Raw genomic sequence first — 57,671 nt, 5'->3', positions numbered from 1 at the left:
TCGAGCACTTGCAAGGCTAAGAAAATACAACCTAACATCACGGTAGCACCTAGGAATAACTTCACCTTTGCACGCTGATCTTTTTCAATGGCAACATGCGCAAAATGTATAGTGACCGATGAACTGAGTAGAATTAAAGTATTTATAAGTGGTAAGCCTTCCCAACCCATAGCCTGCGTGGTCTCTCCAGCGGGCGTCGAAAGGAGTGGCCATGCGGCTTCAAAAGCAGGCCAAAGTACTTCATTGGTCATCGCATTGTTGCCCTCTCCCCCAAGCCAGGGAACTGACAATACTCGCGCATAAAACAAGGCGCCAAAAAACGCACAAAAGAACATGACTTCCGAAAATATAAACCAACTCATACCCTGTCTAAATGATCTATCCATTTGTTTTGAGTACAAACCGGTTTGCGACTCATGAATAACGTTTTTAATCCATCCATACAACATGTAGAAAAGTATACCGAGCCCCGCATACAGGACATACTGACCGCTACTCGCTTCACTGGACAACTGCATAACAGTTAAGCCCGCACCAGCTGCAATTAAGAACATTGCCACAGCACCTACAATAGGCCAATGGCTTTGCTCTGGTACGTAGTAATTCTCATATTTTTCCATGACTATCTCCTAACCTGCCTGTTGCTTAGCCTCTACCTTGGTACGAGCGGTGGTTTCGCTAATATCAAATACGGTATACGACAGGGTAAGCTCTTTAATTTCTTCTGGAAGTTCAGTATCCACATAAAACACTAATGTGAACTCAACTTCTTGATTCGCTTCAAAGGCTTGCTGATCAAAGCAAAAACAAGCCATTTTGTGTAAGTACTTAGCAGCCTTACCTGGGCTCACCGAAGGTACAGCCTGCATCACGCGCGCTTGGGAGCTCATGTTTTTAGCACTAAATTTAACCTCTGCCATTTCCCCTGGCTTGACGTTGACGCTGTATTGCTTAGACTTCACCTCAAACGGTGCGCTTTGCTGGCTGTGCGTCGTAAAACTCACATCGACACTTCTTGTGTCAACCACAGTCTGGCTTGCATTGGCTGCTTCAAGCGATGGCTTGCCGTTGAGTCCTGTAACATCACAAAACACGTCGTAGAGAGGCACCAAGGCAAAAGCAAAAGCAAACATGCCAATGACCACCAGTGTCAATTTTTTTAACAAGCCACTGTGCGCCATTATTTCACCTCTGGCGGCGTTGAAAATGTGTGATACGGTGCTGGTGATGGCACTTCCCACTCTAAGCCTTCTGCGCCATCCCATACTTTGTTAGGTACTGACTCACCACCTTTTGCACATTTGTATACCACCAACACAAACAGCAGTTGCGACAATCCAAAGGCAAAGCCACCAATACTGATGATTGCGTTAAAATCAGCAAATTGCAGCGCGTAATCAGGGATCCGTCTTGGCATGCCAGCCAGACCAACAAAGTGCATCGGGAAAAACAGCACATTGACGCTCACAAGTGATAACCAGAAGTGCCATTTTGCCAGCGTGATGTTATACATATGACCCGTCCATTTTGGGAGCCAATAGTAAGCGGCAGCCATAATGGAGAAGATGGCACCTGTTACTAACACGTAATGGAAATGTGCTACCACAAAATAGGTGTCGTGGTATTGAAAATCAGCAGGGGTGATGGCCAACATAAGTCCAGAAAAACCACCTAATGTGAACAATACGATAAAGGCGATGGCAAATAACATCGGTACTTCAAAGCTAATCGATCCTCGCCACATGGTCGCGACCCAGTTGAATACCTTAACGCCCGTTGGCACTGAGATCAGCATAGTGGCATACATAAAGAATAACTCACCAGCCAGCGGCATCCCAGTTGTGAACATGTGGTGAGCCCACACGATAAAGGATAGCAATGCGATTGAAGAGGTGGCATAGACCATTGACGCATAACCAAACAGTTTCTTACGAGAAAATGTAGGTATAATAGTCGAAATGATACCAAATGCTGGCAATATCATGATGTAAACTTCAGGGTGCCCAAAGAACCAGAAGATATGCTGGAACATAACAGGGTCGCCACCGCCAGCAGCATCAAAGAAGCTAGTGCCGAAGTACTTGTCAGTTAGCACCATAGTCACCGCGCCCGCCAGTACAGGCATAACAGCAATCAGTAGGAATGCCGTTATCAACCAAGTCCACACAAATAAGGGAAGCTTCATCCAAGTCATCCCTGGGGCTCGTAAATTCACTATGGTAACGATGACGTTAATGGCCCCCATGATCGAACTAATCCCCATAATATGAACAGCGAACACAAACAAGGCCGTATTGTCATTACTATAGGTCGTAGATAGGGGGGCGTAGAAAGTCCAACCAAATGCGGGACCGCCACCTTCCATAAATAACGACAACAGTAAAATTGCAAATGCAAATGGCAATATCCAAAAGCTCCAGTTGTTCATTCTAGGGAGCGCCATATCTGGCGCGCCAATCATCATAGGTACCATCCAGTTTGCTAAACCCGTGAAGGCGGGCATCACAGCACCAAAAACCATGATTAGGCCATGTACAGTGGTCATTTGATTAAAAAAATGCGGGTCGACTAATTGCAGACCAGGCTGAAAGAGCTCAGCACGGATCACCATTGCCATTGCCCCACCGATCAGGAACATGGTGAGTGAGAAAATGAGATAGAGTGTGCCTATATCTTTGTGATTTGTCGTATACAACCAGCGTTTTATACCTTTAGCGCCGTGATGTTCATGATGACTGTTGTGTGATTCTGCTACCGTACTCATTGGCTGGCCTCCTTATTCGCATCTATGCGCGCTTGCACTTCGCTAGGTTGTATTACCTGGTCTAAATCATTCCCCCAGCTGTTACGCTTAAAGGTTACAACGCCTGCTATTTCTTTAATTGATAACTGCTTAGCGAATGCCTGCATGGCCGTTCCTGGTTTACCATGCAAAATGATATCAATATGATCTTTCACATCGCCTAACACGATTGGGCTGTTTTTAAGTGCGGGAAATACTCCGGGCAGACCCATACCTGTGGGCTGGTGGCAAGCTGCACAATACGCCATATACACTTTTTCGCCGGTCTCCATTAACTCCTCTTTGCTCAGCGTCTGATCCAGCAATGCCGCACTTGCAGCGGCCTCATCGAGTTTTTGTTGCTTAGCTTCTTGCAGCCAGCTATCAAACTCCTCTGGAGGTCGAGCATCCACCACAACAGGCATAAACCCGTGATCTTTACCACACAATTCAGCGCACTGTCCGCGATAGATGCCTGCTTCGTTTACTCGCGTCCAAGCTTCGTTAATGAAACCAGGATTTGCATCTTTCTTGACTGCAAAATCTGGCACCCACCAAGAATGAATAACATCATCAGATGTCATTAAAAAGCGGACTTTTCTATCTGTAGGTATGACAAGAGGTTTATCCACTTCTAATAGATAGTTCTCTGCTTTTGCCTCTTGATCGTTGATCTGAGCCATTGGCGTAGATAATACGGAATAAAAGTCTACATCATGCCCCATGTACTCGTAGTGCCATTTCCATTGAGAGCCTGTCACTTTTATGGTCAAGTCGGCTTTACTGACATCTTCCATAGCTATCAACGTTTTTGTCGCTGGTATAGCCATCACGACAAGAATTAGAAAAGGAATTGCAGTCCAGAGAATCTCTACTTTGGTACTCTCATGAAACTGCGCGGGTTCAGCCCCTTTTGACTTACGGTGATGTATCATGGCCCAAAACATCACAGCAAATACAACCACACCGATCGCACAGCAGATCAAAAATATGGTCATATGAAGCTGATAAACATTCTGGCTGATATCAGTGACACCTTCACGCATGTTGAATGCGCTATTGCCATAGGTGACTAACGGATTAGTAAGCAATAATGCACTCACTAACGATAGGTATTTGTTCATTTGACGTCTCCTGCGTTATCCATTTGCTGCTTGAGCCAAACGATGAATAACCATTATTATTATTTGGATGACTGTCTAACCATGTGAAATGAATCACAAGTCAACTACACGACACTTAAACAATTAGACAATAAATAAACAATTGGCAAGTTTTGTCTGTTTTTCAAATAAATTCACGGAAGTGATTGATTGCTAGAAGAAGAGCAGCTCATAACATTACAAACAATATAGCTCCTTCAGCCAGAAACTATGCTCTAAAAGCCCTATTTTTGTATGGTTTAACTACCTTGTTAGACCAGTGATAGACTTTGCCACACAAACAATAAATTTACTCCCCGAGCTTGAGCTCTTTTCAACGCGAGATAAATTATTGCCATTTATAGAAATGCTTTGTGCACTATATAGTTAGTATATCGAGATGTGTCCTACGACAAGCATACTCCGCTCACACTCGTTGTTCCCTATCCAGAGCAGTCAATACAACAATCACTAAAATGCTGAGACAACCCCTGTAAACAATTCAACACAAAAATGGCGCCAACAGCAAGAACAAAAAACAAACAATTAATTTACAAATAATACACAATCAAAGTATGGTTAAACGGCAATTGAACAAAAGGGATACAACATGAAAAAAACATCAACACTCATATTGCTTACGGCTTTAGGCACTTCCAGCATGGTTGCTGCGCAAGGACAAGACAGTCATGTCAATGACTTCACTTTCAGCGAACTAGAGCTCACAGCATTACCAACATACTCAGTGCAACTTATAGATGAACAAAGTTTTTTATTTAATAACGCACTACAAAATTACGATTGGGATAGCTTTTTCCTTAGCTATGCACCTCATCTCGAGGACAAAAAAGAAGTGATCCTGCATTGGGCTGGCTATAGCAGTATCAACCCCAAGCTGCTAGTGGCATTAATGGAACAGCAAAGTCAGGTGATCAGCGCTCCAACAAAGCACAACTTAGCTGCTCCTTTTGCCAAGCTATCTTCACGTTCTGGATTTAATAATCAAGTTGAAGATATTGCACTGGCATTGAGCAAACGCTACTACTCATACCTTGAACTGAGTGAAAAACTAGACGCTCAGGATGCTCCCTCAACGAACGCTGCCACCGTTGCATTGGTCAGCTTGTTACAAAAACAGCCTCTTGGACTTACCAAAGTCATCGCTCAATTTGAGCAACTATTTGATAACGACTCACTACAACTGAGTTCAGACACAAAGGATAGCTCAGTCACAACCTCAGACTTTAAAGCGCAGGCTGCATTTGGAATGCAACTGCCTTGGCCTTCAGGGTATGCATGGTACAGTGGCGGAGCGCATTCCAATACTGGTTCAGGATATCCATATTCATCGCTTGACTTTAACAATGGCTCAGGTGGTTGGGGCAGCAATACTCCTTGGGTACAGGCTTCTCACGGTGGTACAGTGACTCGCTATTCATCGTGTAATATACGAGTTACCCACCCAAGTGGATACGCGACTCAGTACTATCACATGGATAACCTACAGTATCAAAGTGGAGATGTGATCTCCGCAGGCGCGTGGCTTGGTCGATATGCAAACAATCGCAATCAGGCACTGTGCCAAGGTGGCAGTTCCACAGGCCCACACGTACACTTCTCATTATTGAGCAATGGCCGCTTTATTTCGTTACACAATTGGTATATCAGTGGTTATCGCATCGATGTGGGTAACAGTAATTACGACACAAATTGCTGGAATTTCTACTTTGAAAAGAATGGCTACAAGACCTGTGCTTGGAATCCACTTTATAAGTAGCTTTATTGCACACTCACTAACTGTACTCTGGTGAGTGTGCACGTTTCATGGTAATGGTTTGCACAAGAGATAAATGTGCGATCAGCTCCACAATATTCTCGCTGGCTAAACGATATTCAGCCTCCTCCAGCTCGCCTTCTTTGGCCCGTGCAGATAGCACGATTGGCTGTATAAGTAAGTCCTTTACATGATAGCAAATTGGATATTCAAATCGCGATAGCTGTTCATCCTTTGCCAGCTGTGATTGGATAGCCTCATAAGACAAGGATTGCAATGAACTCGCAAGCGGCAGTAGTCGAGCTGCATAGTCACTACATTGTGGCTGTAGTTCAACGAATAGAGCGACAATTGTTTGTGCCTGAAAACTCAGTGCATCACTGTGCTTTTTAATAACATTAACATCCGCACCAATTTTCAACGATGCTAATAACAGCTGTGCCTGTCCATCAAAATCATTTAGCAAATTTATAAAAGTGTGCGTCTGTTGTGAGTTTTGCGCATTTGCTTGTGCTGGTGTTTTTGTTTCGACCTCACTACAGCCGATAGCCAACCCACACAATAACAAAATGACCACTTGCTTATACATAAAATACTCCCACTTCTGAACATAAAAAAAGCCGCGTAAAGCGGCTTTTTTCACCTTGACTGATTAAGGCATCGCGTCAAGATCAGCACCTTCTTTTTCGACTTCTACTGGTATTAAGTCTTCTTTGCTTACACCCATAGCCACGGCAACGGAGCTGGCAACATACACAGAAGAATAAGTACCAATGAACACACCAAACAACAAGGCTGTAGCAAAGCCGTGAATCGTTTGGCCACCCCATACAAACAGTGCTATCAATACCAAAATTGTGGTAATTGAAGTCACTAAAGTACGGTTCAGTGTTTGTGTTAAAGAAATATTGATGATTTCTAGAGTGTCGTCGATACGCACTTTTCTGAAATTCTCACGAATACGATCAGAGACCACGATAGTATCATTCAGCGAGTAACCAATTACCGCTAGAATTGCCGCTAATATGGTGAGGTCAAATTCTAGATTGAGTATTGAGAACAGCCCCATAGTCAATATCACGTCGTGGAACAAGGCAACAACCGCACCTACAGCAAAACGCCACTCAAAGCGAAATGCTACGTAGATCAAGATACAGATAAGGGCTGTTAGCATTGCTAATCCCCCCTGCTCTTTCAGGTCTTCACCTACACTTGGGCCAACGAATTCGATACGACGCATCTCTACACTGCTGTCAGCCTGCTTTAGGGCTGCTATCAACTGATTACCAATTACCTCAGCCTTAACATCATCGCCACGGGGTGCCAGACGTACGAGCACCTCCTGACTTGTGCCAAACAGCTGAACGGAGGCATCTGCAAACCCATTCTCAGCCAACACATCACGAATCTTGCTCAGATCTGCAGGTTGTGAAAAGCCAACTTCAACGGCTGTCCCCCCCGTAAAATCCAGACCAAAATTAAGCCCTCGAATTGCCATTGATGCGATTGACGCTACTATCAACAACGCAGAGAATGCCATTGACAACTTGCGCGCTGACATAAAGCGGATAGTGCCTTTTAACTTTAATAACTGCATTACCCGTCTCCTTAGATAGAAAGCTTATCAATACGTTTACCACCAATACATAAGTTGATCACCGCTCGGGTACCAACAATGGCTGTAAACATAGATGTGATAATACCAATTGCTAGGGTTACCGCAAAACCTGCAATCGGGCCTGTACCAACTGAGAACAGGATAATCGCTGCTATCAGTGTGGTGATATTAGCATCGAAAATTGTACTAAAGGCGCTATCATAACCATGATGAACCGCTTGTTGAGGGCTGCGTCCATCTAGCAGTTCTTCACGGATACGTTCAAAAATCAGAACGTTTGCATCAACTGCCATACCTACGGTTAATACAATACCAGCAATACCTGGTAAGGTTAGCGTTGCCCCAGGGATCATTGACATCACACCAATGATTAATACCAAGTTAGCCGCCAACGCTAGATTTGCTACTAGGCCAAACCCTTTGTAATAAATCAACATAAATGCCAATACAAAAGCAAAGCCTAACACTACTGCGGTCATACCCGCTTCAATATTTTCCTGACCTAAGCTTGGACCAACGGTGCGCTCTTCAACGATTTGAATTGGCGCAACAAGTGCACCTGCGCGTAACAATAGACTTAAGTTATGTGCTTCAGCTGGATTATCAATTCCGGTAATACGGAAAGAATTATTTAAACGTGCCTGAATCGTCGCAACGTTAATAACTTCCTCAACCTTTATCGGCGGTAACGCTTTGCCGTTGGCATCTTTTTTACCTGATGGCTTATATTCGATAAATACCGTAGCCATACGTTTGCCGATTGCACGCTTGGTGAACGCATTCATTTTAGCGCCACCTTTGCTGTCAAGATTGATGCTTACTTGAGGACGCTGATATTCATCCATTCCTGATTGCGCGCCGGTGATGTGACTCCCTTCTAAGATGACACGCTTTTTCAATACTACAGGGTAGCCATCTTTGTGATTGATAACCTCAGTACCAGGAGGTGTACGACCGGCAGCGGCTGTACGCACATCCGCATTCTCGTCTACTTCACGGAATTCTAGCGTCGCTGTTGCGCCTAAAATTTCTTTCGCACGCGCAGTATCCTGTACGCCAGGCAACTGCACAATAATACGCTCTGCGCCCTGACGTTGAACGTTAGGCTCTGCAACACCAAGCTGGTTGATACGGTTACGAATAATCGTTTCATTTTGCTTGATTGCGTAATCACGAATTTCTTTAAGCTTCTGGTCGCTTAAGCTCACATAAAATGCAAGATCGTTACTGCTGTCATCAACAAAGTTGTACAGTGGGTAACGACTTTTTAAGAAACGCTCCGCAGCGTCTTTATCTTCGTCATTACGCATGATCACTTGCAGGCGTTCACTTCCAGCAACTTGGCGCACTGAGCGATAACGTAATTTCTCACCACGTAAGTCGCTCTTAAAATCTTGCTCCATGGTTTCTAAAGCATTATCAAGCGCCGTTACCATGTCTACTTCCATGGTAAAGTGCACCCCACCACTCAAATCTAGGCCCAGCTTCATTGGGTTTCCGCCCAAGTTTTTTAACCATTCTGGCTGTGCTGGACTCATATTAATTGCTGAGATGTAATCTTCACTTAACGTGCCGCGTAAAAGGTCTTGAGCTTTAAGCTGTTGCTCAACATTTTTAAAACGCACAAGCACTTGGCCGTTTTCAAGCACGGATGATTTTACTGTGATGTTGTTCTTCGCAAGTGTATTGTTAACTTGATCTAGTACGCTGAGATCGGCACTAGCACCTTTTGTGCCAGAGACTTGTATGGCCGGATCTCGGCCATACAAGTTGGGTGAGGCATATAAAATGCCTACAGCCAACACAGCAAGTACCAGCAAGTATTTCCACATTGGATACTTATTTAACACTGGACTATCCCTTTGTTTTTATTTTTATTATCTTATAACGACTTCATCGTACCTTTTGGTAGTACCGCTGATATCGCTGATTTTTGTACCGTCACTTCAGCTTGATCATTCAGTGCAATAACAACAAAGTCTTTGTCATCTGCAACTTTGGTAATTTTACCAACCAAACCACCTTGTGTAAGTACTTCATCACCCTTTGCCAAAGCACTCATTAAATTTTTGTGTTCTTTCACTCGCTTGGCTTGTGGGCGGTAAATTAAGAAATAAAATACCAGACCAAAAATACCCAGCATAATTAGCATTTCCATGCCACCACCGGCAGGTGCAGCACCTGCTGTACTTGCATGCGCACTAGAGATAAACAAACTCATAACACTTCCTCTTTAAATTTTATATTCAATTCTATTTAGTTTCGGCCAACGGCGGCACATCTTGCCCGCGGCGAGCATAAAAATCTTGTACAAATGCGTCTAACTGACCTTCACTGATAGCATTACGCAGTCCTTCCATAACTCGCTGATAATAACGCAGATTATGGATTGTGTTGAGTCGAGCACCCAGAATTTCATTACACTTATCTAAATGATGTAAATAGGCACGAGAATAATTTTCGCACGTATGACAATCACACTCAGGGTCCAGCGGACCAGTATCTGTTTTATGGACAGCGTTACGGATTTTAACCACTCCGCCGGTAATAAACAAATGACCATTTCGCGCGTTACGTGTTGGCATTACACAATCAAACATATCAATACCACGGCGAACAGCCTCAACCAAATCTTCCGGCTTACCGACTCCCATCAAGTAACGTGGTTTGTCTTCTGGCATTTTGTAAGCACAATGGTCAAGAATGCGGATCATGTCTTCTTTTGGTTCACCCACTGATAGCCCACCCAACGCGTAGCCATCAAAGCCTATTTCTTCAAGACCTTTTTGAGACTCAGCGCGTAATTCTGGGTACATGCCACCTTGGATAATACCGAACAAAGCAGCAGGGTTATCACCATGACCTTCTTTGGAACGCTTAGCCCAACGCAGTGACAACTCCATTGAATCTCGCGCTTCTTTCTCCGTAGCAGGGTAAGGTGTACACTCGTCAAAAATCATGACGATATCAGAACCTAAGTCACACTGAACCTGCATTGCCTTCTCAGGTGATAACATGATTTTTTCACCATTTACAGGAGACTGAAATAAAACACCCTCTTCGGTGATTTTACGCATGGCGCCCAAACTGAATACCTGAAAGCCGCCTGAGTCCGTCAAAATAGGCTTATCCCAATTCATGAAATCATGCAGATCACCGTGTTGTTTGATGATCTCAGTACCTGGGCGCAGCATCAAATGAAAGGTATTACCTAAGCAAATCTGCGCGCCAGTGCCTTTTAACTCGTCAGGCGTCATGCCTTTTACGGTGCCATAATTCCTACAGGCATAAATGCAGGTGTTTCTACAACACCACGTTCAAAAATCAAGCGACCACGACGGGCTTTACCATCGGTACGATCCAATTCAAATTTCATTGTTACCTCAAAGTCGGAAAAACAGTCCAACTGTTAATAGCTGCTAAGGTCAAATCACGTTAGCAAACAGGTGAAAAAAACCGCCCAATTCTACCTTGTTTGGCAAAGCAATTCTAATTATTGGGTCAAAATTTATGTTTTAAAGTAAACACCCAATAAAAGCCCATAAATAGATACAAAAAACCCAGCGAATGCTGGGCTCTCTTTACGAATGAGTTTGCTTGGTTAAAAACATGGCATCACCGTAGCTGAAAAAGCGATAACGCTCTTCTATTGCCCTATGGTAGGCATTCATAATATGTGTTTGACCCGCAAACGCACTGACTAACATAATTAATGTAGACTCTGGTAAATGAAAGTTTGTCACCATGGCATCCACAACATTGAATTCATAACCCGGATAAATAAAAATGTCAGTATCACCTGTAAAAGCTTGCAACTCTCCACCGTGTACTTTTGCTGCTGATTCTAAGGAGCGCACTGACGTTGTTCCAACAGCAATTACCCGTCCGCCTTTGGCCTTAGCTGATTTGATGGCTTCGACAACTTGCTCTGGCACTTCAATGTATTCCGAATGCATCACATGCTCATCAACCGAATCTACGCGTACAGGCTGAAAAGTGCCAGCGCCAACATGTAACGTGATAAACGCAGTTTCTACGCCTTTCTCTTTAATTTGTTGCAATAGCTTTTCATCAAAGTGTAAGCCTGCTGTAGGTGCAGCCACCGCGCCTGGCTTCTCATTATATACGGTTTGATAGCGTTGCTTATCTTCTTCTTCATCAGGTCTGTCAATATATGGCGGTAATGGCATATGACCAATCTCTTCTAAAATGGCCAATACCCCTTGCTCTGACTGAAACTCTAATTCGAACAATTCACCTTGACGGCCCAACATTACAGCTTCTGCTTTGCCCTCTAAGATCAACTTAGCACCTGCTTTAGGCGACTTGCTTGAACGAATATGTGCCAACACTCTGTGCTCATCAAGTACTCGTTCCACCAATACTTCAATTTTTCCGCCAGTGGACTTTTGCCCAAACATGCGTGCAGGAATGACTTTGGTATTATTGAAGATCATGATGTCATTAGGCTGCAACATTTCCAGAATGTCGGTAAAAACCTTATGTGAAATTTCACCGCTATTCCCATCGAGCGCTAATAAACGACTACTTGAACGTTCTTTTTTAGGGTGACGAGCAATCAATTCATCGGGAAGTTCAAAACTAAAATCAGCTACGCGCATGACAACATCTCATGTAAGAAAATAGGCGCCAAGTCTAGTGATCCTAATGGGGTAAATCAAGTGCTTGTAACCTTGCACAAATAGCATTAACCTAGCGGGGCTGCGGTTCACCCAGAGAAACGAAACCAGCCAGTTTGGTTTAAAAACCAACTGTTTAATTTATTAACATTTAAAACAGCAACTTATGGTAGAAAGTTGCGCAGAGGTGTCGCTTGTTGTTGAATAAATACGTGGAGTTAAGGCGTTAATCGTGGCCAGACAATTAAATTTATTGATTGTAAACTCTAGTGAGCAAGAGCGAAATACAATAAAAAATACACTACAGAAGTTGGACGTTTTCACATTTATTGAATGTGAAGATAGTCAAAGTGCCCTGCAATTATTGAAAAAACAAGCGGTGGATGTTGTAATTTCTGGACTAGACGTCGGCAAGATAGACGGCTGGCGCTTTTCGCGTATGGTCCGTTCAGGGCTACTCAACACGCCTAAAAATACACCTATTGTTCTTATCCCCCCTATCTATTGCGAACGTATTGCCGAGACAACTGCGCGTAGCTACAGCATCGATGCGGTATTACCCTTTGAACGCCACGCAGCGTTACCTCAAGTATTAGCGAATGTACTGTCTACCCACTTGGAAAAAAGTAGCCGCTTAAACTTGCTGCTTATGGAACCTAATCAACAGCGAGCCGAGGAAATATGTGACCATTTGGCACTTAACTTTGCCTGCACACACGTCAATACGACCCATGATGCACTCTCGCTGTTCAGACAAAGTGCCTTCGCCATTATCTTGCTAGATGCGACGGCAACGCGAGCACCTGCGGCCAAAGAACTCGTTGCGAATATATTAAAGCAAAACCCCAACCAAGCGATTGTAACTATCATTGATAGTCGTGATGCAGACTATGCCGAACAGCTGCTACTGCTGGGGGTCACCGATTTTGTCCGCGAGCCATATGATATATCTATTTTAAGTAAAGTCTGTGACCACGCAGCAAGGCGCGAAGATTTCATGGTAAGTTATGCCGAGTTTGAAGAAAAGGTTTCACAATTAAGCCGCAGTGAACAAAGCTATAAAGAATTATTCTCAGCGCACCAACGAATTCTATTACATCTAAATACCGTTGTTATGGAGCTCGATCAAGAAGGTCTCATCCGATTTATCAATCCTGCTTGGGAAACGCTCTGTGGCTTTGGCATAAAAAACAGCCTTGGTAAGTCGTTGTGTGACTTTGTTATTGCTGAATATCAGCACGACCTGCAAGAAATCCTTGAAAAGATCATTACGGGCACACAGCATCAGGCAAAAATTGAGCTTCAAATTAGCCATCAAAAGCAACGGCATATTTGGGTAGAATGTCGCTTTCAGCTAATTAAAAACAGCACCAGTAAAACAACGATTACAGCAACGCTGGATAACATTCATGAGCGTAAACAGGCCGAATTGCAGCTTAGGCATTTAGCATTGCACGATACGCTCACAGGACTGCATAATCGATACTATTTTGACCAACAATTGCAGCACATTTGCTCGGCTGTAACGCAAAACAATGACACTGAACATGCATTGCTGTATATCGACTTAGATCATTTCAAAATCATAAATGACAGCAAGGGTCATCAACAGGGCGATATTGTTCTCAAAGAAGTATCACAGTTATTCGGTGAAAACCTCAGTGATGAGCACCTAATCTTTCGCATCGGTGGCGATGAATTCGCTATAATTTTAAGCAATACCAATCTACTGGATGCACATCTTGCCGCCGAAGGCATATGTATGGCGATAGAAAAGCATAAGTTTCATTCGGAAGAAAACAGTTACTCCATTAGCTGTTCCATTGGTTTGACGCAAATAACGATTGAAAATCATGATGCTAACGAATGTCTTAAGCAAGCTGATATCGCTTTATATGTAGCAAAAAGTCTAGGCCGAAACTTAGTCCATTGTTACAGTAAAGAAGACGCCAAAAACAGTGCGTTACAATCTGGATTAGAATGGGGTCATAACGTTCGAGAGGCCTTGCAAAATAACCTGATAGAATTGCACTACCAACCGATCTGGGATTTTAAAAATAATAATATCGCCTATTATGAAGCGTTACTGCGATTAGTCGTCAAAGGTGAATTGATCTATCCAAATCAGTTCATTCCTGCATTGGAACTACTCAATGACACTTTCCTCATGGATCAGTGTGTCATTAAGCGCGCGATTGCAGCGGTCGCACAGCACTCAGAGCTCAATCAAGTAGCGATTAACTTGTCGGCCCAATCATTTTTAGACGAACGTTTGCTTCCTCATATTCAGACCTGCTTAGTTGAGTATCAAGTGGCTGCCGAACGCATTATTTTTGAAATTACTGAATCCGCGAGTATCAAAAACTTAAGCGCAACGCAGACCATGATAGCCAAGCTCAATCAGCTAGGTTGTCATTTTTCGATTGATGATTTTGGTACTGGCTTCAGTACGTTTAGTTATTTAAAACAACTACCTGCGCAACATGTAAAAATCGATGGCTCATTCGTAAGAGATATGCTCAATGATCCAATAGATTTGGCTTTGGTAAAAGCGGTACATGATATTAGTCATTCACTAGATAAGCGCTCAGTCGCAGAATACGTTGAGAATTACGAAATATTTAAAGCGCTAAAAGACATTGGTGTAGATTACGCGCAAGGCTTCTATATTGCCAAGCCGATGCCTATTGAGAAATTGAAAGCGGCGATCCCAACTATTTTAGCCAGCAAAACAATCCGATAACAAATATATACAAAAGTCGACTTTTTCTTCCCACAAATTCATCTATAATTACTCTACATGAGGTTGTCCAGCTAAGTTGTTGATTTTACCATTTTGACTGGACATTCAAAGGATTGAGTTACATCACCTTATGGACGTCTAGGAGTGTAATTATGAGCCAATTAATGATTTTTCTTTTTGTTATCAATATATTGGTAGCAATGCAGTGTTATAGAAATGCTCGAATAAAGGGCTATCCGAGTAAAATTTTTACTTTATTGGGCCTTATTCCTTACTTCAATCTAGTTGTTTGGGTCTATTTACTGTTTTTACCCAACCTTAGCTCAGCCAGTAAGTTTGAACCTTCCTAATGAATTGTTGGGCGCGACGCGCCCCATTTTTTCAGTCTTTTGACTGCGCACATTGTAGCTTTACGAATTCAGATACTTGCTCGCTAAAAAGGCGAAAATCTCTGATCCGTCCTGTTGTTTTACGCCATAACAAACCTATTTCTCGGTATGCATCACCCAATGTATCGCAGGCCACCATCGGTTTACCATTTAAGATCCCCGCGTTCAGGGCCATCTGTGGTAAAAATGTCACACCATTTTGGTACTCCACCATGCTCAAAAGGGTATGCAAGTTAGCCGCCTCAAACGGATTAATACAATCGCTTCGGTTAAGGTGACACGCGCTCAACGCATGACCTGTCATGCAATGCTCTCTTTCAAGCAAAAATACACTCTGCTGCGGCAATAAGTTAAAGTCAGTCACATTATCCGCGATGTGATAGTCCTTATGGTGAACTAATGAAAAATGGTCCTTGGCCAGCACCTGAGTGTGGAAACGTTCAGTGTTATAAGGTAGTGCAAGCATCGCCATATCAATGTGCCCATGTTCTAGCTTGTCCAACAACCTATCACTTGTGTCTTCCACAAGAACCAGTTGTAACTGCTCAAATTGTTGTTTACAGAATTGATAAAGGGGTGCAGCAATAAAACTAGCTACTGTGGGGATAACACCCAACGTCAACTTACCACTTAAAGGGTGTTTGTAGCTTTTGGTGAGCTCTTTCACACTCATAGTATCGGCAATGATCTTTTTAGCTCTTGTAACCACTTCCTCACCAATGTCGGTAAACATTAAACTACGATTTTCACGCTCAATTAATTGGCAACCCAAAGTCTCTTCTAAAGTCTGAATGGCGCTACTTAACGTAGATTGGCCTATGAAGCAGGCCTCGGCTGCTCTGCCAAAGTGTTGATGCTGATGTACAGCAATGAGATATTGAAGTTGCTTAATACTGGGCAGGTTATTCACTATGGGTAAGTTTTATTAAGGTATACAATGATGTCAGTATAACCCTGATGTACAACTAGTAAAACCTTCTTTAAGCCCCATAAATAAAAAGACCCCAGTACTAATGTACTGAGATCTTTTCAAGCTAAAAGTCTGTCTTTCTAAGTTACACGCCGAACGCGAATCTCAGAATATAGAATATAACAATAGCAAGAGCAGCACCAACTGGCAATGTGATTACCCAAGAAACTACAATGTTTCTTATCACACTCATGTTTAATGCAGCAATACCTCGCGCCATACCTACACCTAAAACAGCGCCAACCAATGTCTGAGTGGTTGAAATAGGTAAACCAGTGCCTGATGCGATCACTACCGTTGATGCGGCAGCTAGCTCAGCAGCGAAACCACGGCTTGGTGTTAAATGAGTAATACCTTCGCCAATCGTTTTAATTACTTTCTTACCCAAAATTGCCAAGCCCGCAACAATCCCTAGACCACCTAGCGGTAAAATCCACCAAGCTAAGGCTGCTTTCTTAGCCATTACACCGTCATTTTCAACAATGTTCACAACCGCAGCCAGAGGACCGATGGCATTAGCAACATCATTTGAACCGTGAGCAAAGGCCATACAACAGGCTGTTAGTACCATAAGCACGGCAAACACTTTCTCAACGTTATTGAATTGCATTTGCTTGTCAGCTTTAGGGTCCATCTTAAGACGCGCGATGGCAAATTTACCAATAAGACCTACCAGCACAGCGATACCGATAGCTAACGCGTAACCCTCAAAGGTGCCTAGGTTAATACCAACGTGCTTAAGCCCCTTCTTAATGGTAACAAGTGACATTACGAAACCCGCAAGTCCCATGTAAACTGGCACAAAGCGTTTTGCGTTCTGTAACGGCGCTGAGGTATCAAAAATCAGTTTTTGTGCACTCATAAAAATGAGGTACGCAATGAAACCGGATATCGCTGGTGTCACAATCCAACTACCCACTATCCCAGCTACTTTACCCCATTGAATCGCTTCGCTGCCTACTGCAACTAAAGCAAAGCCTATGATGGCTCCAATAATTGAGTGTGTTGTTGATACTGGCCAACCTAGAACAGATGCCAATAGCAACCAAGCACCCGCCGCAAATAATGCAGAGATCATTCCCAATATCATGAGCTCTGGAATATCAACAAACGGCGCTGCATCAATGATCCCTTTACGAATAGTAGATGTTACTTCACCACCCGCTAAATACGCACCGGCAAACTCAAAGACCATAGCAATTAAGATTGCTTGTTTAATGGTTAGTGCTTTTGAACCAACCGATGTACCCATAGCATTAGCAACGTCATTTGCGCCAATACCATAAGCCATAAAGAAACCAACCGCCGCTGCAATAAGCACCAGCATGGTTCCGTAGGATGCAATGATATCCATTGTAAAACCTTACTTTTTAAACTTCTTAATTTGAATTAACGTGCGAGCATAAGTTCTAAGCGAGAACCAACGCGCTCAGCGATATCGGCAAGTTCACCGACCCATTCGATGATCTTGTATAGAAACATCACATCAACTGGATTTAACTCACCCTCAACTGTGCGTAACTCCTGGCGGATTCTGATTTGCATTTCATCCGTATCTTGCTCGATCGCATCCAATTCGACCAACATATTTTCTACCAAGGTTACTTCACGGCCACGGAAACCGGTCTCTAATAGCTCATCAAGTTCATTAATGGCCTTAGAGGCTTGTTTTGTCGCATCAACACAACGTTTTAAGTAAGCTAGGAATTCTGTTTGAATTGTTTCTGGAATTACCATTTCGCGGCCAACAACGCGACCTGCGATGTCTTTCGCTTTATTTGCTATTTTGTCTTGATGGGTAATAAGCTCAAGTAGATCGGTACGTTCTACAGGCATGAATAAACCACGAGGCAACTGTAAACGAACTTCACGTTTTAGTTTATCTGCTTCGCGTTCATAATTGCGGATTTGTACACGTAGCGCTTCGGCTTCGGTCCATTCCCCTTTAAAAACATGATCAAAAAACGGCACTAAAGCTTTACTTGCTTTGTGAACGATCTTGATGTGTTCTTCGATTGGTTTAATAGGCGATTTTGCAAAAACCCCTAAAAACGCATTTGTAGGCATAACTGACCCTTAAATCATATTTATATGCTTTGCGGTATGTAATTTTACAGCATTGAGCAACATTGTGAACGATTTTTATCGGTAAGATAAAATAAGCTGACCTTTACTTCATAAGTTCAGATCAGCTTAGATGATATGAATTATAGAGTTTTTTCTATATCTTCTTGAGAAGTATGGCGAATATCTTTGCCATTAACGAAATAAATTACGTATTCTGCAATATTCTGGCAGCGGTCACCGATACGCTCCAAGGAACGAACAGACCAAATTAAATCCATGATTTTCGGAATAGAGCGCGGGTCTTCCATCATGTAGGTCATTATTTGACGCGTCAACGCTTCATATTCTCTATCTACTTTGGCATCTTCTTTATGTACTTCGAAAGCACGCTGAGCATCCATTCTTGCAAATGCATCAAGTACATCGTGAAGCATTTTCGAGACTTGACGGCCCATATTTTCAATATTAACCAGTAAGTCTTGCTGATCCTTAGTAAAAGAATCTAGGGCAACTCGCGCAATACGTTCAGCTTCATCGCCAATACGTTCTAAATCTGCAATGGTTTTTGCGATTGCAACGACCAGACGCAAATCGCTCGCGGCTGGCTGACGCTTAGCAATAATGCGAGTACATTCTTCATCAATGTTCACTTCCATGGCATTGACTTTGTAGTCATTTTCACTAACTTTACGGGCTTTCTCGGCATCGCATTCATTGACTGCATCAAGTGCTAAATTAAGCTGCTGCTCGACCAATCCTCCCATGCTAAGCACATGGTTACGCACATTTTCTAGCTCTTCATTGAAACGACCAGAAATGTGTTTATTTAAATTATGTTCCATATTTTTCCCCTATATCAGCCGCTTAACCGTAACGACCCGTAATGTAGTCTTCGGTTTTCTTCTTCGACGGGGTGGTGAATAGCGTATTGGTATCCGCATATTCAATCAGCTCCCCCATGTACATGAACGCAGTCTGATCCGAAACACGAGCAGCCTGTTGCATGTTATGCGTAACAATGACTACTGTGTATTTGTTCTTAAGATCGTTTATTAATTCTTCGATAACCAAAGTAGAAATAGGGTCCAATGCTGAGGTTGGCTCATCAAGCAGTAGTACTTCCGGCTCAATCGCAATAGAACGCGCAATCACCAAACGTTGTTGCTGACCCCCCGATAACCCAAATGCGCTGTCATGTAGACGATCTTTGACTTCATCCCACAACGCTGCACCACGCAAAGACTTTTCTACTACTTCATCTAGCTTACGCTTATCTTTGATACCTTGTAAGCGTAACCCATAAACCACATTTTCGTATATTGATTTCGGAAAAGGATTTGGACGCTGAAACACCATACCCACATTACGGCGCAGCGCTGCAACATCCACTCGCTTATCGTAAATATTTTGACCTTGTAAAATAATTTCGCCTTCAATACGACAACTATCGACTAAATCATTCATGCGGTTGATACAACGTAACAAGGTTGACTTACCACAACCTGATGGGCCGATAAACGCGGTTACCTGACCTTTGGGGATCAACATATTTACCTTGCTCAGCGCTTGCTTATCACCATAGTAAAGATCTAGGTCTTTAATTTGCAGAGACGTTTGCTCTGGAGTCAAATTTGCAAGATCGAGCTTTTTTTGGCCATTGGCCTGATTAACTTCTGGAGCTACTGTAATCATTACTTTTACCTACTTAAAATCTTTACTATTAATGTTCAAGTGATCTGAATTTTTCACGCAAGTGGTTACGAATACCGATTGCCGTTATATTCAGCGCGATGATCACTGTCACTAACAAAAATGCTGTTGCATATACTAGTGGTCGCGCAGCTTCAACATTCGGACTTTGGAATCCCACATCATAGATATGGAAACCCAAGTGCATAAACTTACGGTCTAAATGAATGTATGGGAAGTTACCATCCAACGGCAGCGTCGGCGCCATTTTAACAACACCTACCAACATCAATGGAGCAACTTCACCTGCCGCCCGAGCAACAGCCAAAATCAGACCCGTCATGATCGCTGGACTTGCCATCGGCACAACAATACGCCATAACGTTTCGGCCTTTGTGGCACCTAACGCTAATGAGCCATGGCGCACCGTGCTTGGAATGCGTGATAAGCCTTCTTCGGTTGAAACGATAACCACTGGTAAGGTCAGAATTGCTAAGGTTAACGCAGACCAAATCACCCCTGGCGTACCAAACACAGGGCTTGGCGCAGCTTCTGGATAAAATAATTGGTCAATTGACCCACCTAACATGTACACGAAAAAGCCCAGACCAAATACACCATATACAATTGAAGGCACACCCGCCAAATTGATTACCGCGATACGGATCATTTTGGTCACGGCATTTTTAGCTGCATACTCATGTAGGTAGATCGCAGCCACCACCCCGAACGGAGTCACAATCACTGCCATCAACATGACCATAAATACCGTACCGAATATTGCAGGGAATACCCCTCCTTCAGTATTGGCTTCACGAGGATCATCACTGATAAACTTTCCGATCTGGGAAATATAGTGTCCAACCTTGGCAAAGTAGCCCATATCGTTAGGGAACCAAACATCAAGTACTTGGTATAAAGGCAATGAAACCAATTCACCACGCATGTCTCGAACGATCACTTGGTCACGTTTAGCCAACTTACGTAATTCAAATAGGCGCTCTTCGAGTACTTTATATTCTTCTCGCAACTGTGCTCGACGCGCTTGTAACTCAGCCATACGCTCATCAGTGAGCGCATTATCAAGTGCATAGCCCTTTTCTTTTAAGCGCATACGCTCAAGTTCATAGTTAATATGGCCAATATCACCATTTTGCAGATCTAGCGCTTCATCATTTAGCTCAACCGCACGTTCGACCAGTTCATAAAGACGCTCCGTTGCATTCTCTTGCACAACTTTGCCATCTTCAATGACCTGCTCGACATAGCCATAAAAATTACCATTCTTGCTACGTTCAAATACCGCTAGGTTGGCTGGCGCTGATTGTTGTTTAATATCCGTCGAAAGTACCCAACGGAAATCCAACTCAACATATTCACGGTTACCCGTTTTGACCAACATACGTTCGATAAACTCTTGGTCGTATGCCGATAAGTCAAAACCTGCAGCTTCCAGTCGTGATTTAGGCACCTGTTCACGATCATAAATTTCACCAATGACCACCTGCTTAGGCACAGACCCATCTAGATGCAACTCAACAACCTGAGATGGCCAAAAAAAGCTGAGACCTTTCCACGCTATCATTGCTAATAGGCCGAGTACCGAAATCAAGCTAATACTTACTGCACCACCTGTCATCCAGATCCACGGAGACCCTGACTTAAACCACTGTTTTACCATGTCATGAACTCCAACAATTACATCGAGCTGTATTTTTCACGTAACTGCTGACGTACAAATTCAGCAACCGTGTTAAATACAAAAGTGAAAATAAACAATACGAACGCTGCGAGGAAAAGAATACGATAATGCGAACTACCTACCTCTGATTCCGGCATTTCTACCGCGATGTTCGCAGCCAACGTACGCATCCCTTGGAAGATACTCCAATCCATAATTGGGGTATTACCAGTGGCCATCAACACAATCATGGTTTCACCCACTGCACGACCTAATCCCATCATGACTGCAGAGAAAATACCTGGACTTGCTGTTAGCAATACCACTCTAACAAGCGTCTGCCATTGTGTAGCGCCAAGTGCCAACGAACCATTTGATAAATGCTTAGGGACGCTGAAAACAGCATCTTCAGCGATAGAGAAAATAGTCGGTATTACCGCAAATCCCATGGCGATACCTACAACTAGCGAGTTACGCTGATCGAAGGTCAAACCTAACTCATTGGTCAAATATTGGCGCACATTACCACCGAACATCCAGTCTTCTACACTACCGCTGATTGCAAAAGAGACCCAACCAACAACCAGCACCACTGGGATCAGCAGTATTGAATGCCAGCCATCAGGCAACATGTGTTGGATGTTTTCTGGGAGCTTAGTCCACATAAATGCTGTGCCAATAATTGCTAAAGGCAATAATAATAGTAACGCCACAATTGCAGGTAAATGCGTTTCAATCAGTGGAGCTAGCCAAAGCCCAGCAAGAAATCCTAAAATTACCGTCGGCAGAGCTTCCATTATTTCAACGGTCGGTTTTACAACGCGGCGCAATTCACTAGACATAAAATAAGCCGTATAAATAGCAGCTGATAACGCTATTGGCACAGCAAACAACATGGCGTACATTGCCGCCTTAATCGTACCGAATGAAATGGGAACTAACGAAAACTTTGATTCAAAATCATCGGATGCTGAGGTTGACTGCCAAATGTAATCCGGTTCAGGGTAACCTTCATACCAGACTTCCTGCCATAACGCTGACCAAGTAACTTCAGGGTGCTCATTATGCACATCAAACACTGACAGTTTTCCATCCGCAACGATTAATACCGCATTGGCGCGTGGTGAAACGGCAAATGATTCAATTGCCCCCTCGCTGACTTTCCCCTGCCATAAATGCGCTTCACTGGTCGTGTAATAAAGGCCTAAGTCACCATTATTGTTCGTGGTAAAAAATGTGCGGCGATAATACTCACTGTAAATATCAACATCACTATTTTTACTGGTTTCGAATGCTCTGATCTTTTGAAATCTACGCCCAGTGTCAGAATTAACTTCAAACCACTGTGACACTTCCCCATTGTCATTGGCTAACATGAGTGAGTTAGCACCAGCTAACAGTGTTGCGCCAACTAGGTTAGCGTTTTCTTCATTTGCGGCAAGTACTTGTATTTGCTCTACCTCGCTTGGGTAACGAGTATCGAAAATATAAACTTGATTAGCCGAACGAACAAAGGTGCGAGTTGTATCTGGGGTGATCAATAGCTCATCAATACGGCCGTCGATTTCTAGCTCAGTGCGTTCAACCATCCACTCTACTTCGCCGCTAAACATATTTTCTTCAGCCACGAATGACGCGAAGATAAGGCGTTTATCAGCAGTAAGTGCGACCACAGCAGTCTTGTCTTCATAATGGCTAAAAGCGAAACGTTTGATCGCTTTTTCCTGCTCATCAACCAGCAGTTGTTTACCATCAAGAGGGTAACTTAAACGAGGCGAAATAACGCGTTCATTACCTGGGAAAGTAACTAAAAATGACGGTTTAACCAACTTAACCTGACCATTATCAAGTCCATAAGCATACTGACCCAAAAAAGGGGCACTTTTTGCAGCACTGGTTACTTGCCCATCCAGATCAACAGATAAACGCTCAATCAATCCGCCTGCTTGCTGCCCCTTTACTTGATAAAAATCAACATGTCCGGTACGACTAAGCAAATACGCAATCTCTGTTTGCTCCTCAATACCAATGCCCACATATTGTTGTGTGTTATTCAACGTCACATCAACGCGTTTATCTACTTTTGCGGACTCGAATATAGGCTGAACAACATAGAGTAAATAGAAGAAGATCAGCAACAATGCGATCAGTACCATCACTCCACCAGCTGATATACCAAACTGTGCAAACCGGTCTTTTAATAGACGGCTTCTATCCGTTTTAAAAGACGGTTGCTGCGGATTTGAAGACATCAAAACACCCTTTCATTTTAAAGTTGGCGGGCATTATATTTCATCAAGATGACAGTTATGTTACACCGAGCTCGGGGGAATATTATAATATCGGGTACAATTTGTGACTAAATTATTGCTGACTTAACACAAAACGGATTGTTTTCATTTCTTTACAAACCAACATGCAATTCGGTTGGACATCATAAATTGGTGAACTAATCTTAGAACGCGGAATCTACCATTGAGGCTATGTATAAGGATCGTACCCTCATTTATCGAAGCCGTTTTTTTTTCACCGCTATGTATTTATTCATGGCAAAAATAATAAGAGACACGCATTATGAAGCAGTTAGTTTTAACAATAATAGGAAAAGACCGCACTGGTCTAGTTGAAGAGATATCTTCGGCCGTGCTTGCACATCACGGCAATTGGCTCACCAGTAACCTTAGCCACTTGGCAGGACAATTTGCAGGGATAGTTCAAGTCGAGGTTGCCGAAGAACACTTACAAGAACTTCGTGATGGTTTGGCTCGCTTACCAGGATTGGACATAAGAATGGAAAGCGGTGATATAATAAGCGGGCAAGAAACGCCTGAAACCATTAATTTGGTGATCACAGGCAATGACCGTCCAGGTATTGTACAAGAGCTCGCCAGCGTGATCCGCCACAAAGGCGCCAATATTACGCATCTAAATTCAAGACAACAAAGTGCTCCAAATTGGGGAGTCCCTATATTCAGTGCATTTGCCACAGTTACTTTGCCTATTGGCATGAATAAAGACAATGTTATTGATGCACTTGAATCAATAACCAGCGACCTAATTGTCGATATAGAAACAGAGTAACGTCTCTCACATACTAACAAGCGTATTGATTTTATTGCCACGAACAGATCGTATGACAAGTCGTCGTTTTGAAAGACACTTGTCATACCGACGTCACATTATGGACCTATATTTTTACCCAGCTTATTTGTCGTGGGTATCAACATGCAAGTTCTACCATCCCAACCGAAAACTGTTAGTTATTTTGCAAAAGAATTAAGTTGGCTGTCATTTAACGAACGCGTATTACAAGAAGCGAAAGATAGCAGCAACCCTATCATTGAACGGATCCGCTTTCTTGGGATCTTTTCGAACAATCTCGACGAGTTTTTCCAAGTGCGCGTGGCCGATGTTAAGCGCCGTGTGCTACTTAATAACTTACCCAATACGAACTTTGATGAAGACGAAGCACTGCTTAGTCAAATAAATAAAAAAGTATTAGAGCTGGGTAAAAAATTTACCTATATACACAAACAAATTTTGAAGGATCTTGAGAAATATCATATTCACCTAAGCCAACCTCACGATCTATCCGAATTTCATCAAAATTGGTTGAAGAGCTACTTTGAAGATCAAGTCCTACCGAATATGTCGCCTATGTTGTTAACCGAAAACAAAGACTACTCGGACAATATGAACGACAACATGACCTATTTGTTTGTACATATGAATGGTGAAAAACAGCACTACGCTTTGTTGGAAGTGCCCACTGACCGACTCGCACGATTTGTACAACTGCCGCCTGAACGCTCTCGGCGACAAAAACATATAGTGATGTTAGATGACATCGTACAATTTTTTCTTCGCGAGGTATTCAATAGCTTTTTCCATTTCGACAGTATCGAAGGGTACGCTATAAAATTGACCAGAGACGCAGAATACAATCTTGATGATGAAATAGAAGAAGGGCTGCTTGATAAAATGTCAAAAGGCCTGAAACAAAGGCTATATGCAGAACCTGTCAGGCTGGTTTACGATGAGTCAATGCCAGAAGAAATGCTAAAGGTGATGAAAAAACGCCTCGGTGTTACCCATCAAGATGCCCTGATCCCTGGCGGTCGTTATAGAAACTTTAGAGATTTTATCGCCTTTCCTAATATTGGCCGTCGTCATTTAGAAAATAAACCTCTGCCACCACTACAAAGTCAGGCATTTAAGCAACATACAAGCGTGTTTTCAGCTATTGCAGAGCAAGATATTTTACTCTACTACCCCTATCATACCTTTAATCACTTACTGGAATATGTTCGCCAAGCGGCCTTTGATCCCTACGTCACACAAATCAAGGTCAACATATACCGTGTAGCCAGCAACTCTAGAATGGTTGCGTCGCTTATCAATGCCGCAAAAAATGGCAAACACATCACAGTAATGGTTGAATTGAAAGCACGATTCGACGAGCAAAATAATATCGAGTGGGCAAAACGCCTAAGCGAGGCTGGAATTAAAGTAATGGTTGGGATCCCTGCGTTGAAGGTGCACAGTAAACTTTGCGTAATCCATCGTCGAGAGAAGGGAAAGATTGTTAAGTATGCACATATTGGTACGGGGAATTTTCACGAGAAAACCGCGAAAATATACACCGACTTCAGCCTATTCACAAAACATCAGGATATTTGCGAAGAGTGTGACAGTGTTTTTAGGTTTATTGAAAGCAGCTATCGTCCTTTTCATTTTGAACACCTCATGATCTCCCCACTCAATGCCAGAGATCGTATTCTTGATCTAATCGATCAAGAAATGAAGCATGCTGAGCAAGGAAAAATAGCGAAAATAACCATAAAAATAAATAACTTAGTTGATAAGCAATTGGTTGATAAATTGTACTCTGCAGCCCGCCTTGGTGTTAAAGTTAGGATTATCGTACGAGGTATGTGCGCTTTAGTACCGGGCTTACCGCGCTTTAGCGAAAACATTAAAGTGATCAGCATTGTTGACCGTTTTCTAGAGCATCCCCGTGTTATGGTGTTTGAAAACCTTGGACACCCCCTTGTTTTTATTTCATCAGCAGACTGGATGACCCGTAACCTCGACCATCGAGTTGAAGTTGGAGTCCCCATTTACAGCGACACGCTAAAACAGCTCATCATTGATATCCTAGAACTACAATTTCGTGATCGAACTAAAGCCCGTATTATCGACTCGGACCAGAAAAATCAGTACGTGAGACGTGGTAATCGTAAAAAAATACGCTCACAAATTGCTATCTATGATCACCTCAAGAAATGGGAAAGCAACAAGAGTTCACTATGACAGAATACCCCTCTATTGCTGCGGTAGACCTAGGTTCAAACAGCTTTCATTTATTAGTTGCTAGAGAAATTGATGGTCGCTTTCAAGTTCTGCACAAAGAAAAGCAACGCGTTAACCTAGCGGCTGGACTTACTGCCGATATGAAGCTCAGCGCATCTGCAATGGAAAGAGCGTTGGCTGTCCTGAAACAATTTGCTGCGACGTTACAAAATTTCCCTCATAGCCATGTACAGGTTGTGGCGACCTATACACTTAGGAATTGCAAAAATATTCAGCAATTTTTAGTTAAAGCAAAACAGTGCTTCCCTTTCAAAATCAACGTGATTTCAGGTCAAGAAGAAGCTCGACTCATTTATCAGGGAGTTGCCAACAATGAACACAGCGAAGGCAACCGACTCGTGATTGATATTGGCGGAGGAAGTACGGAACTCATTATCGGTGAGCATTTTACCCACAAGCTTCTCACCAGCAGAAATATGGGCTGTGTGAACATCTCACAGCAGTTTTTTAATCGTGGTCGCCTATCAGAAAAGCGCTTTAATAGAGCACAAATTCGCGCTGAGCAATTATTGGAACCCATCACGGCTAGCTACAAAAAGATGGGCTGGCAGCGCTGTTATGGTACCTCAGGAACCATCAAAGCATTACATGCGATCGCGGCGCAGTTTGACCAAAATACGCTAACAACCGAGGTGCTGCTGAAAATAAAAGCACAGATTTTACAGTCTAAAAACTGCGATACTTTGCTCATAGAAGGGTTATCTGAAGAGCGTAAAGCCACTATCGCTGGAGGCCTTGTTGTGCTGCTGGCGGTATTTGCACAGCTAAACATCACTGAACTTTATTACTGCGACCATGCATTGCGCGATGGGCTATTGCACGAAATATCGCAAAATGATGAGTTTGATATCCGCACCCGTACCATCCAAACTCTCAGTGAACATTACAATGTCGACACGCAACATAGTGCGAATATTTGTCATACACTCAACCAGTTTTACCAGCAGCTCGCTGCGAACTGGTCATTACAAAAACTCGACTTACAACTCCTTTGCTGGGCTGCACAACTTCATGAGGTAGGCCTAGTTATCAATTCCTCAGGGCTACACCGTCATAGTGCTTACATTGTGAGTCATAGCCAATTACCAGGCTTTACTCAAGAGCAACAGCAAGTGCTGAGTTACCTCATCCGTTTTTATCGAAAAAAAATCAAAATTCGCGAACTGAAATTGTGTAGTGCGATTGAAATGGGCAAGTTCTCACGCTTATTAAGTTTGTTTAGACTCGCCGTGTTGCTCAATGCCAAACGTCAGGACGCACTCATTCCTGAGGTGAAGTTGAGCAGTTATGCTGACACTCTACTCGTGGAATTTACCAGTGACTGGCTAGATGAAAATACTTTGATGGCGGCAGATCTCGCACAAGAGCAACATCACTTGAGAAAATTAAACCTCAACCTGAATTATGTTTAGCTTTTGACAACTGAAAAAACATCATCAGCATAGTCTCTACTTTCCAACGCAAAGTCATATAGGTACTTAGTTTTGGTGGCAGGACGAATCGCTTTGAGGATCATTTCTGCGTCTTGCCAATCATTTTTCTCAATCGCCAAAGTCAATTTTAACGCACCACCTAACAGACCCTGATAATTGAGTAGCGCACTACTGAGCGAGCTGTCCAATGAAAATTCAGCAACTATGACGGATAGCTCAACTTCCAAAACCGCATCCAATACTGACATCAAACCAATTAGATAGCCCTGCTCAGCCATTTCTTCACCACCAGGATGCAAAAATAGCTGCATAAACTTCGCTCTCATCAACCCCATTTTCGTCAGTTCAGCGGGCTTATCGACACCCAACTCGCTTAAAGCAAGCACCCTTACAAATTGACGAATAGCATCTTCTCCCAGGTAGATAACCGCCTGAGAAATGGATTTCATTTCGATCTTTTGATTACCCGCTTTAGAATTCGCTAATTTAAGGACCCGAGCCGTCAGACTAAGATCTTTTGCGACCCGCTCTTGTATCTCTCTAAAACACAGATCGGGTTTCGCTGTACAGCGTAGCAGGTCAAATACGATGATTTTAGAGGGCTCTATATTGCCATGATTGAGCATTTCTGGGCGCGCGAAGTAAAATCCTTGAAAATAGTCAGCGCCGGCATTCTTAACGAATGCATAATGTTCTTGCGTCTCAATTCGTTCAACGATGATCTTTACATCAGGATAGCTGCGCTTGAGCTTTTTAATCATCATTGTCGTTTTAATGATGGGCGCTTCAATTTCGAGCTTAATATAGGACATGAGCTTAATAAGCGGCTGCCATCTTGGATCGCCATCGTAATCATCTAATGCGAAACGATAACCACGCTTTTTCAGCGCCGCGACAATTCTCACCAGCTCGGGAATGTTTTTGGAACGTTCAACAATTTCTACCACTAAATTATCCGGCTTTAGCAGATTTGGTAATTCTTGTAGCAAAGATTCATCAGATAAATTAATAAAAGCGCGCTGCCCAGCAGCTAATCGCTCTACACCCACAAACATCAGTGAGTTAAAAAACATTCTGCCTGTTGCTTGGCTATCAGACACCCCCATAGGAAAGGCATTGTTATTAGAATCCCTGTATAGCAGTTCGTACGCATATATCTTGCGATCGGCATCAAGAATAGCCTGACGCGCAATGTATTGTACGGCTGTATTTTTTACTTTCGTAACGGTGCCACTCATTAACATCTACATCCTTCTCTAGCGCATCAATAGCCGTAGCCTACGATTCAGAATACGTGATGCTCTGGTGTCGGGCAAATAAAAGTTTAACTTGCATATTTAAACTCATAAACAACTAGGTCTTTACGATAATTGATCATAATCAGATTGTTGGGCTAGTATAAGCATATGAGAACTTTAATAATGATAGCCGCTTTTTGTTTTTTAGGCTCGCTAAATGCTAATACCAATACACAACTCACTTACAGTGTAAGTGGCTCAGGGAACTATTATCCCTACTATACACATGACCCCAAACAACCCGGTATTTTGCCGGAAGTTGTCACAGCCATTTTGAAAACCGCCAATATTGAAGGTAACAATTTACTTCTGCCCGCCAAAAGGACGGTTTTATATCTAGAAACAGGCAAAATAGACTTTGACCTTATCAGCCCCAGTTGGCTTAACGAACAGCAGCGCAATGATCCCCGTTTTGTGTATTCCAATGCCATCATATCTGTGGATGAATATATAGTATCAACAAAAAAGCTATCATCTGAGCCTCAACTTAAAGGAGCTGAAATCGGCACTGTTCGAGGCTATTACTATCATGATGACGAGCATTTTGAGCGAATTGACTTTAATTCCGAAAAAGAGTTGTTACAGGCACTAGCCAGAGGTCGTGTTGATCTGGCGATCATTGGAGATCTACCTGCAATTTATTGGGCAAAGGAATTAGATATAGCCATTTATTTTAATTCTCTACATTCTCAAGGTGAGATGCATATGCGCTTACAAGCCAAGCATAAAACCCTTCTGCCCGTAATCAATCAGGCGATTGAGACTTTACACCAGCAAGCTTTCTTCAAAAACATAACCCAACGCTACGTGCAATCGATCCCCACCGCTGGCATGCTTGGACATTGAGCAGTATAATGCGCCTTTTGCCTACGGGAATAAGTTATGAGTATCGAGGCCACCCTCCAAACACGCAGTAATCAGCAATGTGAACTTTGCGCCAGCACGAATGCACTATCGGTTTATGAAGTTCCACCTGTTGCTGAAGCGCATTCAGACAAATGTGTGTATCTTTGTGAAACCTGTAAGGCGCAAGTTGAAGGCAAAACCGATTTGCAGGCAAATCATTGGCATTGTCTAAACGACAGTATGTGGAGTCAGGTACCTGCGGTACAAGTTGTGGCATATCGAATGTTAAAGCGTCTAGCCACTGACAACGGTTGGGCCCAAGATGCCCTCGATATGCTTTACCTAGAAGACGACACACGAAGCTGGGCACAGCAGGCTCTGGCGGTGGAAGAAGATATTGTCCATCTTGATAGCAATGGCGTGCGCTTAAGTGCAGGAGATACCGTTGTGTTAATCAAAGATTTAGATGTGAAAGGTAGCTCTTTAGTGGCGAAGCGTGGTACCGCCGTACGCAACATAGGTTTAACCTCTAACCCTGAACATATCGAAGGTCGAGTTGAAGGGCAACGCATTGTTATCCTTACTAAATATGTTAAAAAGTAGCAATATCTAAGCCCCTTCGCAGGGGCTTAACGATGTTGTTCACTCAACCTTCTACTTCACTACTCCGGTACAAGCTGTTCGCTACGATAGAATCCACTTGCTTTACTCAAGTGCTTGACTAGTTCAGGAAGTACTTCATCTAATGACTTTTTTAGAGTCCATGGCGGATTGATAACTATCATACCCGAAGCGGTCATCCCATGTTGCTCTGTGTCCTGTTCCGTTGCCAACTCAAAAAGCTGAATATTACGCATACCAGAGTCAATCAGTGTTTGTTCGAGCAAATCTATACGGCTGCGCGACACCACTGGATACCAGATCATATATGTACCAGCTGCAAAGCGCTTGTGTGCTTTAACTATCATGGTTGCGGCTTGTTGATAGTCAGTTTTGATTTCATAGGGAGGATCCATAAGGACTACCGCACGTTTGGAAGCTGGTGGCACAAGCGCTAGTAACCCCTTGAAGCCATCTTCACCACGTACTCGTAAGGATTTTTTACCTTGCATGTTTTGCTGGAGCAAAGCTAAGTCTTTAGGATGTAACTCGAAAAACCAGCCTTTATCCTGACGTCTTAAATGGTGCTCTGCTATCTTTGGAGAGCCGGGGTAAAATGATAAAGTGTCACCATTAAACGATTTAATTAGTTGGACATAGTCTCGTAACGCGGCACTATCACCCTGATAATCCCATAGCTTAGCGATACCATCTAAATACTCTTGAGTTTTTTGAGCATCCGCACTGTCAAGTTCGAAAAAACCGGCTCCTGAGTGGGTGTCAATATAATCAAAGCCCGTTTCTTTGCGTGTCATATATTCAAGAACCTGAGATAGTACAAGGTGTTTTAGAATATCAGCAGGGTTTCCTGCATGAAAGGAATGTCGATAGCTAAGCATATAGTCGCCTGTTACTAAAACGGTGCATTTTGCTGAACCGCTTCTGAATAAAATAGGGTGTTAAGGCCATTATCGCTTAAAGTTACATAAAAATCAGTATAAAGCCGCGTATTCGCTAGCATCCGAAGCCACTTTGTTTTACATTTGCATGACAAAACACTGTGATAAGAGCGCATTTATGAATAACGAAACACTTCCCCAACTCGAACAGCTAATTGATCAACTAATTGCTCGTAACGAGCGATTAAATAATGAACTTTCACAGCTTAAAGAGCAAAACTCTAAGCTGATTGATGAAAATGAAACTCTTCAACTTGAAGTGCTTGAAAGTGAAGAAAAGCAAAAAGACACAAGTAACACTTTATCTAACCTTCTCGAAAAACTGCAAAGTGCTACTCAGGCTAGCTAATGACTGAAAAAAGCAATCAAGTTGAAGTCAGCTTACTTGGTAAGACACATCAATTTGCCTGTACAGAGGGGCAGGAACAACTGCTCCTTGATGCTGTAGCTCTGTTAAATCAAAGAGTTGATGAAATGAGACAGAAGTCGTCAGTCAGAAATGAGCAAAATGCACTGTTACTAGCAGCACTGCACTTATGTCATGACTTACAAGATCAGCAGCGAATAAATAATTCTCAGCAAACTCAACAACAAACCCTCATTGATAAGCTGAAAGTACACTTGGCTGATAATTAGTTGCTTCCCAAAAAACGCATTATCGGTTAAATTATCACCTCTTTTGTTGTAGAATTTGGGCGATTATGCGTTTTATTTTAGCTGTCGTTGTCAGCCTGCTCACAAACCTTTCTCATGCTAATCAATGGTATAAAGTTGATGAAGCGACTTCGCTTATATCTCCTTCGGAGCAAGCTCGTTATATACAAGTCAACCAAGCCGTTATCCAAGGCCAGCAATGTGCGGCAATCGTCAATGCACATGGTGATTTTGTACAACTCGAGCAAATGATTAACACGCTTAAAAGGCAACTCTCTGTACCCGTATGTTATTTGTTCAGTACTTCAGCTGAACAAGATCAAGTGCTAGGAATGGCTTTACTGCAAAGAGCATTTCCTAGTGCTAAGTGGTATGCAAATAACAGCATCGTAAACAAATTTTCTCACTACCAGCAGGGACTATTAGAAAAACTGTCGAAGTTAGAGCAAAGCTTAACCATCAGTAAAGCACGAGCCAATAACCTGAGTGAGACACAGAAAAAACAATGGCAAGCCCATCTAGAAGTAGCGCAGCAACGATTACAAGACTGGCGTTCCCTGCGTCTAGCACCGCCTATAGGTATCAAACAGTCTGTTTCTTTGCAGCTTGGTAACTATCCGCTCAGCCTAACCGCCAATAACGCATATAGTCAGGGTGATATGTATATTTTTAGTCACCCCAATGGTGCCCTGTTTGCTGGCAACACCGTCGATGAATTACCCTACATTCAGCATGTACGGCTTACGCCTTGGCTGATAAGCCTGCAAACTTTCATTGAAGACAGCACCATCACATGGCTACTCCCTGCACATGGAAAACCATATAAGCGGGCCGCATTACAGCGCCCAATTTCATTTATTCAAGCCTTACAACAGAGCATGCCTGTTACTGATTTTTTAGAAAAAATGACTACACAGCACAGCATCGATGACATTGCTCAAGCTCGTTTGACACAATATTATCAATTAGCACAGCGACGTTTAGCAGCTGAACATAAGGCAAAATCTGATGTTGTTCTGTAAGCCTTCATGTTATTTAAACATACTCCGCTGCATGCTTATCATTGCATTGGGTATGTTAATAACGGCGTGCCAAAGTACTCAACCCGAAGTGCATAGCGATACTATCGCCAACAATGATGTGGCAGCCATCAGTACCTCTTTACTGAAAGCAAGCACAAATAAACAACCCGATATCAAAAACGTATCACTCACACCGGCAATAACCACTAAAGTAAATAAACCACAAAAAAAAGCGCCGATGAAAACAGTGGAACCGGTCACTAATCTATGGCAGCGGATCAGTGAGCAGTTAAGCTTTGATATTGAGTTAAATGATAGATTGGAGGCTCGAGTCAACTGGTATTTAGCTCAACCGCATTACCTATCCAGCGTATCCAAACGTGCAGCTCCGTATTTGTATCATATCGTTGAAGAAGTCGAGCGCCGTCGCTTACCGATGGAGTTGGCACTGCTGCCTTTCGTTGAGAGTGATTTTAGACCCAAAGCGATTTCTTCCCAGCAAGCGGTTGGCGCGTGGCAATTGGTAAATGCAACCGCCTATCACTTTGGTATTACCAAAGATCCTTGGTATGACGGCCGTCAGGATGTGTTAGCTTCCACTGAGGCTGCCTTAGACTATTTGAGCTATTTGCATAAGCGCTTTCATGGTAATTGGCTGCATGCTCTAGCGGCATACAATAGCGGTGAAGGTCGAGTAAAAAAGGCCATTGCAAACAATCGGCGCAAAGGAAAAAGCCGTCATTTTTGGAGTCTATCTTTACCCAAAGAGACCGAAGATTATGTACCAAAGCTGATCGCGTTAAGTTACTTGTTGCAAACTGAACATCCAAAATTTAAACGTCCAACTTTGCCGAATCACGCCCTGACCAGTGCGCTTGATATCGGCCAACAGTTTGATTTTTCGATATTGGCTTCCCTAACTGGAATTGAAAAGGCAACCCTTCACCGCCTTAATCCGGGGTATTTGCGCCATCAAAGTTCTCCCAATGGACCGCACACAGTTTTACTGCCATTAACACAAGAGCAACTGTTAAAAAGTCAATTCTTTAAACGATATTTTAGCCAAACGTATGTGGTACAGCCCAAAGACACGCTTTATCGGCTTGCTAGACGATTTAACACCAGCGTTGCGACTATAAAACTCCTCAATAACAAAAAGGGCAATATGATACGGGTAGGTGAGAAGTTGAAAGTAACACAAGCGCAGAAATTCGACAGCTTATTAGTCGACTATCAAATCAGCCCCTACGTTGCACAAGCCCAAAAACCGAAACAACTGACGATGGAGTTTCACCATACTGTGGGCGAAGGCGAGTCTTTATGGAAAATCAGCAAGCATTACAAAGTGTCGGTACGAGATCTCATTGTGTGGAATAAGCTCAAAGCAAACAAAGTCCTAAAACCAGGAAAGGTGCTAGTTTTACATTTACCTAAAGCCAATGAAACACCACAGAAGCCAGCCAGCGATGTGCTACTCTCTGATCTTGAGCAGCTCGTTAAGCCAGAAACTCGCTCGAATCGCTAGCCCTCGTGGCTTTGCTCACGTAAAATAGTGACACATATTTGAAAAAACGAGATAGTCATGCAGATTGCAAAAGATACCGCTGTTGAATTTCACTACACCTTAAGTGAAGCTGGTGAACAAATAGAAACTAGCACCACCGGTGAGCCGCTAACCTACTTACACGGTAATGACAGTATGTTACCGGGTCTTGAAAACGCCTTAGAAGGTAAAAATTCTGGTGATAAGTTCAGCGTTACACTGACACCTGACCAAGCCTATGGCGAGTACCAAGAAGGTTTAGTGCAACGCATTCCAATCAAGCACTTACAAGGTCTTGGTAATAACAAAGCATGGCAAGCTGGTATGTCTGCTATTGTTGAATCAAACCAAGGTCGCCATCAAGTTACTGTTGTTAAAGTTGGTCGTTTCAATGCCGATTGTGACCTTAACCACCCATTTGCGGGTAAAACACTAACTTTCGATGTTGAAGTTGTTTCTGTACGTGAAGCTACCGCTGAAGAACTGGCGCATGGCCATGTGCACGGCGCAGGCGGATGTGGTCATTAAGGAGCACATCGTGAACAAAGTTGCCATAGTTACAGGTGGCAGCTTTGGCATTGGCTTAGCCATTGCCGAGAAGCTGCTTAGTCAAGGGTATCAGGTGTTTAACTTAGATATTCAACCGTCTGATGTTGGTGAATATGTTCACTGTGATGTTAGCAAGGTTACTGATGTAGAAAAACACATTGCTGCTATTTTCCAGCAGACAGGTCGTATCGATGCACTGGTTTCTAACGCAGGTAAACACCTAAGTGCCAACATTGAAAATACGGATGAAGCAACCTTAGATAGCTTATTCGCTCTCAATGTTAAAGGTGCCTACGCCGCTACCAAGGCAGTGCTTCCAGCTATGAAACAGCAAAATAATGGCGCTATCGTGTATATTTCTTCAGATCAAGCGCTGATTGGCAAAACCAATTCATTTGCCTACAACCTCACTAAATCTGCATTAGCGTCAATGGCACGTACCACAGCATTGGATTATGCCCCATTCAATATTCGCGCAAATGCGGTGTGTCCAGGAACCATCGAGACGCCTTTGTTTCACAAGGCAATCGACAGTTACTGTGAAAAAAGCGGTGCAAGTAAAGATGTGATCGTCGCCGAAGAGGCGAGTTTGCAACCTCTTGGACGACTAGGGCAAGCTCATGAAGTAGCTGCATTAGTTGCATTTTTACTCGGTGATGACGCGGCATTCATCACAGGAAGTTTACAGAGTATTGACGGAGGCTATACAGCCCAATGACCCCGATTATTGACCCTCATCTACATTTTTTTGATCTACAAAAGGGTCAATATCAGTGGTTGCTTGGCCCCAATCCTCCAGCTTGGCCAAACCTTGATAAAATTAAGCAAAATCATGGTTTAGCGCAACTCACTCTGGAAGATGACCTTTATCTGGCAGGACTGGTACACATCGAAGCTGGGTTTGATAATCAACATCCAGTTGCCGAATTGCAATGGTTAACAACACACATTCCCTCATTGCCTTATAAAGCAATTGCCTATCTTGATATCACACAAGCGAATAGTGACTTTTGTGCGCAACTCCAGCCCTTATTGGACTGCACAAACTTTATTGGTATTCGAGATATCAGCGAAGGGTCAGAAGCTCATAAGCTGTTACACCCCAATGTTAAACAGAACCTCGCAGTTTTGGCCGAGCATAACCTGATTTTCGAAGCGCAGTTTGAATTACATCACACAGATATAGTCAAACACTTTTCGCTGACTTGTCAGCAATTACCCACTTTGCAAATAGTCCTCAATCATAGCGGCTTCTTACAACAAGATATACAGTGGCAAACTGGTCTTCAGCTGATGGCACAATGCCGTAATGTCGCAATTAAATTCTCTGGGCAAGAGCACGTCAATAGACCTTTAAAAAGCCATACCTTGCTGGCCGTGTTGATTGCAGCTTTTAGTGACAAACGTGTTATGTTTGCGTCAAATTATCCAGTGTGCTTAATAAGGGCGGGCTACGCTGACGTATGGCATCATTATCGTCAGCTTGTGAATGACGACAAATTGTGGGAAAAGCTCAGTTATAGTAACGCTAAGCGAATATATCGACTTTAGGAACGGATCTGTACGAGATCGTAGGCTGCTAGGCTTGGTACGATCGTCTGTAAGCGCGTCTCTGTATTTTCTAAGGTATTAAGGCACTCACAGTACTCTTCTGCCTTTTCTTCAAGTTGCTGTGCTTTCTTCTGTAACGACTTGTCTATTTCTCTGGAGATGATTTCCATGCGCTGACCCATGTCAGTGATCCTATCTTCAATATTGCCCTCACGAGATTTAAAGGCATCCCCTAACGACATTAAGATAGCGCCTAGTGAGCCATGTACCGCTGAGTGAATTTTTTTGCTGATCTCTTTTGTGAAAAAATCATCGATTTTCGACAAAGACTGTGGCGCAATAAAGAAAAAATCATCGCCCCTTTTAAACTTGTCCATTAAGGCACGCTCAACATATTGTAATTGGGTTTTAAGTACCTCTGGTTCTTTATCAGACATTCCTTCAACCACCTGCTCAATGGCACTTAATCCAAGATTTACCCCGTCCGTTGCTAGACTTACCAATTCAGGTACTGTGTCTCTAATACCTCGTGAGTACTCATACAAAACTTGGGTTTCTTGTTCCGATAGCTCCACCCAATAGCCGCGGATCAGAAGCTGATTATCATTGTTTATTTGTACGCGTGTTTGGCCGTTATCAACAATACGGATTTCGCTGTCGGTAATAATAAGGCCGTGACTCAACTCAACATCGCATTTATTTTTTGCCAACGCAGGCAAAGCAGTTAATAACAATACAGTTGCGAAACTCAATGAACGAAACAAAGCTCTATCACTCCCCGTCAAGAAACGAGATGAAGAGTAGCAAACTTTTATCTAATGCCAAAGCTATTTGGCATAGCGGACTAAACGCAAAAAGATATCCGAGGTTTTGGCCTTCAAGTTGTTCTTACCATCTGCTAGTTGATATGCCCACGCATGGTCTTGCTGTGATATTGCAGTGGTACTGGTCCAGTAGTTGTCATTTTGAGTGGATAAAAAGACTTCTTGATTGATGGCAGGCTCTACACAACTGTGTTCAATAATACTGGCTAACTCTTTCACGTTTGGTACATGCCAATCTGTGAAACCCGCATAATTACTACTTTTTGCTGCTACCAGTGCTTGCTGCCAGTTTACCTGCAACGCAGCACTATTACAGGTCAGGTTGAGCGCATCATAACTTTGTCCAAATTCACAGATTTGCCACATAAGCCCTGTTTCATTGTCAGTCGCTGTACCATCAGCATTTATTGTAAAACGCTCAACCGGTGTAGTACTGGGCGCGCTGGCAGCATCGACACAAGTCTGCTCCGCATAGGCTTTGAAAGCACCCAAGACGACCAAACCTGATAACAGCAGTTTCATATTTTCCCTCATGGTGTTCTCACTAATCGCACATAGGCTGTATTCGCTTTTGGATATGCCAAGTCATTACCCGTTTGCATATCAAGTATAAAAGCCTGGCTAAGGCTGCGGCCATCTACACTAGTTTGTGCAGTCCAATAATAAAGGTGCCCCAATGCCGAGACACTTGGCAGATTTGGGAAAAAATCAGGGTCAAGCAGATGTGAACCCGCCTCTCTACCAAAATCCATCAAGCTGAGTAGCTCAAAGTAAGTGGGTAGTCGCCAATTACTACCGCCACAGAAGTTGCTGGCATTCACTTCGTCAATAAATGCTTGAATACCGCAGCTGGAGTTGCTTGGGCAAGTCGTGTTGGCAGGGCTAACAATGCTACCCGGATAGGCAGCGCCACTCACACGCTCAACATGCCAAGTGTAGTGATTAGCGCCATCACGAGTATCCGTGTTGGGCACAGTACCGGTATCACTGAGCTTTACTTCCCAGATAAGGCCATTGACGTTATCTCGTACACAACTAAACTGGCTGGCTGTATCCGGTAACTCATCGGCAAACTCGTTTAATTTTGTATAGTCGAACGCAGCACGCCCCTGTCCAACTTTATCTAAAAAGTCAGCCACACTATCTCTACCAATATCGGCATCTTGTTCGGGATAATCACTATTGTCACAGTCAATCTCGCTACTGGCGTCATAACATTTGCTTAAACCACTGTCTTGAATTAGCCCCAGCGCCTTTGGCTCAAGGTTCACGGTTGTGGTGTCTGTATCGCTATATCCGTTTGTATCGGTCACTGTCACTTGAAAAGACAGTGCAGTTGCTACATCCACATCTGGCGCCACAAAATCAGTTTGACACTGCCTCGGCTCACTGATTGTCACCGTGGTGTTTTGTCCAGTTTGCGCAATTTGTTGCCATAGACAGCTAAACTGGCCTGACGCTGTTTTACTGTCTGAGGCATCGAGTGTCACGGTATCGAATTCAATCGCAGTTTGCGTGTTTCCAGCCTCTGCAATCACAGGCTTATCTGCTTTTAGCAAGGTAACACTGTACTCAGTGCTTGTACTTCCGTCTTCATCGTCCGTCACTGTTAGCCTAAATTTTGCAGCTTGATTCGTTACCAGTAAAGGATGTACAAATTGAAGTGTCTGTTCCGTCGTACTGTTAAAGCTTAATGTCGGCCCCGAAAGCAGCTCCCATAAGTATCCCACCACTTGACCATTGTCATCGGGGTCTGAAGATTCAGCAGCGCTTAATTCAACAATATCTAGATACTGTGATTGCCCTTCGCTAGGCAGTGTTTGTGTAACAACGGGAATAGGTAATTGGTTTTGTGAAGTAATAAATGCTGACACTTGATCTGAGACCACTTGCCCATTGGGTGCAAGATAATCCACTTTAAAGACGACTTCACTATTAGATTTAACGTCTGGAGCAGTGACTTCAATTTCCATTCCTTCAAGTGGAAAACCCTCAATGTTTGGACCACTTAGGATTTGCCAGCTCACTGTACCACCAGAGGGAGAAACCAATGCAGATAAAGTAAACACTGACTTTTCTAGCACCGTGATATCTTCACCAGCATTGATGCTGGCATTTTCAGTACTCGTTCCAGAGTCTGAACCACCGCCCCCCCCACAAGCTACTAATAATAAGCCCAATAACAGGGGAAGTATTTTGGTTCTTTGCATTACTATTCCTTGTCGAAACGTTATAAATAGCTATCTTGGTGTATTCTTACAAATAACTTGGTTCCCACTTTTGAATAGTCAACTTTATACTCGCGACCATCTAACGCTTGGATAAACAACAAACGCTTCACTTCACCAAATATATCCACACTTGAGATATGTACAACTTCAAGATAACGCTCTTTAGCCTCTCGACGATTTCTCGGCAACTCTTCTTTGAATGGCACTAAACCCATCGGAGTGACTTTAATCTTAGGGTGCGCTTCACCATTCACAATAACTAAATCGAGCTTCTTCTCTTTATGAATAATGGTGTTGCGGCCACTTTTAATAAAGGCTCTTTCTGTGCTCATGAATTGATCCTGTTACTTCTTCGTTAGGGTGGTTTGCTACTCTAGCAAAGATCCTACCACCTCATCTGGATTTAACTTCCAGCGATTCAATAATGTCGAAAAATGCCATATATCCCTATCCAAAACGTTTGCTGGTAACAATAAATCGTACCCTGTCAACGCTTTAAGATTATGCATTCTATTTGCAAACATCGCTATCAGACCTGTATAAACATTGCCAGACGCTGAGCGATAATCACTCGGTTCAACCAGCCATTCTGGTGGGCAGTTACCGTTTTTACAATATATTTTAACAGCTTGTAAAAAAATATACCTCTGTTCTATCAACAATTTCCCCGCTAATCTTGGGCTCAAGTCGTGTAAAAATGTGTCGATATTATTAAGTTTAATACCAACCGCATTTAACTCAAGAATTTCAAGCCCCTGTGTTACAGATGGAATACCTGCCGAGTGAAAATTATCGACTTCAATGTGCATATTTCCAAAGCGGTGAATATAACATATTTCTTTATTATCAATAAGTAAACTATAGAATGGCTGCTGGCTTTTTAAAAAGCCAAGTAAAATAGCCATTACAGCCATACTCGATAATAAAATTTCAACTATGCTGATTGGGGTACTTCGCAATGCAACAAACGTCATGATCACAGCCAAACATATCGCTCCTACGAGCATAAACTCCATACCATGTCGGTTTGCTGTTGCCCTCAGTTTGGCTTGTTTAGTCGACATAAAAACCAAAATAAAAGATAAACATCAACACGGTCCAAATCAGTACATAACGTATTGTGATACAGGTTTTACAGGGGCGTTGTTTCGTCACTTCAGCTCTCACAGGCTAGCTAAATTGTTTCTAATCAGGCAATTTTTCGGCCAATTCACAAAATTACGAGATACCTAACTATATGTATACGGGCCGTATTTTGTACACTATTAACATCATTATTTGCGGTATATTTTTATGTTTACTCAACAATCAGGCAAAGCACTCTTTCCATTTATTATTTTAGTTCTCGTTGCCATTATAAGCTATTTATACCTGCCCGTTAGCCAGGGCCAAATGAGCAGATCTGCAGGTGCAGCCACAACAGTGAATGCACAAACCGCATCGATGCAGGAAAAAACGTTATTTATTTCTGCCGTTGGGAGTGCCAGAGCAAATCAGGCCATCCATATATCTAGTTCACAAAGCGATTATATAACAGATATTTACTTTAAGGATGGTGATGTCATTAAGCAAGGCGATAAGTTAGTACAACTGCAAAATGAGCAAGAGCGCCTCGCTGTAAAAGAGTTAAAAATAAACCTCAAAGAACAACAAAGACAGCTTAAGCGACTTGAGGACTTAGCAAAAAGTCAATCCGCAGCCCGTTCACAACTAGAGACACAGCTATCGGTTGTCGAAGCGCTGCAAGCCAAACTAGAGCTTGAACAAACACATCTTAATGAGTTACTGATAAGTGCCCCTTTTACAGGCATATTAGGAAAGCGTTTGGTGTCAGTCGGTAGTTTTGTCAATTCTTCTACATCTTTGACGACACTGGATGATATCAGCATCATCAAAGTTGACTTTCAAGTACCTGAAAAGCATCTTGCGACACTCCATACTGGTATGGCTGTGATGGGCAGAAGTGATGCTTACGGTGCACGAGAGTTTAAGGGCCACATTTCTCATATTGATACGCGCATCGATAGCGCAACCCGCAGTGTGCAAGTCACCGCTAGTTTCGATAACCAAGAATCCTTACTACGCCCAGGAATGCTGATGCATCTCGAATTAGAACTACACACATATAATGCCATTATGCTGCCTGAGAAAAGCATCATTCCACGTCAAGAGAAGCATTACGTGTTCATTATTGATGAGCAACAAAAAGCAAAGCAGGTCGAAGTTAATATCGTTGCCCGCTTTAATGGCTGGGTCGCAATTTCTTCCGGTGTTGAGCAGGGGCAGCAGGTGATCACTGAAGGGGTGATCAAAATCCGTCCCGGCAGCAATGTATCGGTTAAGAGTTAGGAGTAGCATGTGAAAATCACTGATACCGCGGTAAAACGTCCTGTTTTTGCGATCGTTGTAAACCTGTTACTGCTGACCTTCGGCATTGTTGCATTTACTATGCTTCCGCTTAGGGAATATCCAGATATTGAAACACCTATAGTGAGCGTAAGCACCAACTACACAGGCGCTTCAAGCGAAGTCGTAGAAGCCAAAATTACACAAGTACTCGAAAACCGTATTTCGGGCATCGAGGGAATCAAAAGTATCAATTCATCGAGTCGAAATGGTCGCTCTAATATCACTATAGAGTTCAACATTGACCGTGACATTGACGCAGCCGCCAATGACGTGCGTGAACGTGTGTCACGAGCCTTGGATAGCTTACCTGAACAAGTTCGTCCCCCAGAGGTGTCAAAATCCAACTCAGATGAGAGTCCTATCGCTTGGTTTGTCTTGAACAGTGAAACCATGAACACTCTGCAGCTATCTGATTACGCTCAGCGTTTTATCGTAGACCGCATTGCCGTGGTGGATGGTGTATCCAATGTGCGTATTGGTGGTGAGCGACAATATGCAATGAAAATATGGTTAGATAGACGCGCCATGGCCGCACGAGGTATCACCAGCAGCGATATCGAACAATGCTTAGAAGTGAAAATGTGGAGTTACCAGCGGGTGAAATCGAATCATTGGACAGAGACTTCGCCGTTCGTATCGCTCGCAGCTACAAAACACAGCAAGATTTTGCCAACCTAATCATCAAACGAGGCGCAAAGGGCTATCTCGTAAAACTGAGCGAGGTGGCAGATGTGCAACTCGAAGCGGTAGATGATGAAAGTACCTTTCGCGGCAATGGTCGTAACATGATAGGCCTTGGCATCATCAAACAAGCAAAAGCAAACACCCTTGATGTGGTGGACAATGCCCGCCAAGAGCTTGAAAAAATAAAGCGAAATCTTCCAGCGGGAACAACCATAGAGGACAGTTACGATTCCTCTATATTCATTCGTGAAAGTATTTATGAAGTATACCGCACGCTTGCAATTGCTATGGGGTTAGTAGTCCTCGTCATCTTCATGTTTTTAGGAAATATACGCGCTACTTTGATACCGGCAGTGACAGTGCCTGTCGCCCTTGTGGCAACGTTTATGTTCTTACTTGCAATGGGCTATTCAATTAACTTATTGACTCTGCTTGCATTAGTCTTGGCAATTGGCTTGGTTGTTGATGACACCATTGTGATGCTAGAGAACATTCACCGTCGCATTGAGTTAGGTGAGCCTCCTTTGCTGGCCGCCTTTAGAGGGGCTCGACAAGTGGGCTTTGCCATTATTGCCACCACATTAGTGCTGGTTGCAGTATTTGTCCCGCTGGTGTTTATGGATGGGCGTATCGGCGCACTGTTCACTGAGTTCGCGATGGCTGTCAGTGCCGCCGTACTATTTTCTAGTGTCACCGCCTTAACACTCTCCCCTGCTTTGTGCTCTAAAGTGCTTAAGCCAAGCGCTAAAGAGAATCGCTTTAGCCAGTGGATGGAAAAGATACTGTCGCGCTTAGAGCAAAGTTACAGAAAGGTACTACAGGACAATTTGGCTCGCCGCTACAGCTTAGTAACAACCTTAGCGCTGGCTGGTTTTGCAAGCTACGCCCTACTGCAACAAATCCCTTCGGAACTGACACCTAAAGAAGACCGAGGAACTTTCTTCATCATGATGAATGGCCCAGAAGGGGCTAGTTATGAGAACAACTTGGCCAATATGGAGCAAATAGAGCAGCGCCTGCTACCATACGTCGATAAAGGTGAGCTGGCCCGCGTATTAGTGCGCGTTCCCGGTTGGGGTGGACAAGGAGGCGTTGCCATCGTCGGAATGCCAGATTGGGATGAACGTAAACGCTCAACATGGGAAGTCATGGCAGAGATCAGTTCAACCATGCGAGAGGTAACCGATGTACGCGCATTTGCGATCATGCGCAGAGGCATTGGCGGGGGAGGTCAATCCAGACCGATTGAATTTGTATTGCAAGGTAATGATTATGATGAGTTAGTCCAATGGCGAGACCGTATTATAGCTAGAGCACAGCAAAACCCTGGGCTGGTGAGAATTGATCATGACTATAAAGAAACCTTCCCACAATTTTTGATCAGCATAGATAAAACCAAAGCGGCTGATTTAGGGGTGTCCATTAGCGATATCGGTCGCACGCTTGAAACCATGCTCGGGCAGCGTCGCGTGACCACCTTTATTGACCGCGGTGAAGAGTATGACGTGATCCTCAAAGGTATTAAATCTGACTTTGCGGCACCGAATGACATCCACAACATCTTTGTAAAATCACGCACCGAGGAGCTAGTACCACTAGATAGTTTGATCACCATTCGAGAAGAAGCTACCGCTGCTCGCTTGAATCGATACAATCGTATGCGTGCAATTACTATCTCAGCCAACCTCGCTGCCAGCTATACCCTTGCTGAGGCTCTGGAGTTTCTCAATAAAGTGGCAGATGAAGAAAATGATATTGACGGGGCTGTTGATTACAAAGGAGAGTCACAACTATTTTACGAAGGTGCCTCCGCGATGACGTACGTGTTTATTTTAGCGCTCACCGTCACCTTTTTAGTGCTGGCCGCACAATTTGAAAGCTTTGTTCACCCGCTTGTGATTATGCTCACCGTCCCTCTGGGTTTGGTCGGTGCCATGTATGGCCTGTATATTACAGGTAATACCCTCAACATTTACAGCCAGATTGGTATCGTTATGTTGATAGGGTTAAGTGCAAAGAACGGTATTCTTATCGTCGAGTTTGCGAATCAGCTCAGAGATAAAGGTATTCCATTTGAGCAAGCTATATTGGACGCTGCGGTGCAAAGATTGCGTCCGATTGTGATGACATCATTAACAACCGTGATGAGTGCTATTCCATTAGTTTTCGCAAGCGGCCCTGGCGCTGAAAGCCGTATGGTAATAGGCATTGTGATTTTCGCTGGAGTGAGTGTTGCCACCCTACTCACCTTGTTTGTGATCCCATGTGCCTATAACCTACTCGCTAAACGTACTCAATCTCCTGAGTTCATCAGTCAAAAACTGGCAACGCAGGAAGCCGAACATAAGGAACTGAAACATGAATGACGTACATATTGCCACTTTAGGTGGTGGCTGCTTTTGGTGCATAGATGCCGCTTTTCGTCGCGTAAAAGGTGTTTTGGAAGTACGCTCAGGTTACTGTGGTGGACACACACAACAACCAACTTACGAGCAAATTTGTCGTGGTGATAGTGGCCATGCTGAGGTGGTGGAAATAAAATTCGATCCACAGCAAATAAGCTATATGCAACTATTAAGCATGTTTTTTACTTTACACGATCCAACTCAACTGAATCGTCAAGGTAATGACATTGGTACTCAGTACCGCAGCGTCATTTTTTATCATAACGAGCAACAGCTTCAACAAGCTAAAATGACGATAGAGTCACAGCAGAAGCACTATAATAACGCCATTGTTACCGAGCTTAGTGAAGCTTGCCAGTTTTACAGCGCAGAGAGCTACCATCAAGACTATTACGCGAACAATCCAACTCAAGGATATTGCAGTGTGATGATAGCGCCAAAGCTGGCTAAATTTCAGCAATGCTTTAGCGAGCACTTACTCGATAGCGAAGCTTAGAACACTAAATACTAAAAAAGGCGGATGATATGACAATCCGCCTTTTAATTTATTGTTGAACATTCAATTTAGAAGCTAACGGATACGCCAACATAAGCCTGTCTGCCAAATGGAACATACCCCAATATCTCACCATCACTGGCAAGTCCTGTGGCGGCAGTCAAATAGCTTTTATCGGTTAAGTTCTCCAATCTGGCGGACAACTTTACGTTCTCAAATAAGGCGTAGTTAGCGGCCAAATTGAAAACGGTGTAACCACTGAGCTCTTTGTTATGCGCATTAAACTGGCTATCATATAAAGGAATGGTAGGCCTTGATGAGCGGTAAAGCATGGTGATGCTAGCATCTAGCTTTTCCCACGACTTAACCAATGTGTAATTAAACGCAGTGTCTGGACGACGAACCAAGGCTTTACCTGTGGTTTTATCCTTAGCATCTAGCAAGGTTAAATTGGCTCTATGCTCAACACCCCAAACAGAGACCGCAGCAGATAACTCTACGCCCCTCATGGTGGCTTGATCAACGTTAGATGCTATGTACTTACCAGTTTCATTTGGCACGTTGACAATCATCTGATCTATCTTGTTATCAAATAGTGCAACGTCATACTTACCCCATCGAGTATCGAGTGTGACACCCACTTCACTGTTGCTCGCTTCTTCTGGTTTAATATCAGGGTTTGGCACATACCAAGGGCTATTCTTAACATAAGCATGTGTCAGCGTTGGCGCTCTAAATGCAGTGCCATGGTTTGCCCTAAAGGTAACAATATTGTTGACCTGATAGCCAATTCCCACAGTGTAAGTATTGGCTCTACCGTGAAAGTCATAATCATCGCTTCTGACAACCGCATTTGCCAACCATGGACCTTGCTCAAAGAAGCCACCTACAAATATGGCTTTATTGGTACGATCCGAATGGCTAAATTCGGCTGATGCATTACTTAAATCTTCATTGAGCTGACTCACACCCGCGGCCAGTTGTAATGCGTCAGACCAACGATATAGCGCACGATATTCTAGCTCTACGCGTTCGGTACTATAAACATCATGATTTGCTGTGCCAATTTGCGTATTCTCCTGCTGAGAGATACTTACACTGGCGTAGTGCTGCAACAGACCATGTTGTTTTTCCCATGCAAGTCTGGTGACATAGTTTTCAAATTCATATGCATCATTACCCCAAGCATTATCATACTCACCTTCGCCTTCGCTATACTGTGCGCGTGCCGAAACAGTACCAACCTCAGCATGATCATAACTTAGATTAAAGCCGATATTTTTTGTGTGGTAACCGTCACTGTCATGATCTTTATTTAATGGAAGTTGGGGGTCTTTACTAGTGACATCATAACCATCTGTGTCTTCGTAACCCAAATTGAAACTTAATGACAGTGAATCTGAGTTAAAGTGCCCTGCTTGTTGATAGTTCACATAGTTATGACTACCTGAAGTAACACTAATTTGCTGTTGTTGCGCCTTACGCGTAATGATGTTGATCACGCCAGCCAACGCATCAGAGCCATAAATTGCAGCCTTAGCACCCTTTACGACTTCAATGCGTTCAATACTGTTAATAGGAACGTTGGTAAATGATACATCGCCAGAGCTCGCATCACTCACTCGCACACCATCAATCAGCACTAACACATATTTGGTTGTTGCACCGCGCACAAAAACACTGGCTTTTTGCCCCAAGCCACCGTTTCTGACTACATCAATACCTGCAACGGTATTAAGTAAAGAGGGCAAATCTCTAAGATTACTTTGCTCAATTTCTTCTCGTTCAATCACATTGACGGTTGTGAGGGTGTTATTAATTGATTGCTCAAATTTGTTCGCTGTGACAGTAATGCGCTCAATATGCTCATTGTGGTCTTTTGCCCAGACGCCAGAAGACACAGCAGCTAAAATAGCCACTGCCAAAGTAGATTTGTTTTGCATGATATCCCCAAACTTGCGCCCACCGCACAAGTAATACTAGTAAGTCGACTTCAAGGCCGGTCTCCGGACTGAGCCATAAAGGCATCACCGTTGCGGGGGCAGTGTTGGATTTCGCTCATTCCTGTGATTGTCACCAACTTCCCGATTATCTTAGCTGATTAAATGATACAAACTGATCTGGGTAATATTACATTACCAAACTAAGCACCTTGAAAAGAGGCGCTATTGTGCGAAGTTTATGAATGATTGTCAATGGACGTCTAGAAATCTAAAGCAAGTAAGATGAGTTACTTGCTTTAGTGGTTGATGGCCTAGCAAAAGCAAAATGAGCAGATTGCTTTACTAGCATTAATCGCGGAAGTTTTTGAATTGAAAAGGCTGGCCTAAATCACTGGTGCGGATCAGCTGCATTACTTCTTGTAAATCGTCACGCTTTTTACCTGTAACTCGAACTTCTTCACCCTGAATCGCAGCCTGTACTTTGATTTTCGAATCTTTGATCAGCTTGACCAGTTTCTTGGCCATTTCTTTTTCAATACCCTGTTTTAGTCCAACTTTACGTGAGACGTGTTTACCTGCACGTTCAATGTCTTTAAGCTCTAAGCTTGCCACATCTAAACCACGCTTAGATGCTTTACTGGCTAAAATATCAAAAAGCTGCATAACTTGTGGATCCGCTTCAGCTTTCAAAGTGATCACGTCATTATTGAACTCGATCGATGCATCAACACCACGAAAGTCATAACGAGTTTCCAACTCTCGTTTTGCGTTATCAACCGCGTTTTTTGCTTCTGTCATCTCAATTTCAGACACAATGTCAAAAGAAGGCATGTTATTCTCCTAAAATATGAATATCACGATTATATCAACCTAAATAAGAATGTGGGAAAAAAGTGATATTCACCCACCAGCCAGTTTTAGATGATATACTTGACCCCAAATTAGCGGCTATTTATCTTTAGGAAGTATAGTGACAAGGCGCGTTTATCAAGTTTTATTGTTGGTCACCCTCGCTGTGTGTACTTACCTGTTTGCCAAAGAGTTTCAACATTCAGGTATTCGCTTTCAACACGCGGACAAAGTAGTTCATTTTGCTATATTTTTTGCACTAGCATTTATCATGCATCATGCCTTTAAGTGGCCGATGATCACACAGCTCGTGTTATTAGCAAGTTACGGCATTGGCATTGAGGTCATGCAGGATAGCTTGCCATACAGACAAGCCTCGCTGGGAGATTTCATCGCTGACTTTTTAGGGGCCTTGAGTTACTACGCCATGTATATGGCACACAATAAGTGGCGTGCAAAGAAATATGACTGATGTGTATGTTGTTGGTGCTGGCGCGATTGGATTGTCATTGGCTCATGCTTTGAGTCAGCGCCATCATGTTTCAGTGATCACCCGCGCTCTTCCCGCTCAAAAATGGGTAATCAGTGAATCCCAACAAACCAAAAAGATTAACGCCAAGCCAGTTTTACTAGCACACATCCAGCCACGGTCTATTACTCATTGCTTTATTTGCGTAAAAGCCTATCAAGTGTCACAGGCTATCACCGATGTACTTCCCTATTTATCTGACGAAGCAAATATATTCATTAGCCATAACGGTATGTATGATCTGAGTGAGGTTATCAACCAGCTTACACCGGATCAGGCATTGTTTTTTCTCAGTACCGCTCGTGGCGCGTTAAAGTTGGATAACCATCATGTTAAAATAACGGGTTACGGCGATACTTATTTAGGTGCGTGTAATGTAAAGGCGCACGCCATGATCAAGCGTGTATTTGAGACATTTTTTCAAGACATAATGCCAGCATGCTTTATTCACGAAGACATCACCCTGCTACGTTGGCAAAAACTGTTAGTCAATATTGCGATTAATCCTTTAACCGCATTACATCAAATACCTAATGGGCAACTGCGCCAGCCAAAATTCAGCGCGACCATTCTCGCGTTACTCAATGAAGCATGTACCGTTGCCAATAAGGCCGGCGTGAAAGTGTCATTACCTCAGGCGTTAGATAGTGCGTATCTGGTGATGTCACGTACCAGCGCCAACTTTTCGTCTATGGCGCAAGATCTAAAACATGGTAGAAAAACGGAAATTGAGGCGATTTGTGGGTATGTTGTTGCGCTGGGCAAATCACTCAATGTAGCAACACCGTATAACGCACACATGCTACAGGCACTAACAACAGAGCACTAAAAAGCCGAGACATGCTCGGCTTTTAGCTAATTTTGTTATTCTGGCTTGTACACTTTGACGTTTTTGAAGCCGTTTTCATGCAATATTAGCGCTTGTAACTGACTCATTACGCCCTTGGCACAGTAGAGATAATATTCTTTGTCTTGTGGTAAATCCGCAAACTTGGTGGCGAGTCTAAAGAATGGTAAATGAACCACTTCCACCCCGTCGATTTCCAGTGGGTTAGCATCTTCTTCATCTGGCGAGCGAATATCCAAAACAACGCCATTCGCAGGCAACTCACTGGCGGTTTCAGCTTCTTTAACTTCTTCTTTTGCTTCTGCCTCTATATCTCGAATGTCTTTCACCGTAGCATTTGCTACAACCGTGTCCAATACATCAAAATCGAACTTTTGCTCTTCTGCTAAGATAGTTTCAAGCTTAGCTTTCACTGTCGGCTTTTTAGAAATCACACCACAATACTCTGGCATTGCTTCCGCCATTTCAATAGTGCCTATTTCACGAGCAATCTTGATGATATCAGCCTTATCGTGCTGGATCAGTGGGCGCACTATTAATGTTTCCGTCACTCTGTCTATCACATTCAAGTTCGCCAATGTTTGGCTTGACACCTGACCGATACTTTCACCGGTAACTAAAGCCGGAATATTAAAACGCTCCGCTATTTGGCTGCCAGCTCTCATCATCATACGCTTGAGAACCACGCCCATTTGCCCATTTTCAATGTTTTCCAAAATTTCGGCGACCACGGGCTCAAAATCAACGGTAATAAATTTAACTTTGTGGGTTGAGCTGTATTGCTTCCACAGGTAATGACTGACCTGCTTAACCCCTATTTCATGTGCCGCGCCGCCAAGATTGAAGAATAAGAAATGCGTGCGAGCACCTTTACGGATCATTTGATAAGTGGCAACACCTGAGTCAAAGCCACCTGAGATAAGTGACAATACATCTTCTTGTGTTGGTAAAGGGAAGCCGCCAATACCATAGTGCGTGTGCGTTACGATATATGCTAAATCATCTTTTATCTCGATTTTTACCGTCACTTCAGGCTTGCTAAGTTTAACGCTTGCACCTGATACATTTTGATTCAGTCCACCACCCACATAGCGCTCTACATCGCTTGAAGTAAAGTCGTGGTTGCCTCTGCGTTTCACGCGAACACAGAAAGTTTTGTTTTCAATGGTGTGGCCAGCAAGTGCTAAGGTACGCTGATAAATATCGTCAAGGCTTTCAAAGTGCGTTTCTTGCACTTCAATAAATTGCACGATTCCAGGCACGCGCTTTAAATTATCTATCAATGCATCACGTGTTGATTGATCCGATTTAGCGCTGGTAACCGTAATATTGTCCCAGTTATTCTTTACTTTGATTTGCTCGTCAACACGGCTTAGAAGAATTTCAATATTCTTCTCTAGAAGTTTGGTGAAGCGTTTACGAACTGATTTGCTTTTGATGGCAATTTCAGGGTGCAGTTTGACGATAAATTTAAACATAGAAATAACTCTTTTGCGTGGCGATTGCGCGCCTAGACATCGGGCGCGCGAGTATATCAAATTTCTATGCGTCTAGGAAATAAACAAACTAATTAGCTGTCAATATCACGCAATACTAGGTAATGACTCATCCGCAAGGCGTTGATATTGGTCCTGTAACTCCTGAATTTTAGCTGAGCTTAAATCTGTACAATATGGCTTAAATAACATCAGTACTTTCACGATACCATTGTAGATATCTTGCTGCTCTAGCACCCCTGTCATTCTGCGCGCCTTGACATATGGCGTCCAAAAACTCACCGTCATTTTCAACACATGAGCCAGCTCTTTTGCGTCCTCATCGCTAATATCAATAACGCGGCTTGTACGTAAACCAATTACGACAGAGCGCACCTGCTCAAATAGATCTGCCTGAAACTCAATATATTGCTTTTTCAATACGCCGTCTCTTGCCAAAATATCAGTAAGGTTGTCGTAAAAAAAATGGTAACGCCACATTAAGTCAAATAATGAATCTAAGTACGTTGTTAACTGCTCTAGTGGCTCATAATCGGTATTGAGTGGTTTAAAGTGAGTACTTAAATGCTCTCTGTATAAAGAAAATATATTGCGAATAATGTCTTCTTTATTTTTAAAATGGTAGTACAAATTGCCTGGGCTTATACCCAAGTTTGAAGCTATGTGATTCGTAGTAATTGCCCGCTCTCCATGTAAATTGAATAAAGCGATGCTGGTACGAATTATTTTTTCCTTGGTATTCATATCCTGATCTCTATGACACGCGATTAATATTAGGATGTGTTTCACTAATTGGGTCAGTATAGCCAATTAGGCTAAGTGAAAATAGCACTAAAGGGTATATGATATAAGTGCAGATTGTGCAAAGCAGACCAGTGAAATATCTGTAAAACATTGCTACCATATGCCAAATTCTATTGACGACATAATGTTATGAAAGTCACAGCTTTATACCCAGGAACCTTTGATCCATTAACCAATGGTCACGCTGATTTAATCAAACGTGCTGCCAAAATGTTTGATGTGGTGCTACTTGCTATTGCACATAACCCGAACAAGAAACCTTGCTTCTCTTTGGAAGAACGAGTCGCGTTGGCTGAACAAATTCTTGCTGAACACAAGAATGTAAAAGTGATTGGTTTCTCTGGACTGCTGGTTGATCTGGCAAAAAAACACAAAGCGAATGTGTTAATAAGAGGGATACGTGCGGTGTCTGATTTTGACTACGAGTTTCAACTTGCCAATATGAATCGACGTCTCAACCCAGACTTAGAAAGTGTATTTTTAACCCCTTCTGAGCGTAACTCATTTATTTCTTCTACTTTGGTAAAAGAAGTGGCACTACACAAAGGTGATGTCAGCGAATTTGTTCATCCACTTGTGGCAAAAGCTTTACAGGCAAAATTACACGGATGAAATTATCATACTTCAGCGCAGCATTATTATTGGCAACAAGCTGTAACAGCATCGCAAGTCCTTGGATCAACGCCAACGAGAGCGAGCTAAAGCACTCTATTGATATGTTGGTCAGTGCAGGTCTCATCAACCGCCCCGTCAATCAATATCCATTATTGTGGCAAGGAATCATTCAAGACCTTGATAAGATAGACTCAAAGCGTGTTGCCCACAATGCGCAATTTGCCCTAGCACACCTGCGTCATGCATTGGTTCAAGCCAAACGAAGCCAATACTCAAGTATCACAGCATACTTTGACGATGAAGCCGCTTTACAAAACGGTTTTGGTGAGCGCCAAGCTGCTAAGTCTGGCATATCAACTTATAGCGTTATGACCGGCAACCATGTTAGCGCCAAAGTACAGATAAACTATGCTGATGAAGCGCTTGATGGCAAGCACATCAATCATTATGGGAGCCACCTTGCCGTGCTGGTGGGCAACTGGTCACTCAGTGCTGAACGCCTCAATTACTGGTGGGGCCCCGCCAATGAAAATGCCTTACTGTTATCAAACAACGCAGCACCAATGACCGCAGCGCGTATCAGTCGCGCCAATAGTAATTACGAAGGACCAAGCTGGCTATCATTTATAGGACCATGGCAAGTCACCGCGCTGGGCGCAAAACAGAAACCCACTCTTAGCGACAAACGAGATGGCGAATTTTGGGGGATACGCTTATCCAGTTCACCACTTCAAGGGCTAGAGCTGGCTATGAATGCCACTGCTAGTGATTTTGTACTTGAGCTGCCATTACACACAGAACAAGCCTCGACAAAACAAAGAATAGTGGGTGTAGACGTAAAATATTCTCGGCTAATTCTGGGCCAGCCTATTTCGCTGTATGCGGAAGTTGCTGGCAATAATGACAGTGGCATACTGCCTTCTGAAAACACTTATACTGTGGGTATTGAACATTTTACGGGTAATACTGATTATCGCCTCAAGAGTTACCTAGAGTTCAGTGACAACACCATGAATTGTCATGCGCTGGAGGCAAACTTTCAGTGTAACTTCACAACCCCCCAAGGTGGCTCTGAATACACTCAGCGCGATCAGTGGCTAGGCGCAGCCATTGGGCCTCAGGCGAAAAGTCTCACATTAGCAAGTGATTACTATCAACTCGGTGGATATGGTGGGTTTGTAAAGCTCAAACGGATTGATTTCGACGCCTTGCATATTGAACGAACATTGTTAGAACTCGGCTACCAACAAGGCTTGTTTAACGGCTTGTTAAAAGCTGGGCTCTCTGTGTGGCAAGATAAACAAAGCAATAATGACGATGATAAAACACGAAGTGCAGCTAAGTTAAGCTGGGAATATCAGTTTTAATATCAAAGAGTAAAGTTCCTTTAGGGTGCTTTACTCAACTTTTTCGCTATCGCAATACCAATCACTGTTCATCGAATAGAAGCCAATCGATGACCTATAGGTTCCAAAATTTTCTTTTTTAGCACTGCTAACCTCAGAAAATCTCTGTTTGTACATAACCCAATGGTTAAACATATATCAAAAATTTTGGCTAAGATGCTGTACACATACCAGTACCACCAAACGTCTTCATTTCCAACCACTACACGATCAATATACATGATAAAGAGAAGGAGACAGTTACCTAAAGAAAAAGCGAGCAAATAAAAGAATGCACAACTATATTTAAGCCTTAATATTTTATGTAAAGCCCACAGCAGTACAAGCAGTTGGCAGTCATACACAATATACAATAAATAGGGATGCATAAAGTCCAGCGTGATAGGCCACCAAAGCGTCGTAGAAGAAACAGCATAAGATGCAGCGGTTAAACCAAGACTCAGTAATACCGATATTCTCTCATCTTGCTTCACTCGCTGGAAAAACAAGTAAAACAGCAATGTCAGAGTCATGGCCGTGATATTTACAGCATGAATAGCATAAGCCAAATCAAAAAATATAAACCTATCAAGCAAAAAAAGTATACCTATAAAAAGTGATCATCTACAAACTGACGCAACCCAATAAATAACAGGAAATGGAAAAGCCAAAAGAATACTAATACCAGCTCAGATTTAGAGGCCCTAGAACCTGCTTGTGATCCTATTTTGTATTTAAAACACTAGATGCTTTAAAAAGCGCTTTTATTTTATTCGAAAGGCTTTCTATAAATAGAAAGTCTCGATTTAATATAAGCGCTACCACCATCATCAAATCGAAGAAGTTCACAGAAGCACTATAGACAGTCCAAAACCACCACTGTTGCTTATTTCCCAACACGACTATATCAAGGTGCATCAAAGCAAATAACAAGCTATTAACAGTCAACCCGACAAATACATAGATAGATGAAATTGAAAAAGGCTGCTTCGTTAGTTTGTGCAACCCCCATATGCAGAGTATAGACACAACATCATATGCCAACCATTGTAGATACATATAAGCTGCTGGTATATCAATATCATAAAAGTGATTACTCAAGAAATAAGATCCAGCCATCAGTCCTGATGTCAACAAAAGGGATTTATTTGTATTTAATTTTAGGATGAAAAAGCTGAAGTTAAACAAAAAGGCGAGCACCATGCCAATGACAATAACCGTATCAAAATGTAAACTTAACCCGCTTAATTCAAAAAACATGGCTTCTCTTCTGTCTTTTTATTGTGGCTATTCAGCTGTAGTTTTCACTGCACCACCACCTCTAGCACCACTGATTTTTACAAACAACCCTTTATTTGTTAGCACCTTATCAGAAAGTAGATGAGTTTGACCAGCACCTTTCGACATATTTGAGTTTTTAGTATTTTGGATTAATCGTAGTAAGAATCTCATTTAAACCTCTCTAGTTTTCAAAAAATAGAATAAAAATTAACCTTTTTGTTACAAAGCTAACATCCAAAATGCAAATACCAAGCCACTATTTTTTGACATCACCAATTAGAGCGCCTAATTGACAAAAAAAGAGGATAAACGACAGGTGAAGGTAAATAATAAAAGGGCGCCTGGGATCAACCAGACGCCTTTTATGGTTTTTCAGGGAGATTAGGCAACAAACTTACACGGGATCACCGTACTTTTTGCCGCCTTTAATAGGAATTCCATTGCCACTTCGTCGCAATGGTCTTTACGCAAACACAAATCACAGTCCTTCATTACCTTTTCTGGTAGCGTGTCTTTAGTACAATAACTAAAGCCTTGCTTAGTAAAAAAGCCCGGTACGCGCGTTAACACTATCACTCGGTTAAGTGCCAACCTACGTGCTTTTATAAGCAGGTACTGAACTAACTGCATGCCTTGCCCTTTAACATGAGTTTGTGGATCGACCCCCAAGGAGCGAATTTCAGCTAAACCCGTGTCATAGATGTACAGCGAGGCACACCCCGTGATCTTGCCATCCACCACCGTCACAGCAAATTCGTTAATGGAGTGGATCATATCGCTTTTTGCCCGCGGCAAGTTTTCGCCAACTTTTGCCCAATGCTGAATAAGCCCAGCAATGGCATCTACATCGTCTAAATTAGCGTCTCTGACTAGGATCTGCTGTTTTTTTTTCGCCGCACGTACAGCTTGCTCTACTTGCGTTACCGATGTTCCCCCGAGCGCTTGACGCGCGGCAATGCCTGCATCCAATTCCAGTACTGGATACACATCGTCGGTGATCACAGAACAAACCTGCTGGAATGACTCTAAGCTTAGCTGCTCTAGGTTTTTACCCTCAGCAATCGCTATTTGTACCAATTGGCCAACAATGTGATGCCCCTCTCTAAATGGGATCCCCTTAGCCACTAGATAATCAGCCAACTCTGTGGCGTTAGCGTGCCCGCCTTGCGCCGCCTTACGCGTCGTTTGTGCATTCACCTTTAAGCCTTTAATGCAGGCCTCTGCCATATGAATACAAGCAAGCCAAGTAGGCATGGCATCAAACAGACCTTCTTTGTCCTCTTGCATATCTTTGTTGTATGCCAGAGGTAGCGCTTTTAAGGTCATCATCATGGCGCTAAATGCCCCAAAGACACGCCCAGTTTTACCACGTATTAATTCCAGCGCATCTGGGTTTTTCTTTTGCGGCATCAGTGACGAGCCAGACGTGACGTTATCTGCCAGTTCAATAAAGGCCGCTTCTCCAGAATTATAGAATATTAAGTCTTCGGCAAAGCGCGATAAATGCATCATCGAAATGCTGGCGCAGCTGAGTAGCTCAACCACAAAGT

52 protein-coding genes, 2 pseudogenes and 1 riboswitch (2 of these 55 only partly in view) are annotated in these 57,671 nt (G+C 43.0%); of the genes and pseudogenes, 22 read left to right on the top strand and 32 right to left on the bottom strand.

The features are described 5' to 3' along the window. The 4 genes in view from C2M32_RS02160 to coxB are tightly spaced (at most 9 nt apart) and all read right to left on the bottom strand, a layout consistent with a single transcriptional unit that may run on beyond the window. On the bottom strand, nt 1-620 hold the 5' portion of the coding sequence (locus tag C2M32_RS02160; protein WP_105166880.1) for a cytochrome c oxidase subunit 3. The gene continues 253 nt to the left of window position 1, outside the view; 620 of the gene's 873 nt are visible here — the first part of the coding sequence; the start codon lies at nt 618-620; the stop codon falls past the left edge of the window. A 9-nt stretch (nt 621-629) separates the two neighbouring features. Then, nucleotides 630-1,181 (bottom strand): cytochrome c oxidase assembly protein, encoded by a 552-nt coding sequence (locus tag C2M32_RS02155; RefSeq protein WP_105166879.1) that lies wholly within the window; start codon nt 1,179-1,181, stop codon nt 630-632. Further along, nucleotides 1,181-2,764: a cytochrome c oxidase subunit I gene (ctaD, locus tag C2M32_RS02150; protein WP_105166878.1), complete on the bottom strand. Its 1,584-nt coding sequence runs from the start codon at nt 2,762-2,764 to the stop codon at nt 1,181-1,183. Before ctaD ends, C2M32_RS02155 begins: the two co-directional genes overlap by 1 nt. Beyond that, nucleotides 2,761-3,906 carry a cytochrome c oxidase subunit II gene (gene coxB, locus C2M32_RS02145; RefSeq protein WP_105166877.1) on the bottom strand — a complete coding sequence of 382 codons (1,146 nt, stop codon included), beginning with the start codon at nt 3,904-3,906 and terminating at the stop codon, nt 2,761-2,763. Before coxB ends, ctaD begins: the two co-directional genes overlap by 4 nt. A 628-nt stretch (nt 3,907-4,534) precedes the next feature. On the opposite strand from coxB, the gene C2M32_RS02140 reads away from it, so the two are divergent. Beyond that, nucleotides 4,535-5,701 carry a M23 family metallopeptidase gene (locus C2M32_RS02140; RefSeq protein ID WP_199886094.1) on the top strand — a complete coding sequence of 389 codons (1,167 nt, stop codon included), beginning with the start codon at nt 4,535-4,537 and terminating at the stop codon, nt 5,699-5,701. Nucleotides 5,702-5,717: 16 nt separating this feature from the next. On the opposite strand, the gene C2M32_RS02135 is transcribed toward C2M32_RS02140, so the two are convergent. The 6 genes and pseudogenes from C2M32_RS02135 to queA all read right to left on the bottom strand — a co-directional run bounded on the left by C2M32_RS02135 (nt 5,718) and on the right by queA (nt 11,938). Continuing rightward, nucleotides 5,718-6,287 carry a hypothetical protein gene (locus C2M32_RS02135; RefSeq protein WP_158678078.1) on the bottom strand — a complete coding sequence of 190 codons (570 nt, stop codon included), beginning with the start codon at nt 6,285-6,287 and terminating at the stop codon, nt 5,718-5,720. A gap of 63 nt (nt 6,288-6,350) precedes the next feature. Further along, entirely contained in the window at nt 6,351-7,295 is a 945-nt protein-coding gene (gene secF / locus C2M32_RS02130) for a protein translocase subunit SecF (protein WP_105166875.1), read from the bottom strand. A gap of 11 nt (nt 7,296-7,306) precedes the next feature. Further along, nucleotides 7,307-9,166, bottom strand: a complete 1,860-nt coding sequence (gene secD, locus C2M32_RS02125; RefSeq protein WP_105166874.1) for a protein translocase subunit SecD — start codon at nt 9,164-9,166, stop codon at nt 7,307-7,309. A 32-nt stretch (nt 9,167-9,198) separates the two neighbouring features. Then, nucleotides 9,199-9,537 (bottom strand): preprotein translocase subunit YajC, encoded by a 339-nt coding sequence (yajC, locus tag C2M32_RS02120; protein ID WP_070991004.1) that lies wholly within the window; start codon nt 9,535-9,537, stop codon nt 9,199-9,201. A 31-nt stretch (nt 9,538-9,568) separates the two neighbouring features. After that, nucleotides 9,569-10,692 (bottom strand): annotated as a pseudogene (tgt, locus tag C2M32_RS02115) (tRNA guanosine(34) transglycosylase Tgt). Nucleotides 10,693-10,897: 205 nt separating this feature from the next. Further along, the gene (gene queA / locus C2M32_RS02110; protein ID WP_105166873.1) at nt 10,898-11,938 is read right to left on the bottom strand and encodes a tRNA preQ1(34) S-adenosylmethionine ribosyltransferase-isomerase QueA; all 1,041 of its coding nucleotides are present in this window, start codon (nt 11,936-11,938) and stop codon (nt 10,898-10,900) included. 250 nt (nt 11,939-12,188) lie between these two features. On the opposite strand from queA, the gene C2M32_RS02105 reads away from it, so the two are divergent. Together C2M32_RS02105 and C2M32_RS20710 are read left to right on the top strand one after the other, a co-directional pair. Further along, the gene (locus C2M32_RS02105; protein ID WP_105166872.1) at nt 12,189-14,699 is read left to right on the top strand and encodes a GGDEF/EAL domain-containing response regulator; all 2,511 of its coding nucleotides are present in this window, start codon (nt 12,189-12,191) and stop codon (nt 14,697-14,699) included. Between the two features lie 152 nt (nt 14,700-14,851). Further along, nucleotides 14,852-15,049 carry a hypothetical protein gene (locus C2M32_RS20710; protein WP_105166871.1) on the top strand — a complete coding sequence of 66 codons (198 nt, stop codon included), beginning with the start codon at nt 14,852-14,854 and terminating at the stop codon, nt 15,047-15,049. Nucleotides 15,050-15,080: 31 nt separating this feature from the next. On the opposite strand, the gene C2M32_RS02095 is transcribed toward C2M32_RS20710, so the two are convergent. The 7 genes from C2M32_RS02095 to C2M32_RS02065 form a co-directional block, all read right to left on the bottom strand. Next, nucleotides 15,081-15,998 carry a hydrogen peroxide-inducible genes activator gene (locus C2M32_RS02095; RefSeq protein ID WP_105166870.1) on the bottom strand — a complete coding sequence of 306 codons (918 nt, stop codon included), beginning with the start codon at nt 15,996-15,998 and terminating at the stop codon, nt 15,081-15,083. A 145-nt stretch (nt 15,999-16,143) separates the two neighbouring features. Next, nucleotides 16,144-17,412: an inorganic phosphate transporter gene (locus tag C2M32_RS02090; protein WP_105166869.1), complete on the bottom strand. Its 1,269-nt coding sequence runs from the start codon at nt 17,410-17,412 to the stop codon at nt 16,144-16,146. A 35-nt stretch (nt 17,413-17,447) separates the two neighbouring features. Then, a complete protein-coding gene (locus tag C2M32_RS02085) occupies nt 17,448-18,125 on the bottom strand; it encodes a TIGR00153 family protein (RefSeq protein ID WP_070991010.1) in 678 nt (225 codons plus the stop codon). Between the two features lie 140 nt (nt 18,126-18,265). After that, nucleotides 18,266-18,967 (bottom strand): phosphate signaling complex protein PhoU, encoded by a 702-nt coding sequence (phoU, locus tag C2M32_RS02080; protein ID WP_105166868.1) that lies wholly within the window; start codon nt 18,965-18,967, stop codon nt 18,266-18,268. 22 nt (nt 18,968-18,989) lie between these two features. Continuing rightward, on the bottom strand, nt 18,990-19,817 hold the full coding sequence (gene pstB, locus C2M32_RS02075; RefSeq protein WP_070986201.1) for a phosphate ABC transporter ATP-binding protein PstB: 828 nt from the start codon (nt 19,815-19,817) through the stop codon (nt 18,990-18,992). 28 nt (nt 19,818-19,845) lie between these two features. After that, entirely contained in the window at nt 19,846-21,495 is a 1,650-nt protein-coding gene (gene pstA / locus C2M32_RS02070) for a phosphate ABC transporter permease PstA (protein ID WP_105166867.1), read from the bottom strand. 17 nt (nt 21,496-21,512) lie between these two features. Next, nucleotides 21,513-23,747: an ABC transporter permease subunit gene (locus C2M32_RS02065; protein WP_105166866.1), complete on the bottom strand. Its 2,235-nt coding sequence runs from the start codon at nt 23,745-23,747 to the stop codon at nt 21,513-21,515. Between the two features lie 322 nt (nt 23,748-24,069). On the opposite strand from C2M32_RS02065, the gene C2M32_RS02060 reads away from it, so the two are divergent. The 3 genes from C2M32_RS02060 (at nt 24,070) to C2M32_RS02050 (ending at nt 28,280) form a co-directional block, all read left to right on the top strand. Next, nucleotides 24,070-24,576: a glycine cleavage system protein R gene (locus C2M32_RS02060; protein ID WP_105166865.1), complete on the top strand. Its 507-nt coding sequence runs from the start codon at nt 24,070-24,072 to the stop codon at nt 24,574-24,576. Between the two features lie 144 nt (nt 24,577-24,720). Beyond that, on the top strand, nt 24,721-26,808 hold the full coding sequence (ppk1, locus tag C2M32_RS02055; RefSeq protein ID WP_105166864.1) for a polyphosphate kinase 1: 2,088 nt from the start codon (nt 24,721-24,723) through the stop codon (nt 26,806-26,808). Continuing rightward, nucleotides 26,805-28,280 (top strand): Ppx/GppA phosphatase family protein, encoded by a 1,476-nt coding sequence (locus tag C2M32_RS02050; protein WP_105166863.1) that lies wholly within the window; start codon nt 26,805-26,807, stop codon nt 28,278-28,280. The genes ppk1 and C2M32_RS02050 overlap by 4 nt, the downstream gene beginning before the upstream one ends. Here the strand turns inward: C2M32_RS02050 and C2M32_RS02045 are convergent. Beyond that, on the bottom strand, nt 28,277-29,545 hold the full coding sequence (locus C2M32_RS02045) for an EAL and HDOD domain-containing protein (RefSeq protein ID WP_105166862.1): 1,269 nt from the start codon (nt 29,543-29,545) through the stop codon (nt 28,277-28,279). The genes C2M32_RS02050 and C2M32_RS02045 overlap by 4 nt on opposite strands. Nucleotides 29,546-29,707: 162 nt before the next feature. Between C2M32_RS02045 and C2M32_RS02040 the strand changes: the two genes are divergently transcribed. Together C2M32_RS02040 and C2M32_RS02035 are read left to right on the top strand one after the other, a co-directional pair. Next, nucleotides 29,708-30,445 (top strand): substrate-binding periplasmic protein, encoded by a 738-nt coding sequence (locus tag C2M32_RS02040; RefSeq protein WP_234401193.1) that lies wholly within the window; start codon nt 29,708-29,710, stop codon nt 30,443-30,445. 36 nt (nt 30,446-30,481) lie between these two features. Further along, nucleotides 30,482-31,048 carry a PhnA domain-containing protein gene (locus C2M32_RS02035; protein ID WP_105166860.1) on the top strand — a complete coding sequence of 189 codons (567 nt, stop codon included), beginning with the start codon at nt 30,482-30,484 and terminating at the stop codon, nt 31,046-31,048. A gap of 59 nt (nt 31,049-31,107) precedes the next feature. Here the strand turns inward: C2M32_RS02035 and C2M32_RS02030 are convergent, their stop codons facing one another. Continuing rightward, a complete protein-coding gene (locus C2M32_RS02030; RefSeq protein WP_105166859.1) occupies nt 31,108-31,944 on the bottom strand; it encodes a 23S rRNA (adenine(2030)-N(6))-methyltransferase RlmJ in 837 nt (278 codons plus the stop codon). A 178-nt stretch (nt 31,945-32,122) separates the two neighbouring features. Here C2M32_RS02030 and zapB point away from each other — a divergent pair, with 178 nt between their 5' ends. From zapB to C2M32_RS01995, 7 genes are all read left to right on the top strand, one after another. Continuing rightward, nucleotides 32,123-32,353: a cell division protein ZapB gene (zapB, locus tag C2M32_RS02025; RefSeq protein ID WP_105166858.1), complete on the top strand. Its 231-nt coding sequence runs from the start codon at nt 32,123-32,125 to the stop codon at nt 32,351-32,353. Beyond that, nucleotides 32,353-32,640: a cell division protein ZapA gene (locus C2M32_RS02020; protein WP_105166857.1), complete on the top strand. Its 288-nt coding sequence runs from the start codon at nt 32,353-32,355 to the stop codon at nt 32,638-32,640. Before zapB ends, C2M32_RS02020 begins: the two co-directional genes overlap by 1 nt. A gap of 65 nt (nt 32,641-32,705) precedes the next feature. Further along, complete coding sequence (locus C2M32_RS02015) at nt 32,706-33,680, top strand: hypothetical protein (protein ID WP_105166856.1); 975 nt, start codon at nt 32,706-32,708, stop codon at nt 33,678-33,680. 52 nt (nt 33,681-33,732) lie between these two features. Then, nucleotides 33,733-35,205 carry a LysM peptidoglycan-binding domain-containing protein gene (locus C2M32_RS02010; protein WP_105166925.1) on the top strand — a complete coding sequence of 491 codons (1,473 nt, stop codon included), beginning with the start codon at nt 33,733-33,735 and terminating at the stop codon, nt 35,203-35,205. Nucleotides 35,206-35,262: 57 nt separating this feature from the next. Continuing rightward, nucleotides 35,263-35,751 (top strand): FKBP-type peptidyl-prolyl cis-trans isomerase, encoded by a 489-nt coding sequence (locus C2M32_RS02005; protein ID WP_105166855.1) that lies wholly within the window; start codon nt 35,263-35,265, stop codon nt 35,749-35,751. 10 nt (nt 35,752-35,761) lie between these two features. Continuing rightward, on the top strand, nt 35,762-36,490 hold the full coding sequence (locus tag C2M32_RS02000) for an SDR family NAD(P)-dependent oxidoreductase (protein ID WP_105166854.1): 729 nt from the start codon (nt 35,762-35,764) through the stop codon (nt 36,488-36,490). Beyond that, nucleotides 36,487-37,323, top strand: a complete 837-nt coding sequence (locus C2M32_RS01995; protein ID WP_105166853.1) for an amidohydrolase family protein — start codon at nt 36,487-36,489, stop codon at nt 37,321-37,323. The genes C2M32_RS02000 and C2M32_RS01995 overlap by 4 nt, the downstream gene beginning before the upstream one ends. On the opposite strand, the gene C2M32_RS01990 is transcribed toward C2M32_RS01995, so the two are convergent. The 5 genes from C2M32_RS01990 to C2M32_RS01970 all read right to left on the bottom strand — a co-directional run bounded on the left by C2M32_RS01990 (nt 37,320) and on the right by C2M32_RS01970 (nt 41,442). Then, nucleotides 37,320-38,075: a YggN family protein gene (locus C2M32_RS01990; protein WP_199886101.1), complete on the bottom strand. Its 756-nt coding sequence runs from the start codon at nt 38,073-38,075 to the stop codon at nt 37,320-37,322. The genes C2M32_RS01995 and C2M32_RS01990 overlap by 4 nt on opposite strands. Nucleotides 38,076-38,150: 75 nt before the next feature. After that, nucleotides 38,151-38,669, bottom strand: a complete 519-nt coding sequence (locus C2M32_RS01985) for an Lcl C-terminal domain-containing protein (protein WP_105166851.1) — start codon at nt 38,667-38,669, stop codon at nt 38,151-38,153. 8 nt (nt 38,670-38,677) lie between these two features. Continuing rightward, on the bottom strand, nt 38,678-40,357 hold the full coding sequence (locus C2M32_RS01980) for an Lcl C-terminal domain-containing protein (protein WP_105166850.1): 1,680 nt from the start codon (nt 40,355-40,357) through the stop codon (nt 38,678-38,680). A gap of 20 nt (nt 40,358-40,377) precedes the next feature. Further along, nucleotides 40,378-40,710 (bottom strand): hypothetical protein, encoded by a 333-nt coding sequence (locus C2M32_RS01975; protein ID WP_105166849.1) that lies wholly within the window; start codon nt 40,708-40,710, stop codon nt 40,378-40,380. A gap of 36 nt (nt 40,711-40,746) precedes the next feature. Next, nucleotides 40,747-41,442, bottom strand: coding sequence for a DUF2982 domain-containing protein (locus tag C2M32_RS01970; RefSeq protein ID WP_105166848.1), 696 nt, complete (start codon nt 41,440-41,442; stop codon nt 40,747-40,749). A gap of 229 nt (nt 41,443-41,671) precedes the next feature. On the opposite strand from C2M32_RS01970, the gene C2M32_RS01965 reads away from it, so the two are divergent. The 3 genes and pseudogenes from C2M32_RS01965 to msrA all read left to right on the top strand — a co-directional run bounded on the left by C2M32_RS01965 (nt 41,672) and on the right by msrA (nt 46,372). Beyond that, a complete protein-coding gene (locus tag C2M32_RS01965; protein ID WP_105166847.1) occupies nt 41,672-42,727 on the top strand; it encodes an efflux RND transporter periplasmic adaptor subunit in 1,056 nt (351 codons plus the stop codon). A gap of 9 nt (nt 42,728-42,736) precedes the next feature. Further along, nucleotides 42,737-45,837 (top strand): annotated as a pseudogene (locus tag C2M32_RS01960) (efflux RND transporter permease subunit). After that, a complete protein-coding gene (gene msrA, locus C2M32_RS01955) occupies nt 45,830-46,372 on the top strand; it encodes a peptide-methionine (S)-S-oxide reductase MsrA (protein WP_105166846.1) in 543 nt (180 codons plus the stop codon). Before C2M32_RS01960 ends, msrA begins: the two are co-directional and overlap by 8 nt. A 68-nt stretch (nt 46,373-46,440) precedes the next feature. Here msrA and C2M32_RS01950 read toward each other — a convergent pair whose 3' ends face one another. Both C2M32_RS01950 and C2M32_RS01945 read right to left on the bottom strand, forming a co-directional pair. Beyond that, the gene (locus C2M32_RS01950; RefSeq protein WP_105166845.1) at nt 46,441-48,315 is read right to left on the bottom strand and encodes a TonB-dependent receptor domain-containing protein; all 1,875 of its coding nucleotides are present in this window, start codon (nt 48,313-48,315) and stop codon (nt 46,441-46,443) included. A gap of 37 nt (nt 48,316-48,352) precedes the next feature. Beyond that, nucleotides 48,353-48,505, bottom strand: a riboswitch (cobalamin riboswitch). 158 nt (nt 48,506-48,663) lie between these two features. Beyond that, entirely contained in the window at nt 48,664-49,146 is a 483-nt protein-coding gene (locus tag C2M32_RS01945; RefSeq protein WP_105166844.1) for a YajQ family cyclic di-GMP-binding protein, read from the bottom strand. A 139-nt stretch (nt 49,147-49,285) separates the two neighbouring features. On the opposite strand from C2M32_RS01945, the gene C2M32_RS01940 reads away from it, so the two are divergent. Both C2M32_RS01940 and C2M32_RS01935 read left to right on the top strand, forming a co-directional pair. After that, on the top strand, nt 49,286-49,636 hold the full coding sequence (locus C2M32_RS01940; RefSeq protein ID WP_105166843.1) for a VanZ family protein: 351 nt from the start codon (nt 49,286-49,288) through the stop codon (nt 49,634-49,636). Further along, nucleotides 49,629-50,522 carry a ketopantoate reductase family protein gene (locus tag C2M32_RS01935; RefSeq protein ID WP_105166842.1) on the top strand — a complete coding sequence of 298 codons (894 nt, stop codon included), beginning with the start codon at nt 49,629-49,631 and terminating at the stop codon, nt 50,520-50,522. Before C2M32_RS01940 ends, C2M32_RS01935 begins: the two co-directional genes overlap by 8 nt. A 35-nt stretch (nt 50,523-50,557) precedes the next feature. Here the strand turns inward: C2M32_RS01935 and thiI are convergent, their stop codons facing one another. Together thiI and C2M32_RS01925 are read right to left on the bottom strand one after the other, a co-directional pair. After that, nucleotides 50,558-52,018: a tRNA uracil 4-sulfurtransferase ThiI gene (thiI, locus tag C2M32_RS01930; protein WP_105166841.1), complete on the bottom strand. Its 1,461-nt coding sequence runs from the start codon at nt 52,016-52,018 to the stop codon at nt 50,558-50,560. A 105-nt stretch (nt 52,019-52,123) separates the two neighbouring features. Next, complete coding sequence (locus tag C2M32_RS01925) at nt 52,124-52,780, bottom strand: TetR/AcrR family transcriptional regulator (RefSeq protein ID WP_105166840.1); 657 nt, start codon at nt 52,778-52,780, stop codon at nt 52,124-52,126. Between the two features lie 189 nt (nt 52,781-52,969). Between C2M32_RS01925 and coaD the strand changes: the two genes are divergently transcribed. Next, nucleotides 52,970-53,452: a pantetheine-phosphate adenylyltransferase gene (gene coaD / locus C2M32_RS01920; RefSeq protein ID WP_105166839.1), complete on the top strand. Its 483-nt coding sequence runs from the start codon at nt 52,970-52,972 to the stop codon at nt 53,450-53,452. Beyond that, on the top strand, nt 53,449-54,822 hold the full coding sequence (locus tag C2M32_RS01915; RefSeq protein WP_105166838.1) for a capsule assembly Wzi family protein: 1,374 nt from the start codon (nt 53,449-53,451) through the stop codon (nt 54,820-54,822). The genes coaD and C2M32_RS01915 overlap by 4 nt, the downstream gene beginning before the upstream one ends. A gap of 68 nt (nt 54,823-54,890) precedes the next feature. Here C2M32_RS01915 and C2M32_RS01910 read toward each other — a convergent pair whose 3' ends face one another. The 4 genes from C2M32_RS01910 to argH form a co-directional block, all read right to left on the bottom strand. Continuing rightward, a complete protein-coding gene (locus tag C2M32_RS01910; RefSeq protein ID WP_105166837.1) occupies nt 54,891-55,436 on the bottom strand; it encodes a hypothetical protein in 546 nt (181 codons plus the stop codon). A gap of 127 nt (nt 55,437-55,563) precedes the next feature. Beyond that, complete coding sequence (locus tag C2M32_RS01905) at nt 55,564-56,100, bottom strand: hypothetical protein (RefSeq protein ID WP_105166836.1); 537 nt, start codon at nt 56,098-56,100, stop codon at nt 55,564-55,566. 27 nt (nt 56,101-56,127) lie between these two features. Further along, nucleotides 56,128-56,292 carry a hypothetical protein gene (locus C2M32_RS20410; protein WP_158678077.1) on the bottom strand — a complete coding sequence of 55 codons (165 nt, stop codon included), beginning with the start codon at nt 56,290-56,292 and terminating at the stop codon, nt 56,128-56,130. 210 nt (nt 56,293-56,502) lie between these two features. Continuing rightward, a protein-coding gene (argH, locus tag C2M32_RS01900) for an argininosuccinate lyase (RefSeq protein WP_105166835.1) crosses the window boundary here: on the bottom strand, nt 56,503-57,671 show its 3' portion. It continues 697 nt past the right edge of the window; only the last 1,169 of its 1,866 coding nucleotides appear in the window; the start codon falls outside the window, past its right edge; it ends in the stop codon at nt 56,503-56,505.

It is taken from the genome of Pseudoalteromonas sp. T1lg23B, from assembly GCF_002964665.1.
GTDB lineage: Bacteria > Pseudomonadota > Gammaproteobacteria > Enterobacterales > Alteromonadaceae > Pseudoalteromonas.
The sequence above is the reverse complement of the archived record's forward strand: the minus strand, read 5'-3'. Positions and strand labels throughout refer to the sequence as shown.

Bases quoted from the DNA above. Each gene is read 5' to 3' on its own strand.
- C2M32_RS02155 (WP_105166879.1), bottom strand. From the start codon at position 1,181: ATGGCGCACAGTGGCTTGTTAAAAAAATTGACACTGGTGGTCATTGGC.
- ctaD (WP_105166878.1), bottom strand. From the start codon at position 2,764: ATGAGTACGGTAGCAGAATCACACAACAGTCATCATGAACATCACGGC.
- coxB (WP_105166877.1), bottom strand. From the start codon at position 3,906: ATGAACAAATACCTATCGTTAGTGAGTGCATTATTGCTTACTAATCCG.
- C2M32_RS02140 (WP_199886094.1), top strand. From the start codon at position 4,535: ATGAAAAAAACATCAACACTCATATTGCTTACGGCTTTAGGCACTTCC.
- C2M32_RS02135 (WP_158678078.1), bottom strand. From the start codon at position 6,287: ATGTATAAGCAAGTGGTCATTTTGTTATTGTGTGGGTTGGCTATCGGC.
- secF (WP_105166875.1), bottom strand. From the start codon at position 7,295: ATGCAGTTATTAAAGTTAAAAGGCACTATCCGCTTTATGTCAGCGCGC.
- yajC (WP_070991004.1), bottom strand. From the start codon at position 9,537: ATGAGTTTGTTTATCTCTAGTGCGCATGCAAGTACAGCAGGTGCTGCA.
- queA (WP_105166873.1), bottom strand. From the start codon at position 11,938: ATGCGCGTAGCTGATTTTAGTTTTGAACTTCCCGATGAATTGATTGCT.
- C2M32_RS20710 (WP_105166871.1), top strand. From the start codon at position 14,852: ATGAGCCAATTAATGATTTTTCTTTTTGTTATCAATATATTGGTAGCA.
- C2M32_RS02090 (WP_105166869.1), bottom strand. From the start codon at position 17,412: ATGGATATCATTGCATCCTACGGAACCATGCTGGTGCTTATTGCAGCG.
- C2M32_RS02085 (WP_070991010.1), bottom strand. From the start codon at position 18,125: ATGCCTACAAATGCGTTTTTAGGGGTTTTTGCAAAATCGCCTATTAAA.
- phoU (WP_105166868.1), bottom strand. From the start codon at position 18,967: ATGGAACATAATTTAAATAAACACATTTCTGGTCGTTTCAATGAAGAG.
- pstB (WP_070986201.1), bottom strand. From the start codon at position 19,817: ATGATTACAGTAGCTCCAGAAGTTAATCAGGCCAATGGCCAAAAAAAG.
- pstA (WP_105166867.1), bottom strand. From the start codon at position 21,495: ATGGTAAAACAGTGGTTTAAGTCAGGGTCTCCGTGGATCTGGATGACA.
- C2M32_RS02065 (WP_105166866.1), bottom strand. From the start codon at position 23,747: ATGTCTTCAAATCCGCAGCAACCGTCTTTTAAAACGGATAGAAGCCGT.
- C2M32_RS02060 (WP_105166865.1), top strand. From the start codon at position 24,070: ATGAAGCAGTTAGTTTTAACAATAATAGGAAAAGACCGCACTGGTCTA.
- ppk1 (WP_105166864.1), top strand. From the start codon at position 24,721: ATGCAAGTTCTACCATCCCAACCGAAAACTGTTAGTTATTTTGCAAAA.
- C2M32_RS02050 (WP_105166863.1), top strand. From the start codon at position 26,805: ATGACAGAATACCCCTCTATTGCTGCGGTAGACCTAGGTTCAAACAGC.
- C2M32_RS02045 (WP_105166862.1), bottom strand. From the start codon at position 29,545: ATGTTAATGAGTGGCACCGTTACGAAAGTAAAAAATACAGCCGTACAA.
- C2M32_RS02040 (WP_234401193.1), top strand. From the start codon at position 29,708: ATGAGAACTTTAATAATGATAGCCGCTTTTTGTTTTTTAGGCTCGCTA.
- C2M32_RS02035 (WP_105166860.1), top strand. From the start codon at position 30,482: ATGAGTATCGAGGCCACCCTCCAAACACGCAGTAATCAGCAATGTGAA.
- C2M32_RS02030 (WP_105166859.1), bottom strand. From the start codon at position 31,944: ATGCTTAGCTATCGACATTCCTTTCATGCAGGAAACCCTGCTGATATT.
- zapB (WP_105166858.1), top strand. From the start codon at position 32,123: ATGAATAACGAAACACTTCCCCAACTCGAACAGCTAATTGATCAACTA.
- C2M32_RS02020 (WP_105166857.1), top strand. From the start codon at position 32,353: ATGACTGAAAAAAGCAATCAAGTTGAAGTCAGCTTACTTGGTAAGACA.
- C2M32_RS02015 (WP_105166856.1), top strand. From the start codon at position 32,706: ATGCGTTTTATTTTAGCTGTCGTTGTCAGCCTGCTCACAAACCTTTCT.
- C2M32_RS02010 (WP_105166925.1), top strand. From the start codon at position 33,733: ATGTTAATAACGGCGTGCCAAAGTACTCAACCCGAAGTGCATAGCGAT.
- C2M32_RS02005 (WP_105166855.1), top strand. From the start codon at position 35,263: ATGCAGATTGCAAAAGATACCGCTGTTGAATTTCACTACACCTTAAGT.
- C2M32_RS01995 (WP_105166853.1), top strand. From the start codon at position 36,487: ATGACCCCGATTATTGACCCTCATCTACATTTTTTTGATCTACAAAAG.
- C2M32_RS01985 (WP_105166851.1), bottom strand. From the start codon at position 38,669: ATGAAACTGCTGTTATCAGGTTTGGTCGTCTTGGGTGCTTTCAAAGCC.
- C2M32_RS01980 (WP_105166850.1), bottom strand. From the start codon at position 40,357: ATGCAAAGAACCAAAATACTTCCCCTGTTATTGGGCTTATTATTAGTA.
- C2M32_RS01975 (WP_105166849.1), bottom strand. From the start codon at position 40,710: ATGAGCACAGAAAGAGCCTTTATTAAAAGTGGCCGCAACACCATTATT.
- C2M32_RS01970 (WP_105166848.1), bottom strand. From the start codon at position 41,442: ATGTCGACTAAACAAGCCAAACTGAGGGCAACAGCAAACCGACATGGT.
- C2M32_RS01965 (WP_105166847.1), top strand. From the start codon at position 41,672: ATGTTTACTCAACAATCAGGCAAAGCACTCTTTCCATTTATTATTTTA.
- msrA (WP_105166846.1), top strand. From the start codon at position 45,830: ATGAATGACGTACATATTGCCACTTTAGGTGGTGGCTGCTTTTGGTGC.
- C2M32_RS01950 (WP_105166845.1), bottom strand. From the start codon at position 48,315: ATGCAAAACAAATCTACTTTGGCAGTGGCTATTTTAGCTGCTGTGTCT.
- C2M32_RS01945 (WP_105166844.1), bottom strand. From the start codon at position 49,146: ATGCCTTCTTTTGACATTGTGTCTGAAATTGAGATGACAGAAGCAAAA.
- C2M32_RS01935 (WP_105166842.1), top strand. From the start codon at position 49,629: ATGACTGATGTGTATGTTGTTGGTGCTGGCGCGATTGGATTGTCATTG.
- thiI (WP_105166841.1), bottom strand. From the start codon at position 52,018: ATGTTTAAATTTATCGTCAAACTGCACCCTGAAATTGCCATCAAAAGC.
- C2M32_RS01925 (WP_105166840.1), bottom strand. From the start codon at position 52,780: ATGAATACCAAGGAAAAAATAATTCGTACCAGCATCGCTTTATTCAAT.
- coaD (WP_105166839.1), top strand. From the start codon at position 52,970: ATGAAAGTCACAGCTTTATACCCAGGAACCTTTGATCCATTAACCAAT.
- C2M32_RS01915 (WP_105166838.1), top strand. From the start codon at position 53,449: ATGAAATTATCATACTTCAGCGCAGCATTATTATTGGCAACAAGCTGT.
- C2M32_RS01905 (WP_105166836.1), bottom strand. From the start codon at position 56,100: ATGTTTTTTGAATTAAGCGGGTTAAGTTTACATTTTGATACGGTTATT.
- C2M32_RS20410 (WP_158678077.1), bottom strand. From the start codon at position 56,292: ATGAGATTCTTACTACGATTAATCCAAAATACTAAAAACTCAAATATG.